Genomic DNA, 56,624 nt, shown 5'->3' on the forward strand with positions numbered 1-56,624 from the left:
GGCCTGATGGCGCTGCTCGGCAAGGTGATCTCGATGGACCGGCTGGTCGGCAAGGACTTCGACAAGGGACTCACCCGGTTGAAGGCCACGGCCGAAGCCTGAGCGGCCGGGCGCGGGCTGTCGACGGGCCACGCCCGACCCCGCCGACTAGGCTGCTTTCATGGCTACAGCAGCGCAATGGATCGAGGGCGCACGGCCCCGCACCCTGCCGAACGCTATCGCTCCGGTCATCGCGGGCACCGGGGCAGCGGCCTCGCTCGACGCCGCGGTGTGGTGGAAAGCCGTTCTGGCGCTGCTGGTCTCGCTGGCGCTGATCATCGGCGTCAACTACGCCAACGATTACTCCGACGGCATCAGGGGAACCGACGACGAGCGCGTCGGCCCGTTGCGGCTGGTCGGGTCGAAGCTCGCCTCGCCCGCCGCCGTCAAGAACGCCGCGATCCTGAGCCTGGCGATCGGCGCCGTCCTCGGCCTGGTCTTGGTGGCGACTACGGCCTGGTGGCTGCTGCTGGTCGGCTTGGCCTGCCTGGCGGGCGCCTGGTTCTACACCGGCGGCAACAAGCCTTACGGCTACAGCGGTTTCGGCGAGCTCGCGGTGTTCGTGTTCTTCGGGTTGGTGGCCGTGCTCGGCACCGAGTTCGTGCAGGCCGAGCGGGTCGACTGGGTCGGTGCGGCGCTCGCGGTGGCGGTCGGCTCGTTCTCCAGCGCGGTGCTGGTGGCCAACAACCTGCGCGACATCCCCACCGACACCGAGTCCGGAAAGACCACGCTCGCGGTCAAACTCGGTGATCCGCGCACGCGCACCCTGCACCTCGCGCTGCTCGCGGTGCCGTTCGTGGTCACCCTGTTGCTGGTGATCCGCACTCCGTTCGCCCTGGTCGGCTTGTTGGCCGTCCCGCTCGCGGTGCGCGCCAACGCGCCCGTGCGCTCGGGCGGCAACGGCCTGGAACTCATTCCGGCACTGCGTGATTCCGGCCTCGCCCTGCTGGCCTGGTCGACGCTGACGGCGCTGGCTCTCGGCTTCGCCTGAATCGAGGGTGGGGCTGCGATATCGCCACCCCGGCCGAATTCGGCAGCATCGTGCTCGCGGTACGCAACATTCGCGTCCAGACCGATGTGGGCAACCCATGCCACGATGCGAACCGCGTCGCCACCGTGCTGTTCAAATCGCTGCCCTGACCTGCCCCTCTCCCACAGCGGCAGTCACTCCCTTGTCGCTGGGCAGAGAGGCCGACCACCTCCACGTACGCCTCGCGGGTTCCCCGCGCTGCGAGGCGTACGAAGAGGACCTCAGTTGGGGGACTGAGCGATCAACAGCTGACGAAGCTTCGCCCGATTGGGCTTCCCCGGTCCGTGCAGCGGCAGTTCGTCCAGCAGCGCCAACTCGCGGGGCGCGGCGATGGCGTCGAGTTCACGGACGACGTGGTCGCGCAACTCCTCGAGTGTCGGTGTCGCGCCTGCCGTGGGCACCACCGCGACCGCCACGCGCTGGCCGAGCCGCTCGTCGGGCAGGCCGAGCACCACGCACTCGCTGATGGACGGATGGGTGACCAGCACGGCCTCCACCACCTGCGGGATGACCAGCAACCCGCCCGTCATGATGGCCTCGTCCAGCCGTCCGGTGATGTGCAGGACGCCGTTCTCGAAAGTGCCCGCGTCCTCGGTGCGGAACCAACCGGGTTCGGCGAAGGCGGGATGGTCTGGCTGGCCGCGGTAGCCGCGGGCGATCATGGCGCCGCCGAGCAGGACGCGGCCGTCCTCGATGCGCACCTCGGCACCCTCCAGCGGCACGCCTTCGTAGACGCAGCCGCCGCAGGTCTCGCTCATGCCGTAGGTGCGAACGACGTTGATACCGGCCGCTTTCGCGCGCTCGTAGACCGGAACCGGGGTGGCCGCGCCGCCGACGAGCACCGCGTCGAGTTCGGCGAGCGCCTCGGCCGCGCCGGGCGCGTCGAGAGCCTTGATGAGCTGGGTCGGCACCAGGGCGGTGTAGCGGCGCGAGCCGCGCATGCCCGCCACCGCGCCGGCCAGCGCCTCGGGCAGGAAACCGCCGGAGACGTCGAGCACTGTGGGTTCGGTGCCCGCCAGGATGCTGCGCAAGAGCACCTGGATACCGGCGATGTGGTGGGTGGGCAGCGCGAGCAGCCAGGCGCCCGGGCCGCCGAGCCGGTCGTGGGTCGCGGTGCCGCTGGCGCGCAAGGCGGAGGCGCTGAGCATCGCGCCCTTGGGCACGCCGGTGGTGCCGGAGGTGGTGACCACCAGCGCCACGTCGTCGTCGATCGTCTCGCCGGGCGAGAGCGCGTCGCTGAGCCGACGGGCCTCCCTGCGGTCGCTGGTCGGAATGGGCAGCCACGCGGGGCCGTTGCCTTCCAGCGCTTCTCGCAGATGCGGCAGCACGTCGCCCAGGCCGGATCCGGTGGGCATCGGCAGCGTCCGCAGCGTATTGGTCACGACCGCACCTCGCCGTCGCTCGGTTCCATCACGACAGCGATCGTGTCATGCCCGCGCCGCCGCGCGCGGAACGGGTCGGTTTGCTGGGGCGGCGCGCGCGGAGTGCGGCCGCCCCGAAGGAATGGGGCTCGGATAGGCCAGACATCGAGACTGCGATTCACTCGTCGGACGGGACGCGGACGGCACTCGCCCGGACATCGGCGGCCGGGCGGCCGTCAGAGCGCTATCGTCCTCGCCGGGACAGCCCTTGGCAACTCGGCATTCGGACCCCGGTCCGCTCGCGACGCCGCGATCAGTCGTCCGACCAGCGGGAATCCCGGCGAATCGGATGTTCCGGCGGAATCTCCACGAGCACGATCGGCACGCCGTCCGGGTCCCGTATCCACATTTCGATCAGGCCCCACGGCTCCCGCTCGGGCGCCCGATCGATGGGAATTCCCTTCAGCGCGAGCTCGACCGCGGCATTGGAGACATCGCGCACCTGCAACCAGATCGCGCCGTTGAAAGCCGTCGAGGTACCGGCCCCGCCGTGCCCCGCGACCTCGACCAGCGACTGTCCAGCGAAGAAAACGGTTCCACCTGGATATTCCCTGGCGATCGCGAGACCGAGCCCGTCGCGATAGAACTCGAGCGTTTTCGCGTAGTTCCCGGGCCGCAGAATCACCCTGCTGCTGAGGATTTCCATGTGGGCCAGTCCCTTCGTCAGAAGTACCAGGGGTAGGGCGTCCAGTCCGGCTTGCGCTTCTCCAGGAACGCGTCGCGGCCTTCGACGGCTTCGTCGGTCATGTACGCCATGCGGGTGGCTTCGCCCGCGAACAGCTGCTGGCCGACCAGCCCGTCGTCGAGCAGGTTGAACGCGTACTTGAGCATGCGCTGGGCCTGCGGGGACTTGCCGTTGATGTCGGCGGTCCACTCCAGCGCGACGTCCTCGAGCTCGGCGTGGTCGACGACCTTGTTGACCGCGCCCATCTGGTGCATTTCCTCGGCGGTGTAGGGGCGGCCGAGGAAGAAGATCTCGCGGGCGAACTTCTGGCCCACCATCTTGGCCAGGTACGCGCTGCCGTAGCCGCCGTCGAAGCTGCCCACGTCGGCGTCGGTCTGCTTGAACCTGGCGTGCTCGCGGCTGGCCAGGGTCAGGTCGCAGACCACGTGCAGGCTGTGTCCTCCGCCCGCGGCCCAGCCGTTGACCAGGGCGATGACGACCTTGGGCATGAAGCGGATCAGGCGCTGCACCTCCAGGATGTGCAACCTGCCCGCGCGCGCCTGGTCGACGGTGTCGGCGGTATCGCCGCTGGCGTACTGGTAACCGCTGCGGCCGCGGATGCGCTGGTCGCCGCCGGAGCAGAAGGCCCAGCCGCCGTCCTTGGGGCTCGGGCCGTTGCCGGTGATCAGGACCGCGCCGACGTCGGAGGTCATCCGCGCGTGGTCGAGCACCCGGTAGAGCTCGTCGACGGTGTGCGGGCGAAATGCGTTGCGGACCTCGGGGCGATCGAACGCCACCCGCACCGTGCCCTGCTCGATATGGCGGTGGTAGGTGATGTCGGTCAGGTTCTCGAATCCGGGGACCGGTCGCCACAGCTTGGGATTGAACGTCACGCTTGTGATTATTGCCCGCGGCCGAAGATCCGGTGCCAGCGACTTCGGTGCGTTGCGGCGTCGAGGACTTGACGGTGTAAAACTACGCGTTACCGTGCAGGTATGAGCGAGCGTGTGAAACCTGTTCCAGATAGTGCCGCGGCCGCAGCCGAATCGGGTGCGCAGCGTTCCAACGGGACGGCGATCCGCCCGCGCATCGATCGCAGCGCGGTGGACGAGAACCGGTACGAGAAGCACGGCGGCTTCCCGAAAGTGTCCCGCGCGCAGATCGGCTCGAATTTCGGGCCATTCGTCGACGCCATGCGGACCTTGCAGGATCTGGCGGTTTCCGTCGACGCGCCGGACGAAGTGTTCGGCGAAGCGCTGGCCAAGGCCAAGGAACTCGCCGAGCTGCTCGAGCCGTATCGCGCACCGGAATTGCAGGGTCCAGCCGGACGCGCGGTGGAGCTGCCCGGACGCGGCAGTCTGTTGTTGCTGCCCTGGCAGGTGGTCTCGGCCGGGCCGGACGGCATCACCATGACGGGCGAGTTCCGCCGATTCCACCTCGGCGGCAACGGCGCCGCGCACGGCGGCGTGCTTCCGCTGCTGTTCGACGACCTGCTCGGCATGATCGTGCACTACGCGGGCAGGCCGATCAGCCGCACGGCCTACCTGCACGTCAACTACCGCAAAGTAACTCCGCTGGAGCGGACGCTGACGGTGTGCGGACGCGTCGACCGCATCGAGGGCCGCAAGACCTTCATCACCGCCGAATTGCGCGATGAGCAGGGCGATTTGCTCGCCGATTGTGAAGGGCTGATGGTCCAGTTGCTGCCATGGCAGCCGTGAGCGAGCGTCGGCGAGCGAACCGGCGCCAGCGAGGAGGAGTCGTGAGCGGAAGTAGCTCGTGTGACCGCGCGCACCAGTGCGTATAGTGGCGTGCGCTCGTTCATCGACATCTATTTCGGAGGAACCTGAAAGTGGTTGCAGCACTGTCTGAATCCCTGCTCGACGACGCGAAGCGCTCGGCCTTCCTTGCCGATGCCAAGGAGGTTCTGGACGCCGAGGTGTCGGATAAGGGTGGCGCGTCCGGCCTGGCGGTCAAGGGCGGATACGCGGCGGTGAAGAAGATCAGCCCGTCCATCGTCCCGGACGCGCTGGAGTCGTTGGCCCCCAAGCTGGTCGAGCAGCTGGAGCCGTTCTGGCAGGAGTACAAGGCTTCGGGTTCGGGCCAGTTCGCCGACCTGCTCGTTGCCAAGTCCGACGAGGTCGCCGAGGCGTTGCTCCAGGTGACCGACGCTCGCGCCGAGTCCTCCTCGCGCCCCGCGCTGCAGAAGGTCTACTCCTCGATGCGCTCCTCGGCCAAGAAGAACGTCATCGAGGCCCTGCCGCGCCTCGGCGACCTGGTGCAGCGCCACGCGAACTGATCGCGCGCGACCCCCGCACGCCGAGTTCCGGCTAGAACTCGGCGTGCGACCGCGTCCCTTGCACAGCCCCGCCGCGCATCGATGCGCCGCGCCGAACGCCCGAACGGCGTGCACTCCAACCCGAACGCTCGATCCCGCCCTCCCAACCACCCCGAGGGCGAGTCTTACGAACACGCGCGCGCCAGCGCGCCAACCAACACTGTGACCAGGGTGACGGAGACGGCGGGGTTACTGTCTGAGAGGCTGGTGGCGTGAACCCGTCTACCGCTCAGGCTCGAGTAGTCGTCGACGAACTCGTGCGCGGAGGTGTCCGCGATGTGGTGCTGTGCCCCGGCTCGCGCAACGCTCCGCTGGCCTTCGCGCTGCAAGCCGCCGACGCGGCCGGGCGGTTGCGGCTGCACATGCGCATCGATGAGCGGACCGCGGGCTTTCTCGCCATCGGTCTGGCGATCGCGGGCGGCAATCCGGTCCCTGTGGTGATGACCTCCGGCACGGCTGTCGCGAACCTCGGTCCCGCGGTGCTGGAAGCCAACTACGCGCGGGTTCCGCTGATCGTGCTGAGCGCCAATCGGCCCTACGAGATGCTCGGAACCGGCGCCAATCAGACCGTCGAGCAGCTCGGCCTGTTCGGTAGCCAGGTGCGCGCCACCATCAGCCTCGGGCTGGCGGAGGGCGAGCCGAGCGGTAACGGAAGCGGCCCGTACGGCCAGCAGAACAGCGTGTGGCGCTCGGCGGTGTGCCGGGTGCTCGCCGCGGCCCGCGGCACGCGTTCGGGCAACGCGGGTCCGGTCCACTTCGACATTCCGCTGCGCGAGCCGCTGGTGCCGGATCCGGCCGCCGACGCCGGTCCGGAGGGACGCGCGGGTGATCGGCCCTGGACCGCGACGCAGTACGCGACACTGGACGTGCCGCTCGACATCGATCTGACCCCGGACACCGTGGTGATCTCCGGACACGGCGCCGGCCTGCGTCCCGAACTCGCCGAGCTGCCGACCGTCGCGGAGCCGACCGCCCCCATGCACGGCCCCGCGCTGCATCCGCTGGCCCTGCCGCTGCTGAAGCCGAAGCAGGCCATCATCACCGGGCGGCCGACCCTGCACCGGCAGGTGTCCAAGGTGCTCGCCGACCCGTCCGTCACGGTCTTCGCGCTGACCACCGGTCCGCGCTGGCCCGATGTGTCCGGCAATGTGGTCGGGACCGGAACCCGCGCGATCACGACGGGAACGCCGCGCGCGGAATGGCTCGCGCACTGCCGCGCGGTGAACGCCAACGCCGAGCAAGTGGTGCGTGAGGCGCTGGCCAAGCACCCGAAGCCGACCGGCCTGCATGTGGCGGCGGTCGTCATGGATTCGCTGCACGAGGGCGATCAGCTGCTGCTCGGCGCGTCCAATCCGGTGCGCGACGCGGCGCTCGTCTCGCATCCGCGCCCCGGTATCAAGGTGCTGTCGAACCGCGGTGTCGCGGGCATCGACGGAACGGTGTCGTCGGCGGTCGGCGCCGCCTTGGCGCACGACGGCCGCACCGTCGCGCTGATCGGCGATCTGACTTTCCTACACGACGCGTCCGGGCTGCTGATCGGGCCGGGCGAGCCGCGGCCCGCCGACCTGACGATCGTGGTCGCCAACGACGACGGCGGCGGCATCTTCGAGCTGCTCGAACAGGGCGACCCGCAGTACGCGGGCGTGTTCGAGCGCGTCTTCGGCACACCGCACGGCATGGATCTGGCCGCGTTGTGCGCGGCCTACCGCATCCCGCACCGGCAAGTCGACACCGAGCAGCTGGCGGCCGAGTTGGCCGAGCGCGCGCACGGCCTGCGCGTGCTCGAGGTGGCCACCGAACGATCCAGCCTGCGCGAGCTGCACGCCACCGTGCGGGCCAAGATCGCGACCTGAGTCCGCCGCCGCGACCGGCTATTCGGTGTCGCGGTCCTCGTCGTCGAGCGGCACGGGAATGGCCTGCTCGATGAGGTCGGCCTCGTTCGCGGACCAGACGTCGCGATCGACCGCGGTGCTCGCCTCGCGTGCGACGGCGGTTTCCGCGACGGCCCGGTCGTCGGTGTCGGCGTCGTCCGTTTGGTAAGCGGGCGTGGACTGCTCGACGCGGTCGGCCTCCGGCGCGTCGTCCAACGTGCGCGGCGTGCTGCGATCGATCATCGTGTGCTCCTCTCCGCTGGTGCTCTCCCGCAGGGGGTATACCCAGTCGGCAGCGCGGTCAACAGTCCAGCGGTGTCGAGATTCGCGCCCGGCGATCGGTGCGGTCGATGCCCTCATTCCCCCTCGACGGCCGCGCCCCTGTCTGCCGGATGCTCCACGAGCGCGAGGGTTCGCCCGGCCATGAACCGCGCCGTGCGGACCGCGACGCCGGTCCGCGTCACCTCGCTGACCTCGACCACTCCGCGCGCGATGCGCACCTCGACCCGCCGCCCCGCGCGCGTCGCCGCGATTTCGTAACTTCGAGAGCCGTCACCGACGTCGACGACGATCTCCACCCGATCACCCTTCATCTACCAATTCTCCCCTTTTCCAGGGCTTTTCGCCGTTACGAGTTGGTCGCGGAGGGCATCGCGGGCATCGTCGCGCGGCACCGATGAATTCCGCGCGCCCGCCGAGTCTCAACTCACGCAGACCTCGCACATCCGGCTTATGGAGACCCGATGACCCCCACCTTCGATTTCGAGCCCGCCGCCACCGCACTGGAGACCGTGGTCGCCGGTATCACCGACGACCAGCTCGCCGCGCCGACGCCCTGCGCCGACACGACCGTGGCCGCGCTGCTCGATCACGTCCTAGAACTGACCGAGGCGTTCCGGCAGGCCGCGACCAAGGAATCCGTCGGCAACAGCACCTCGCCCGCCCTCGAGCACGACTCGAAGCTGCCCGACGACTGGCGCACGCGTATCCCCGCCCAGCTGAAGGCACTGGTCGCGGCCTGGCGGGAGCCGGAGGCGTGGGAGGGCGAGACCGAGGCGGGCGGCGTGCGCGAAGCCGCGATCGTGATGGCGGTGATCGCGCTGGACGAGGTCGTCGTGCACGGCTGGGACCTGGCCAAGGCCACCGGCCAACCGTTCGGCTGCGCCGAATCGCACGCGGCGATCCTGTTCGACTTCCTCCGCGAGACCCCGCTCTCCGGTACCCCGGGCCTTTTCGGGCCGGTGGTCGAGGTGCCCGCCGACGCAGAGCTTGTCGACCGGGTGATCGGCCTGACGGGTCGCGACCCGAACTGGTCGGCGTAGTCGCCGCCGCGTCTCTCGAAGGCCCGAGCACAGTCCGGTCGCCGTGCCCACCGGCAGACGTGCTCGGCGGAGTCTCGACCCGGTGGTTCGACTACCTGGGATGTGACCGCACGAGCGGTCGGGTCAGTCGGCGGAGCGGTCCGTGACGAAAGTGCCTGCCGCCACGGCGTCCAGTGCCGCCTGGGCCGCGGAATCTGCGACCGCCTCGTCGATCGGATCGCCGCTGGCCAGCAGCCGGTAGTAGAGCGGCGCGGAAACGGCGGACAGGACCGCGCGCGGATCGGTCCCCTTGGGCGCCTCGCCGCGCGCGATGGCGTCCTCGACGCACGGCGCCCACTCGGTGAGGCGGACGTCGTAGAAGCGGCGCAGCGCGGCGGCGGCGACGGGATCGCCGGTGGCGGCGGCGATCACGGCCTGAAACAGGCGGCCTTGGCGCGGATCGGTCAGCGTCTCGGCGACCAGGCGCGCGTTGGCCGTGAGATCGCCGCGCAGCGATCCGGTGTCGGCGCGCGGCACCGACTGCTCGGCCATGTCGGCCAGCAGGTCGGCGACGAGCCCGGCCGGGGTGCCCCAGCGCCGATAGACGGTGGTCTTGCCGACCCCGGACGCGGCGGCGATCTCCGCGAGATCCAGTGTGGCGAAACCGCGTTCGACGAGGAGATCACCCGCGGTGCGCAAAACGGCAGCACGGATGCGCGCGGTACGCCCACCTGGGCGGACCGAGCCGGGAGCGGGCTCTTCGAAGGGCATAACGGGACTCCAGTTTCATTTGCGGCGAACGGGGTGTACAGTTCGAAGTGTTAACGGAACTATAGACCCCTTAGGAGGGTCGTCCTGTGAAGAATGGATGGGATACGCGCATGGACTCACCCATGGAGTACCGGCGGCTCGGCGCATCGGGTTTGCTCGTCCCGGCACTGAGCTTCGGCGCGGGCACCTTCGGCGGTCGCGGCGAATTGTTCGGCGCGTGGGGGGATACCGATGCCGAGCAAGCGCGGCGGCTGGTCGACATCAGCCTGGAAGCGGGCGTCACGATGTTCGACACCGCGGACGTCTACTCCGACGGCGCCTCGGAGGAAGTCCTCGGCGCGGCCATCAAAGGCAGGCGCGACCGGCTGCTGCTGTCCACCAAGGCGAGCCTGCCGACGGGACCCGGGCCCTACGACGCGGGCTCGGGCCGGGCCAGGCTGATCGGCGCGGTCGAGGGCTCGTTGCGCCGTCTCGGCGTCGAGCACATCGACCTGTTCCAGCTGCACGCCTTCGACGCGCACACCCCCGTCGAGGAGGTCCTCGCCGCACTGGACGACCTGGTGCGTGCGGGCAAGATCCGCTACCTCGGCGCCTCCAACTTCGCGGGCTGGCAGCTGATGAAAACCCTTGCCGCCGCGGACCGTAACGGGCTCACCCGTTACGTCGCGCACCAGGTGTACTACTCGCTGATCGGCCGCGACTACGAGTGGGAACTGATGCCGCTCGCGCAGGACCAGGGCGTCGGCGCCGTGGTGTGGAGCCCGCTCGGCTGGGGCAGGCTCACCGGCAAGATCCGGCGCGGACAACCGCTGCCCGCGGGCAGCAGGCTGCACCAGACCGCCGAGGCGGGCCCGCCCGTCGACGACGAGCTGCTCTACGACGTGGTCGACGTGCTGGACGAGATCGCCGCCGAGACCGGCAAGACCGTCCCGCAGATCGCGCTCAACTGGCTGCTCGGCCGCCCCACCGTCGCGACGGTCATCGTCGGCGCGCGCAACGAGGAACAGCTGCGCCAGAACCTCGGCGCGGTCGGCTGGCGCCTCGACCAGGACCAGATCGCCCGCCTGGACAAGGCGAGCGCCACCACGCCGCCGTACCCGTACTACCCGTACTACCGCCTGCCGGACTTCACCCGCCTCAACCCGCCCGCGGTGTAACCAGCTCAGTAGACGTCGCGCACGTAACGCTTCTCGGCGACGAGTTGCTTGCGGAACGCGAGCGCGCCCTCCTCGTCCAGCTTTCCGTGGATGCGGGCGATGGCGAGCAGGGTGTCGTCGACGTCCTTGGCCATCCGCGCCGCGTCGCCGCACACGTAGAAGTGGGCGCCGTCGCGCAGCCACGACCACAGCTCGGCGCCGTGCTCGATCATCCGGTGCTGCACGTAGATTCGCTCCCGCTGGTCACGGGAGAACGCCAGGTCGAGGCGGGTGAGGAAACCGGTGCGGAACATGTCCTCCAGTTCCGCGCGGTAGTAGAAGTTCTGCGCCGCGTGCTGCTCGCCGAAGAACAGCCAGTTGCGGCCGGTCGCGCCGAGCGCCCGGCGTTCCTGGAGGAAGCCGCGGAACGGTGCGATGCCGGTGCCCGGTCCCACCATGATCATCGGCGCCGCCGGGTCCAGCGGCGGCCGGAAATGCGGTGCGCGCTGGAGGAAGATCGGCACCGCCGCATCGCCCACCCGGTCGGCGAGGTAGGTCGAACAGACTCCGCCGCGCCGGGCGGGTTCGCCGTAGCGCACGACGCCGACCGTCAGCTGCACCTCGTCCGGGCTGACCAGCGGGCTCGACGAGATCGAATACTGGCGCGGCTGAAGCTTTTTCAGCGCGCCGAGCCATTCCACCAGGTCGGCGCGCACCGGGAAGTCGCGCAGCACGTCGACGGCCTGGCGGTCCCACAGGTAGCTGTCCAGCTCGTTGCGGTTGTCCCTGCGCAGCAGTTTGGCGAGCTGGTTGCTGGCATTGCGATCGCCGATGAAGCCCAACAGGTCGTGGCTGACCTTGGTGATGTCGTATCGGGTGCGCAGCGCCTCGGCCAACGGCATCTCCCGATTGTCGACCTCGACCACGCGCCGACCGTCCAGGCCGGTGGCGGCGAGCCACTCCTGGACAAGCGACGGACAGTTCGACGGCCACACACCAAGCGAATCGCCCACCTCGTAGCCCGCGTCCAAGCCACGCAGGTCGAAACCGAACTGGCGCACCTCTTTCGGCGATCCGGCGATCGAGAGCTGTTCGTTGCGGACGAGCGGCGCGGCTACCGGCGCGTTGCGCGTGAACGACGCGGGCGCGGCGCGCAGTGAGCGCGCGGGAGCCGCGGCCGCCGGTCTGGTCAGCACCATGGTGGCGCCGGAACTCGCGGCGCGGACGGCCGGGCGCGGACCAGAACCGCCCTCGGGAGCCGGACCGCCGTCGTTGTCGGGGCCGCCGTCGTTCCCGCCGCCACCGCTGTCGTTCCCGCCGCCGAACGCGCCGAGCACCGCATCGAGCCAGCGCGCCGCGGGCTCCTCGTAGTCGGGTTCGCAGTCCACCCGCGGCAACAGCCGGGTGGCGCCGCGCTCGGCCAGCTTCTCGTCCAGCTTGCGGCCGTGCCCGCAGAAGTCGTCGTAGGAGGAGTCGCCGAGCGCGAGGACCGCGTAGCGCAGGCCGGTCAGCCGGGTCGCGCTGTCGCTCAGCCTGTCCCAGAAGTCCGCGCCGTTGTCAGGCGGGCCGCCGTCGCCGAAGGTGCTGCTGATGAAGAGCGCGTCTCCGGTCAGCGCGCCGAGATCGCAGGAATCCATGTCGAAAAGCCGCGGCGCGAAACCGGACTCGGCGAGCCGCTCGGCCGTCGCGGCGGCGAACTCCTCGGCGTTGCCGGTCTGCGAGGCCCACAGCACCGTGACCGGCCGCTCCTCGGCGGCGGGCGCCGGGGACTCGGCCGTCAGCGCGCCGCGCGAGTACATGCCAGCCAGCAGGCCATCGATCCAGAGCCTGCTGCGGGTGGACAGCGGCGCGGTCTCCGGCAGCACCGGCTGGCCGACCACCGGAAGCGACTGCAGCGCGGCCAGATACCCGCTGAGGTAGATCTGCTCGGTGTCGCTGAGCGTCGGCGCGACACCGTTGTCCAGCCCGAGCATCACCGCGAGCGGATGCGCGCCGGACGGTGCGGAAACAGGCTCGGGGACGGGCGTTTCGGCGTGTTTCATCGGCGCGACGCGGCGCAGCGAGACGGCGCACTGCTTGAACTCGGGCTGTAGGGACGCCGGATCGACGGCGTCGTTGGTGACGGCGTTGATGGTCAAATACTCACCCTGTTCGTCGTTCCAGTGGAACGGTGCGAAGCAGTCGCCGGGGCGGACGCGGTCGCTGATCTGCACCGGAAGCACGGCTCGGCCACGGCGGGAAGCGATTTCGAGCTGATCGCCGGGACGCACGCCGAGCCGTTCGGCGTCGCGCGGATGCACCTCGAGGAACGGCTGCCCGTTCAACTTCGTGAGCTTGGCGATCTTGCCGGTCTTGGTCATCGTGTGCCACTGGTGTTGCAGGCGACCGGTATTCAGCACGAACGGGTAGTCGTCGTCCGGCATCTCCTCCGGAAGCAGGTGCGGGCGCGGCCAGAACACCGCGCGCCTGCTCGCGGTGGCGAACGCGAGCCGCGGACGGTGACCCGCGTCGTCGACGAAGAGTTCCTGGCTGACGCCGTCGTTCAGGTAGCGAATCGGGTTGCGGCGCTGGCCCGGCTCGGCGCACGGCCACTGCATCGGGCCGTCGCGCAGCGCCTCGTAGCTCATGCCGCGTAGGTCGTACCCCGTCGCGGGATTGGCGAAGCCCTGGATCTCGGCGAAAACCTCGGCGCTCGAGGAGTATTCGAAGCCGGGAAAGCCCATGGCCGTGGCGACCTGCGCGATCAGCAGCCAATCCGGCCGCGCGTCGCCGACCGGGTCGACGGAGCGCTGCATCAGGGTGACGTTGCGTTCGGAGTTCACCGCCACGCCCTCGGCCTCGGCCCAGAGCGTGGCGGGCAGCAGCAGATCCGCGTAGGCGTTGGTGGCCGAGTCGGTGTAGGCGTCCTGCGCGATCACCAGTTCGGCGGCCTCCAGGCCCGCGATCACCGTCTTCCGATTGGATACGGACGCCACCGGATTGGTGCAGATGATCCACGCCGCCTTGATGTCGCCCTCGGCCATGCCGCGGAACATCTCGATGGTGCCCGGCCCGGCCTCGGTGCGAATCGTGCCGGGCGTCACGCCCCACGCCGTCTCCACGAAGGCGCGGTCGGCGGCCGAGAGCAGCGAGCGCTGGCCGGGCAGGCCGGGGCCCATGTACCCCATCTCGCGCCCGCCCATGGCGTTCGGCTGACCGGTCAGCGAGAAGGGGCCGCTGCCCGGACGGCAAATGGCGCCGGTGGCCAGGTGCAGGTTGCAGATCGCGTTGGTGTTCCAGGTGCCGTGGGTGGACTGGTTGAGTCCCATCGTCCACAGCGTCATCCACTCGCGCGCTTCGCCGATCCAGCGCGCCGCGGTGCGAATGTCCTGTTCGGCGAGGCCGGTGATCTCGGCGACCCGCTCCGGCGGATAGTCGGCGAGGAACTCGGGCATGGCGTCCCAGCCCTCGGTGTGCTCGGCGATGAACTCCTCATCGATGTCGCCGTTGGCGACGAGCAGGTGCAGCAGGCCGTTGAGCAGCGCGAGGTCGGTGCCGGGGCGCAGCTGGAGGAACAGGTCGGCGCGCGCGGCGGTGTCGGTGCGGCGCGGATCGGCGACGATCAGCTTGGCGCCCGCCTTCAGCCGATCGGCCATCCGCAGGAACAGAATCGGATGGCAGTCGGCCATGTTCGCGCCGGTGACGAAGAACAGGTCGGCGTGCTCGAAGTCGTCGTAGGAGCCGGGCGGGCCGTCGGCGCCCAGCGACTGCTTGTAGCCGGTGCCCGCGCTGGCCATGCACAGCCGCGAGTTGGCCTCGATGTGCACGGTCCGCAGGTAGCCCTTGGCCAGCTTGGTGGCCAGGTACTGCGCCTCCAGCGTCATCTGGCCGGAGACATACAGCGCGATGGCGTCCGGCCCGTGCTCGTCCAGGATCGCGCGCAACCGGTCGGCGGCCTCGCGCACGGCGGCGTCGACGGCGATCGGCATCGGCTCCTGTCCGCGCTCGGGTCGCCGGTAGGCGGTGGTCATCCGGCCGGGCGTGCGCATCAGCTCCGCGTGGGTGGCGCCCTTGGTGCAGAGCCTGCCCGCGTTCGCAGGGTGCAGCTTGTCGCCGCTGACCTTGGCGATCACCGGCGCGCCGTCGGCGCCCGGCGTGGTCTCGACCGTGATGCCGCAACCCACGCCGCAGTACGAGCACGCCGTTCTGGCGGTGCCCGGCGCGGGGCTGCTGGCTGCGTCCGACATGTCACCGATCATGCGGAACGTCGATTGCGCGGGATTTACCCAACGTTATCGCCAGGTGACAATTCTCCTCACCGCTCCCATTCTCGGCTGTGAGGTGTGTTGTTCGTCACCTTTGCGCAGGTCAGCGGGTCGCTAGTGCCCGCAGCCGGTGGAATTCAGCCGAGCTTGTATCCCCGGTGCAGGGCGACGACCCCGCCGCTGAGATTGCGCCACTTGACCGTAGACCACCCCGCCTTGGCGATCCGCATGGCCAGCTGCCGCTGATTCGGCCACGCCCGGATCGACTCCGCCAGGTACACGTAAGCGTCCGGATTACTGCTGACCGCCCGCGCCACCTGCGGGAGCGTCTTCATCAGATACTCCATGTACAAGGTGCGGAACACCGGAACGATCGGCGTCGAGAACTCGGCGACCACCAGCCGCCCGCCCGGCTTGGTGACCCGCAGCATCTCGCGCAACGCCAGATCCGGATCCGAGACGTTGCGCAGACCGTAGGAGATGGTCACCGCGTCGAACGAGTCGTCGGCGAAAGGCAGGGCCGTGGCGTCACCCGCGACCATCGGCACATTGCGGAACCGGCCCGCGGCGAGCATGCCCTTGGAGAAGTCGGTCGCCACGCACCAGGCGCCGGACTTGCCGAACTCCAGTGTCGAGACGCCGGTGCCCGCCGCGAGGTCGAGCACCCGCTCGCCGGGCCGGAGCCCGAGCGCCTTGCGGGTCGCCCAGCGCCAGTAGCGGTCCTGACCCGCGGAGATCACGGTGTTGGTGAGGTCGTATCGCTTGGCGACCCCGTCGAACATCGCTGCGACCTCGCTCGGCCGCTTGTCCAGGGAGGCTCGACCTGCATGCGTTTGCGCCACGCCAACGACCTTAAGCGACTGTCCGTTACGGACTCGCGTGTACCCGATCACAGACCCGCAGGAGTCGGGTTCGGGTTACGCCGTGTTCGAAAGGCGGAAATCCTGTCCGGTGACGTCGGCGTAGTGACCCATCAGCTCGTCGCACACGGCTGGCCAGGTTCGGTGCAGTACGGATTTGCGTGCGGCGCCGGCGAATCGGGCGCGCAGCGCCGGGTCGCGCAGCGCGGCCACGGCGCTGGGCAGCAGTTCGGTGAACCGGTCGACCGGGAGCAGATAGCCGTTGCGGCAGTGCGCGACGAGGTCGCGCGGACCGCCCGCATCGGGCCCGATGACCGGGACGCCGGAGGCCAGCGCCTCCTGCACGCCCTGGCAGAAGGTCTCGTGCTCGCCCGCGTGCGCCATCACATCCAGGCTCGCGTACGCCTGCGCGAGTTCGGCGCCGCCGAGTTCGCCGGTGAACACCGCGCCCGGCATGAGCTGGGCCAGCCGGTTCCGCTCCGGTCCGTCGCCGACGATCACCAGCTGAATCGTGGGGTCGCCCGCCAGCACGGCCAAGCGCTCGACGTGCTTCTCCGGCGCCAGTCTGCCGACGAACCCGACCACGAGTCGCTCGTGCCCGTCGAGCCAGCGCTCGCGCAGTTCCGCGCGGTGCGCCGACGGGGTGAACCTGGCGATGTCCACGCCGCGACCCCACCGACGCACCCGCGGGATGCCATGCCTGGCCAGGTCTTCGGCGGCCGCGCGGGAGGGCGCCAGCGTGCGAGTCGCGCCCTCGTGGATGCGCCGCGTCCATGCCCAGGCCGCACGGCTGGCCAGCCCGAGCCCGTAGCTCTGCGCGAAGCCCGCCACGTCGGTCTGGTACACCGCGATCGTCGGCAGGTCCAGCCGCAGCGCCGCGCCGAGACCGCCCGCGCCGAGCAGGAACGGGGAGGCCAGATGCACCAGGTCGGCGTCGAATTCGGCGATCGCGGCGGTGATCCCCGGCTGCGGCAACCCGACCGGCAGCGAGCTGACCTTGGGCACCATCACCGCGGGGACCCGGTGCACCGGGAAACGGCCGTATTCACTCGCCGCGGCGGGCAGTCCGCGGGGCGTGTCCGGCGCGATCACCAGCGCCTGGTGTCCGTGTTTGTCCAGGTGATCGAGCACCCGGAGGACCGAATTGACGACGCCGTTCATGTTCGGCAGGAAGGACTCCGAAACGATGGCTACGCGCACCACCTCAGCGTGACCCGCGCAGCGCGCGTCGCAGCCACGCGGACGTGAAGCGCGCGGAAAGTTCCGGCGAACTCCTCGCGCTGTCGCAGACAGTGGTTCTCAGAGGTACAGCGCCCGCAGTTGCGGATCCGCCAGCCGCTCCTCGGTCGCGACCGCGCCGAGCACCGCGCGTAGCGTGCGCAGCGCGTCCGGACCGAATTCGCGCACCAGGCGCTGTTCCCGATTCCGGTGGAATCGCCTCGCGGCGGCGAGGGCGGCGTTGCCGCGTTCGGTGAGGTAGAGCAGTTTCGCGCGGCCGTCGGCCGGATCGGGGCGGCGTTCCACGTAGCCGCGTTCCTGCATGTCGTCGACGATCTGCGCGGTGCCCTGCTTGCTGATCCCGAGGCGTTCGGCCAGCTCGCTGACGTTCATCGGCCGCTTCGACAGACAGCGGAAGACGTAGCCGTCGGAGCGGCCGCTGTCGTCGAAACCCCGCTCCGCCAAAGACGCTCGCAATTCGATGACGAACTGTTCGTAGGCGAGCCCGAGGAGGATGCCGAGATCCGGGTCTTGCGGTGTGGATGCCATGCCGTCATGATAGAAAAGCCAACTTGATCAAGCTGGCTTGTCTATTTTCCAGTCTTCGAGGAGTGTCAATGCACGTCATCAAGGCCGCCGAAGCGCAGCGTTTCGAGCTCCCCGGCGTCGAATTCAGCGCCATGGCGGCCCCCAGCCGCGGTTCGGCGGACGTCTGTACCTGGCGGCTCACCGTCGCGCCGCACCGCGACAGCGACGCGGCACACGTCCTGGACCGCGACGAGATCTTCATGGTGCTTTCCGGCGTGCTGGAGGTCAGCGGTCAGCGGCTCGGCGCGGGCGATGTCGCGATCGTGCCCGCGGGCGCGCCCATCGCCGTGGGCAATCCAGGCGACGAACCGGCCGTCGCGCACGTCGCGATCGCCGCCGGATTCCAAGCCACCATGGCCGACGGCAGCAAGCTCAGCCCGCCGTGGGCGCAGTGAATCCGCCCGCGAAGGCGGACCGGCTCAGCGCGCCGCGGTGACCTTCGGTTCGCGCCTGCCCGCGCGGACGATCAACAACAGCGCGGGCAAAGCCAACGCCCACACCACCACGATCACCGAGAGGGCGGGCTGGATGGCGACACGGACGTCGCGGCCCGCCACCCGGACCAGATCGGGATCGCTGCGGCTGTACTCGACATTGATGCGCTCGCCCGCGGTCAGGTTGGTCGGGTAGAGCACGCCGACCTTCGGATTGTGCGTCTCGCCGTCGGGTGTGACATAGATGACCGCCGAACGCAATCGGCCCGCCGAAAGCACCTCGCCGGTGGTCACGCCTTTGTCGGAACTGATCAGGTAGTCGTTGCGCCAAGCGGCGAGCACCAGCAACGCCATGAGCACGCTGACGACCGTCGCGGCGGTGAGCACGCCGATCCTCGCCCGCCGCAGGCGGACGGTCCGCCTTTCGGCCTGGCTGGTTTCCGACACCGCCACAGGCTACCGACCACCTCGGCTAGCGTGTGCGCCCATGTCCCGAAAATTCAGCTTCACCGTGCCCTACGCCGTCCCGGTCGAAGATCTTCACCGGGCACTCATCACCGACGACGCCTGGCGCTCCCGCTTCGCCGGCACCGAGACCGCGACGCTCGAGCTGTCGCACCCGGGCGGCGCGGGCACCATCCGCATCCATATGACCGAAAAGGCCCGTCGGGACAAGATTCCCAGCATCGTCGGCAAGGTACTGAAGAACGAATTGGTGCTTTCGCGCACCGACGACTGGCAGACGTTGGACGGCGAGATCGCCAAGGGCGTCTTCCGGGCGAGCACCACGGGCGTCACGAGCGAAATGTCGGGCTCCTTCGAATTGCGCCCCACCGCCGAAGGGTGCGAGATCGACGTCGTCGGCACCGTCTCGGTGAAGGTGTCGCTGGTCGGCGGCGCCATCGAGCCGCTGGCCGAGCAACTGTTCCACCGGGTGCTCAACAGCGAGCGCAAATTCTTCGAGGAGTGGTTGGCCGCGGAGGCCACCGCCTGATCTCGTCCGTCGAATCGGGCGCCCGCCTCGGGCGCTCGATTCCGGTCGAGCCCGTCGCGCGCCTCAGGTGAAGGGCGGCAGGTCGTCGTAGCGCATGGACGCCCGTCCCGCGAGCCGCCAGGCGCGCGCGGTGATGTCCAGGTCCTCGTCGGTGACCAGGTTGCCCATCACACGAACCGCGGTGCGCTGCAAATACTTCGAGCGCATCACCGGCGGGCCGCCGGTGGGGACCATGCGGGGATGGGTGGCCAGGCCCGCGATCCGGCGCGCCGCCGAGAACGTGCGGCCGTAGCGTGCGCGCAGCAGATCCGGCCACAGGCCGGTGAAATCGGGCGCGTCCAGCAGGTCGGCGAGCATGTGCCCGCTTTCGAGGCCGTAGTCGATGCCCTCGCCGTTGAGCGGGTTCACGCAGCCCGCGGCGTCGCCGATCAGCACCCAGTTGCGGCCCGCGACATTCGACACCGCGCCGCCCATCGGCAGCAGCGCCGAAGCCACCGCACGCAGCTCGCCCTCGAACTGCCACTCCTCGTAACGCTGCGAGGTGTAGTGGCGCAGCAGCGGTTTCAGCGCGATGTGCGAGGGCCGCCGCTCGGTGGCCAGCGAGCCGACGCCGATGTTCACCTCGCCGTTGCCGAGTGGGAACACCCAGCCGTAACCGGGCACCAATTGGCCGTCGGCATCGCGCAATTCGAGGTGCGAGGTGATCCACTGATCGTCGCTGCGGCCGGACTTGATGTAGGCGCGCGCCGCGGTGCCGTACGCGAAACGCCGGTGCCAGACGCGGCCGAGCAGCTTGCCGACCGGTGAGCGAACGCCGTCCGCGACGACCAGGATGTCGCAGGCGATCTCGCGGGACCCCTCGGCTGTTCGCACCGTCACACCCGTGACGCGGTCACCCGCGCGGGTGACATCCACCACCTTCGCGCCGTCCAGCATCCGCGCGCCGGACTTCACCGCCGTTTCGCGCAGCTTGTCGTCGAGTTCGGTTCGCGCGACGGCGCTTCCGTAGCTCGGAAACCCGCCGCCAGGCCAGTTGAGCAGGGCTTCCCTGCCGAAACCGGTCAGGCGCAGGCCGTGGTTGACCGTGTGCGCGCGCAGCCACTCGCCGAGACCGAGGTGTTCGAGCTCCTTGGTCGCCCGCGGCGTCAGGCCGTCGCCGCAAGTCTTGTCCCTCGGGAAGACCGCGGCGTCGGTGAGCAGCACGTCGCGGCCCGCGCGCGCGGCCCAGGCAGCGGCGGCGGAACCGGCCGGACCTGCGCCGACGACGAGCACTTCGGCACGATCGGGCAGCGGGTTCCCCCCGCGGTCCTCGACTGAGACATCCGGTGCACCCATGCGCTCAATACTTGCAGGACAGTCGGATCGGTGTCGACGCAGGACCGCGCGCCAGGTCGGCCGATCCGGCCCCGCCGAAGTGTGGAAAAGTGTCTGATACACCGCATAGTGACGGTGTTCATGGGCCGCACGGGCCGAACACGCTAGGTTCTCTACCGTGGGGTCGGACGCGGCGCTGGGAGATGAGATGAGCACATCGGCTGTTAGTGACGAGAGCACGGTGGTCGCCGGGGTCGAACTCGGTGACCCCGAACTCGCGGCGAGCGTCCGCAACGGCCTGGAAGAGGTCGAGAAACTCCTGATCGCCGAACTCTCCGACGGCGAGGACTTTTTGCAGGACGCGGCGCTGCACCTGGCGCGGGCGGGCGGCAAGCGGTTCCGTCCGCTGTTCACCATCCTCACCGGCCAGCTCGGCCCGCGTCCCACCGATCCCGCCCTGATCACCGCGGGCACCGTCGTCGAACTCGTGCACCTGGCCACGCTGTACCACGACGACGTGATGGACGAGGCCCCGATGCGCCGCGGCGCGCCGAGCGTGAACTCGCGCTGGGGCAACAACGTCGCGATCCTGGCGGGCGACTACCTGTTCGCGCACGCCTCCCGTCTCACCTCGACGCTCGGCCCCGACGCGGTCCGCATCATCGCCGAGACCTTCGCCGAACTGGTTACCGGCCAGATGCGCGAGACCGTCGGCGCCCGCGACTCGCAGGACCCGGTCGAGCACTACCTGCGCGTCGTGTGGGAGAAGACGGGCTCGCTGATCGCCGCGGCCGGTCGCTTCGGCGGCACCTTCTCCGGCGCGCACCCCGAGCACATCGAGCGGCTCGCCCGCCTCGGCGACGCGGTCGGCACCGCCTTCCAGATCTCCGACGACATCATCGATATCTCCTCGGCCTCCGAACAATCCGGCAAGACCCCCGGCACCGACCTGCGCGAAGGCGTGCACACTCTGCCGGTGCTCTACGCGCTGCGCGACGAGGGTGCCGAGGGCGACCGGCTGCGCAAGCTGCTCGCCCGTCCGCTGGAGACCGACGAGGAGGTCGCCGAGGCGCTGGAACTGCTCGCGCACTCGCGCGGCATGGTGCTCGCCAAGGAGAAGCTGCAGGGCTACGCCGACCTCGCGCACGCCGAGCTGTCGGCGCTGCCCGCGGGCCCGGCCAACGACGCGCTCGAACAGCTGGTCCGCTACACCATCGAACGCGTCGGCTGAATTTTTGGCGCGCTGGCGCGCGCGTGTTCGCGGCCTTTGTGTCTCGCTTCCCAGCGCTCGAGACTCGCGCCTTCGGCGCATGCGCTTCGAGCGCTGGGAAGCGAGACGGCCGCGAACGGTCGCTCGTCGGGCTCGCTCCGGAGGTGGTCGTGCGGGTGTGGACCGTGCGTTGGCGATTGTTCTGGGCCGAGTCCGGGAGCGGCCCGAGGTCGGTGACCGAGTGCGGCGGTGATCGTCAGGGCCGAGTCCGAGAGTGATCTGATCGACTACCGTCGGAGCCGGAGCTACCAGGAACTTTCGCCGGGGGCCCTATCGTTGATCTCGCATAACGAACTCGATGGACGGGGGAGTGGGCAAGGAGACCTATGCACGGGCACGGGTATGCGAACGGATTGAAGACATTCGGTCTGATGGTCGGGCTCTCGGCCATCATCGTGTTCGCCGGGGCCATGTTCCGCAGCCCGACGATCCTGGTCATCTCCATCCTGCTGGCCGTCGGCATGAACGCCTGGGCCTACTTCAACAGCGACAAGCTCGCGCTGAAGGCGATGCACGCGCAGCCGGTCAGCGAGCTCGAGGCGCCGGTCATCTATCGGATCGTGCGGGAACTCGCGACGACGGCGCGGCAGCCGATGCCGCGGCTCTACATCAGCCCGACGAACGCGCCCAACGCCTTCGCCACCGGCCGCAATCCCCGGCACGCCGCGGTCTGCTGTACCAGCGGCATCCTGCAGATCCTCGACGAACGCGAACTGCGCGCCGTGCTCGGCCACGAACTCTCGCACGTCTACAACCGCGACATCCTCATCTCGTCCATCGCGGGCGCGCTGGCCGCGGTCATCTCCGGCCTCGCCAACCTCGCGTTCTTCGCCTCGGCCTTCGGCGGGCGCGGCAACGGCGGCCCGAACATGCTCGGCATGCTGCTCGTCTCCCTGCTCGGCCCGATCGCGGCCACCCTGATCAAGCTGGCCGTCTCCCGCTCCCGCGAGTACCAAGCCGACCAATCCGGCGCCGAACTCACCGGCGACCCGCTGGCGCTCGCCTCGGCCCTGCGCAAGCTGGAACGCGGCGTACAAGCCGCTCCGCTGCCTCCTGAGCCGCAGTTGACCTCCCAGTCACACCTGATGATCGCCAACCCGTTCCGGGCAGGCGAGCGGGCCGCACGCTGGTTCTCCACGCACCCGCCGATGGCCGAGCGCATCGCCCGGCTCGAGGAAATGGCGGGCGGGCCGCGCAACTACTGAGGGTGCGCCGACGGCTGCGAGTCTGCCGCGAATCAGGCGAACAGCAGAGCGCGAGCAATGAAGCGAGCCCGCCGACCATCCGGCCGACGGGCTCGTTCAGCTAGTGCACCGCCGCGAAAAACATTGCGGCGCAACAGCTATCGGTAGTTGACGAACTGCAGCGCGATACCGAAGTCCTCGCCCTTCAGCAGTGCGATCACGGCCTGCAAATCGTCGCGCTTCTTGCTGCTCACCCGCAGCTCGTCGCCCTGGATCTGCGCCTTGACGCCCTTGGGGCCCTCGTCGCGGATCTTCTTCGAGATCTTCTTCGCCTTCTCGGCATCGATGCCCTGCACCAGGCTGCCGGTGATCTTGTACGTCTTGCCGGAGGCCACCGGCTCGCCCGCGTCGAACGCCTTCAACGAGATGTCCCTGCGGATCAACTTCTCCTTGAACACCTCGAGCGCGGCCTTCACCCGCTCCTCGGCCTCGGCCGTCAACACGATCGTTTCCTCACCGGACCACTCGATCTTCGCGCCCGTGCCGCGGAAGTCGTAGCGGGTGTTCAGCTCCTTCTCCGCCTGATGCAGAGCGTTGTCGACCTCCTGCCGGTCGACCTTGCTGACGACATCGAAAGACGAATCGGCCACACTACGCTCCTGTTCCTGACGGTCCGACGGGCTCACTACACCGGTGCAACCGGCATCGTCAGTTCTACCCGGAAGCCCGACCGTAGTCCCGTCGCAGGGCCGTTGGCCAGCCGGTTTGCATTCGGCACCGGGGTTCGTTGTATTCTCACTGCGCGCCAAAAAGCGCACGTAAGGCAGGTTGCCCGAGCGGCCAATGGGAGCAGACTGTAAATCTGTCGGTGAAAGCCTACGTAGGTTCGAATCCTACACCTGCCACTCCGCTCATGAGCGAGCCCTACCTGCAGAAAGCGCAGGTGGGGCTCGCTTCGTAATGTCTTGTGGGGGTGCAACCCCCACGCCCCGCCCGGCGGGGCTTCGCCCCCCGGACCCCCCTTGCAGTGGTTGCGTTTTGTGGGGAAGTGCGGTTGGTGGCTGGTTGAATTTCGAGGCGGTTCCGACGCGGGGCTGCTCGGCGAGCAGGTTCGACCACGTGATTCCGTTGGGGAGTTTAATCGGGACTGCTCGTCATGAGGGGTGATTTCGGGTGGACCTGAGCTTTCCGGTGTGACCGGGCTTCGTCGGAGCGGATTCTGTGATCTTGGATGCTCTTTGCACTTCGAGGCGCTTGGGTGGGCGTGAATCTTGGCGGGGTCGGTGGTCGCACCGCTTCCTGCGGGTGGATCTTCTCCAGTCGAGAGATGGCTGCGGAAGAACTCCGGACGAGTGGATGCTGTCAGGGGCGAGAGCGCCGTACCGCTGAACGCGCCGTCGACTGGAGTGCCTAAGGGCGCGTGTGCTGTGGAGCGCTCCGTTCGCGGGTTTGGCTCGACGGCTTTGCTTCGAGACGAAGTCGGTTGTGCCGTGGTGCTCCAAGGGGTGCATTCGGGGTGTTTGCTCGTGTGCAAAAACCGGCTCTGACCTCGGAATTTGGAAGTGTGAGCGTTGGGTGTGTAATCTCGTTCAAGACTTCGCCGCTCCGGGGTCGAGAAGACGGATCACGGTGCGGAAGTAGTCATGCCCCCTTAGCTCAGTCGGCAGAGCGTTTCCATGGTAAGGAAAAGGTCAACGGTTCGATTCCGTTAGGGGGCTCGCCGGATTGCCGGTGGTGACCGACTCGGCATCGCACCCATGGTCGTGGGGCTGGGCTCGCACCACTGCAATGCGACGCCGTGGCGGTGTAGCTCAGTCGGTAGAGCAAACGACTCATAATCGTTGTGTCGCCGGTTCAAGTCCGGCCATCGCTACCAAAACCGATTACGCCCATCAGGTACCGGAAAGAAGGAAAGTCGTGGCCGCGAAGTCCACCGATGTCCGGCCAAAGATCACCTTGGCCTGCGAGCAGTGCAAGCACCGCAACTACATCACCAAGAAGAACCGGCGCAACGACCCGGACCGGCTGGAGCTGAAGAAGTTCTGCCCGAACTGCGGCACGCACCGGGCGCACCGCGAATCCCGCTGATCCCATCCACGCGTGAAATCGCCGCGTGCAGGGCAACCGGGACGCTGATCCCGGGATCTCGGAACCGTGAAGCTGTGCAGGGCCGGACATCCGTCCGGCCCTGAGCGCTTTCTACGGTCGGGTGCGGTGGTGAACGCTCGCCGACCCCGGGGTGCGGGGTCAGATAGGTACATTCTTCCCGTGACAATCAACACCGGTACTGAAGAAGCGGTCCAGGTGAGCGAGGCGGATCTCGATCCCGCCACCCACGCCGCGGCCATGGTCGGTCACCACTACCGCGTCGACGACTACTACGAGGTCGGCCGCGAGAAGGTCCGCGAATATGCCCGCGCCGTGCAGGACTACCACCCGGTGCACTGGGACGAGGACGTCGCCGCCGAATACGGCTACGACGGCCTCCTCGCGCCCCTCACTTTCATCTCCCTGGTCGGCATCCTGGCCCAGCGCAAGCTCTTCGAGCAGATCGTCACGGGCTACGACCTCAGCCAGATCATGCAGACCGACCAGATCCTGGAATTTCACCGGCCCATCCGGGTCGGCGACCAACTGACCTGCGACGTCTACCTGCACTCCTTCCGGCAGGCCTTCGGTGGCGACATCATCGTCACCAAGAACATCGTCACCGGGCAAAACGACGAGCTGGTGCTCACCACCTACACCACGCTCGTCGGCCGCAGCGGCGCCGACATCGACCCCAACCTCGCCGACGCGGTCCGCAACGTGCTCATGCACGGCATCGGCGAGGAAGTGCCCGATCACCACCCGCGCACCGCCGCGCGCAGCGAGCAGCCCATCCCGATCGCCGTCATCCCGGAGGTCGCGCCGAGCAAGCACGCGATCAATTTCGAGGACGTCTCCGTCGGCGACGAACTGCCCACCCGCATCGTCCGCCTCACCCGCGGCGATCTGGTCAACTACGCGGGCGTCTCGGGCGACGCCAACCCCATCCACTGGAGCGACGACGTGGTCAAGCTCGTCGGCCTGGACAACGTGGTCGCGCACGGCATGCTCACGATGGGCCTCGGTGGCGGTTTCATCACCTCCTGGCTCGGCGATCCCGGCGCGGTCAAGGAATACAACGTCCGCTTCACCAGCCCGGTCTATGTCGGCTCCGACGAGGCGGCCGAAATCGAGTACACGGGTAAGGTGAAATCCGTGGATCCGGAGACCCGGACCGCGGTCGTCGCCATCGTGGCGAAGTCGGCGGGCAAGAAGATCTTCGGCCGCGCGACGGCTACCGTGCAACTGGCCTGACCTGGTCGATCGACCCTGATTGGCTATTGGCCTAGGCGGTAACGTACACTCAGGTTTCTGGGGTCACCAGCCGCTGCGCGCTGCTCTGTGGGGCTGGTTCCAGGCGGTCCGGAGGACGATCTCCGAAGGACTGCCCATGGGAGCCGGCAACCGCCGAAGCAGCGCGCGTGTTGTGTGGACCAGAGCGACAACTGAATACAGACAATGGTTCGGGCACCGAGTTCCACCGTCCAAACCAAAGGGGCGTAGCTCAATTGGCAGAGCAGCGGTCTCCAAAACCGCAGGTTGCAGGTTCAAGTCCTGTCGCCCCTGCCCTTAAGCCAGCGACGGAGAGAGGATCGACGTGAGTGACGAGCGGGAACCTCGCCACGGCGCGGCCGACGAAGGCGATGGCACCGCCGCGGTGAGTCGGCCGAGCGGAAAGCGGTCCGCGCGGCGGGCCCGTTCTGGCTCCACGTCGGTCGACACCGGCTCGATCGCCACGATCGACCGGACGTCGCCCAAGAAGGACAAGACTGCCGGAAAGGCCAAGCGCGAAGGATCGGGCAATCCGTTCTCGCGTTTGATCAAGTTCCTGCGAGAGGTCATCGCGGAACTGCGCAAGGTGATCTGGCCCAACCGGAAGCAGATGGTCACCTATACGAGCGTTGTTCTGGTGTTCGTGGTCTTCATGGTCGCGTTCATCAGCGGGATGGATCTGGCGTTCGTCAAGGGTGTCGACTGGCTGTTCGGCTAGTAGTACGACGCCGACGCCGGTAGCCGATCCCGGGGGCGGACCGGCGGGAGCAATCCGCCGCGCCCGGCCCGGCACGCAGAGGATGTACGTGACGACACAGGAAGCGAGTGCCCTAGTGAGCACCCCGGAGAACGACACAAACGACGAGTTCCCGGTCGACGACGCAGTGGTGGAGCCCGCCGAGAACGAGGCGGAAGAGGCCGCGGCCGTCGAAGAAGCTGTGGTCGAGGAATCCGCACCCGCTACCCCGATCGATGCCGAGCCGGCGGATCCCGTCGCCGAGATGAAGGCCGCGCTGCGGCGCGCCCCCGGTGACTGGTACGTCATCCACTCCTACGCCGGTTACGAGAACAAGGTGAAGGCCAACCTCGAGACCCGCGTGCAGAACCTGGACCTCGAGGAGTACATCTTCCAGGTCGAGGTGCCGACCGAAGAGGTCACCGAGATCAAGAACGGCCAGCGCAAGCACGTCAATCGCAAGGTGCTGCCCGGCTACATCCTGGTCCGCATGGAGCTCAACGACGAGTCGTGGGGCGCGGTGCGCAACACCCCCGGTGTCACCGGGTTCGTCGGCGCCACCTCGCGGCCCTCGCCGCTGTCCATCGATGACGTGGTGAAGTTCCTGGTCCCGGCCGCGCAGCAGAAGAAGGCCCCGGCCGCCGCCGCGGCTGCCGCGAGCGCCGAAAGCGCCGCCGAGGTGGCGCCCAAGCCGGTCATCGAGGTCGACTTCGAGGTCGGCGAGTCGGTCACCGTCATGGACGGCCCGTTCGCGACGCTGCCCGCCAGCATCTCGGAGGTCAACGCCGAGCAGCAGAAGCTCAAGGTGCTGGTCTCGATCTTCGGTCGCGAGACGCCGGTCGAGCTCGCGTTCACCCAGGTCGCCAAGATTTAATCCGATCTCCGCCCTCGCCCCGGCCGCCGGGACCGAGGGCGGAGTGCGTCCGACCGGATGGCGCGGGCAACCGGCCCCACCCGAAGGACGAGGGCAGGCCCCCCGGTAAGGTGTATGGGTTCGTGCGCGGATCCGAACAGCGTCAGCCGGATTCGTTCGCGAGCGCCGGGCCGCGTGCCCGGATGTGGGCTCAGCCCGCAACAGGCTTACGGCAACCGTAAGGACCCGAAACCAAGGAAGAAAGATGCCCCCCAAGAAGAAGAAGCTCGCCGGGATCATCAAGCTGCAGATCCAGGCCGGCGCGGCGAACCCGGCTCCGCCCGTTGGTCCCGCCCTCGGTCAGCACGGCGTCAACATCATGGAGTTCTGCAAGGCGTACAACGCGGCGACCGAGTCGCAGCGTGGCAACGTCATCCCGGTCGAGATCTCCGTTTACGAAGACCGGACCTTCGACTTCAAGCTGAAGACCCCGCCCGCCGCCAGGCTGCTGCTCAAGGCCGCCGGTGTGCAGAAGGGCTCGGCCGAGCCGCACCGCACCAAGGTCGCCAAGGTGACCATGGACCAGGTTCGCGAGATCGCCAAGACCAAGATGGAAGATCTCAACGCCAACGACCTGGACCAGGCGGCGAAGATCATCGCGGGCACCGCGCGCTCGATGGGTATCACCGTCGAGGCCTGAGCGAAGCGAAGGCTTCAGTCGAGCGCAGCGGCGTAAGCCGCAGAACTCGGTGGGAGGGTCGGCCAGACCCGGAAACCACTTCTGAACCAAATACTTTAAGGACAGAGAATTATGGCAAAGCGAAGCAAGGCGTATCTCGCCGCGGCCGAGAAGGTCGATCGCACCAAGCTGTACTCGCCGCTGGCCGCCGCGCGCCTGGCGAAGGAGACCGCGACCACCAAGACCGACGCGACCGTCGAGGTCGCCGTTCGTCTCGGCGTCGACCCCCGCAAGGCCGACCAGATGGTCCGCGGGACCGTCAACCTGCCGCACGGCACCGGTAAGACCGCCCGCGTCATCGTGTTCGCGGTCGGCGACAAGGCCGCTGAGGCCGAGGCCGCCGGTGCGGACGCCGTCGGCGCCGAGGACCTGATCGAGCGGATCCAGGGCGGCTGGCTGGACTTCGACGCCGCGATCGCCACCCCGGACCAGATGGCCAAGGTCGGCCGCATCGCGCGTGTCCTCGGCCCGCGCGGTCTGATGCCGAACCCGAAGACGGGCACGGTCACCCCCGATGTGACCAAGGCCGTCAACGACATCAAGGGCGGCAAGATCAACTTCCGCGTCGACAAGCAGGCCAACCTGCACTTCGTGATCGGCAAGGCCTCCTTCGAAGAGGCCAAGCTGGTGGAGAACTACGGCGCCGCGCTGGACGAGATCCTGCGTGCCAAGCCGTCGACCGCCAAGGGCCGCTACGTCAAGAAGGTGACGGTCTCGACGAACACCGGACCGGGCATCCCGGTGGACCCGAACCGCACCCGCAACCTCCTCGAAGAGGACGCGTAAGCAGCACCGAGGTCCCCTGACCTCACCAAGCCGCCGAGGGCGGGAACGCAACCGCGTTCCCGCCCTCGGCGCGTTTCCGGGGGCTTACCATTGCTGGCCGGAGGTATCCTTACTTCAAGGGGTAGGTAAGGAGAAATGATGGACGCGCTAGCTCGATTGACGTCGAAGGGCCAGCTGACGGTCCCGAAGGCGGTGCGCGATGCGCTGGATCTGCAGGTCGGTGACAACGTCCACTTCCGGGTGGAGGGACAGATCGTGGTGCTCGCTCGGACTCCGGACCTTCTGGAGCTGGCTGGAAGTGTGTCGGTTCCGCCCCAAGTGCGGGGAAAATCTTGGGACGAGATCCGAGACGCGGCGTGGGCCGCGCAATGGCGGGAAGGGGACGCGTGACCGTCTTCCTCGATACCAATGTCGTGGTCCGACATCTAACGCAGGATCCGCCGGAGATGGGCCGCCGTGCCACTTCATTTCTGGCACAAGCCGATGCTCTGCATCTCGCGGACTTGATCCTGGCGGAAACCGTGTATGTGCTCCAGAGCGTCTACCGAGTTGCCCGGCCGGAGGTGGCGGCATTGGCCAGGGCGCTGGTCGGTTCGCGGAACATCGTCACAGATGACCCCGCTCTGTTGATGCGAACGATCGACGTCTATGAGCACCACCGGCTCTCGTTCGCGGACGCGTACCTGATTGCGCTCGCAGAGGTCGACGCCGATTCCGGGGTCGCCTCGTTCGACAGAGGGATCGACAAGGTCGGCACGATCACCCGGATCGAACCCGGCGAGCAGGGGTCCGACGAGTGATTCCGTGGGCCGGCCACAACAGGACCACGGAATCAGGTCGTCGACCCTAGTCGGGCGAATCCTGATCGGAGCCAGCGGATTCCCGCCAGGCGAGGAGGACGGACTCGCCGCTTTGGGCGCCCCACGGGAGGAAGAGGGCGACGAGCAGTGCGCAGACGACGACCGCGCCCGCGGCGACGAGCGATGCCGCGTGGGAACCCTGGAGCGCGGCGGTTTTCATTGCGGTGATGAGGTTTTCGCGCTGGGATTCGAGGAACGCGGGGAGTTCGCGTTTACGGAGTTCCAGCACGCTGAGTGGGCTGGCCGCGACCAGACTCTTCTGATCCTCGTTCATCAGGGTGCTCGGCACGCGGTCGAGCAGCGGCGAGACGCGGGTCGTGTAGTAGGAGGCCACGATCGAGCCGAGGACGGCGACGCCGAGGGTGCCGCCGATCTCGCGGGTGGTGTCGTTGACCGCCGAACCCGCGCCCGCCTCGTTCAACGGCAGCGAGGACATGATGGATTCGGTGGCCGGGCCCTGGACGATGGCCAGGCCGAGCGCCATCGACACCATCGAGGGCAGCACGTCGGTGACGTAGCCGCTGTCCACCGTCACCTGGCCGCCCAAGTAGAGCCCCAGTCCGGTGAGCAGCAGGCCGAAGACGATCACCGGCGTGGTGCCCCAGCGTTGCGCGAGCAATGTCGCGACGGGCGCGCCGATGGCGACCGAGAACGCGAAGGGCAATGAGGCGATACCGAATTCGAGCGGCGTGTACTCGCGCACCCCTTGGAAATACTGGGTGATCAGGAACAGAAATCCGAACATCGAGAAATAGCCGACGGCAATCGACAACGCGGGCATCGAAAAACGCCGATCGCGGAACAAACGCATATCCAGAATCGGCGCCGCCGTGCGCAATTCCCACGCGATGAACGCGGCGAGCAGCGCGACGCCGAGCGCGCCCGCGGTCAACGTGGTGACCGACAGCCAGCCGTAGTGCGGCGCCTCGATGATGGACCAGACGAGCAGCGTGATGCCCGCGATGGACAGCGCGATGCCGGGCAGATCCAGCCTGCCGACATGCGCGGAGCGCGATTCCGGCACCCACAGCAGCGTGGCGACCAGCGCGACCAGCGCCACCGGCACATTGATCCAGAAGACCGAGTGCCAGCTGAAGTGCTCGAGCAGCCAACCGCCGGAGATCGGGCCGATGGCGATGGCGAAGCCCGCCATGGCCGTCCACGCCGCGATGGCCAGCGCCCGCTCGCGTCGGTCGGTGAAGATGTTGATGATCAGGGCGAGGGTGGCGGGGAAGACGGCCGCGGCGAACACGCCCATGGCCGCGCGGGCCGTGACGACCGCGCCCATCGAATCCGACAGTGCGCCACCGACGGACATGACGGCGACGCCGATCAGGCCGATGACCATCACCTTCCGGCGTCCGTAGCGATCGCCGAGGTTGCCGAAAGCGAGCAACAACCCAGCGAAAGTCAGGGTGTACGCGTCGACGACCCATTGCAGGCCGCTGACACCGGTGGCCAGCTCGACACCGATCGAGGGGAGGGCCACGTTGACGATGGTGTTGTCGAGGACGACCAGCAATTCGGCAAGGCAGATGACTGCCAGAGCGAGAAAGCGCTGGTTGCGTCGTTCCAGCAACACCGGTGGATCGACTATGGAGATTGCCATAGTTCAGCAGCTAAGCAGGTATCTGTCACTCTTGGTAACAGTTGTCGAGCGCGATGTCTGACACATTCGATCCTGAGAAGTGATGTGTGCCACAACGATTCGATCGCCGAACGGTTCCGATTCGCGCCGAACCAAGGGCCGTTTTGGCAGATGAGGGGGGCGCCAGGTACTGTGGACGACAGTTATCGACGAGTTCGATCGCTACCCAATCCGTTCTACCGAAGACCGTTGGTCGCCGATCCCGCATGGGTTCGGTCGAAGGTCCGGCGACATTGCCGGCGGCCCACGCAGGGAAGAACCGAGGCTGGGAGTCGATTCGAGTCCTGTGGCTCGTGTTGATTTTTCCTTCGCGCCCCGGAACGCCTTGCGTCCGGGGCGTTCGTTTTGTCGCCGGGCTCTTGGATCGGTAGTTCGTGTACCCGAACCGACATCCAGAGAGGAGGCGAAGTATGGCAAAGGCTGAGAAGGTCACCGCGGTCGAGGAGATCGCGGAACAGTTCCGGAACTCGACGGCCACCGTTGTCACGGAATACCGTGGCCTGTCGGTCGGCAAGCTCACCGAACTGCGGCGTGCGCTCGGCGCGGAGGCCACGTACTCCGTCGCCAAGAACACCCTGGTCAAGCGCGCTGCCGCCGAGGCGGGCGTGGAGGGCCTCGACGACTTGTTCGTTGGACCGACCGCCATCACCTTCATCCAGGGTGAGCCGGTCAACGCGGCCAAGGCGCTCAAGACCTTCGCCAAGGACAACAAGGCGCTCATCATCAAGGGCGGCTACATGGACGGCGCCGCGCTGTCCGTCGCCGAGGTCGAGAAGATCGCCGACCTGGAGACCCGCGAGGTCCTGCTGGCCAAGCTGGCCGGCGCCCTCAAGGGCAACCTCGCCAAGGCCGCCGGCCTCTTCAACGCTCCCGCTTCGCAGGTGGCCCGCCTGGCCGCCGCGCTGGAGGAGAAGAAGCGCGCCGAAGGCGGAGCCGCCGAGTAATTCCCCCTGTGCGCGGGCGACACGCCCCCACGGACACCAACTACCGAAAGGAAAACAACAATGGCCAACGTTGACGAACTGCTCGAGACCTTCGGCAACATGACCCTGCTCGAGCTGTCGGACTTCGTCAAGAAGTTCGAGGAGAAGTTCGAGGTCACCGCCGCTGCTCCGGTCGCCGTCGCCGCCGTCGGTGGCGCTGCCGCTCCGGCCGAGGCCGCCGAGGAGCAGGACGAGTTCGACGTCATCCTCGAGGGTGCCGGCGACAAGAAGATCCAGGTCATCAAGGTGGTCCGCGAGATCGTCTCCGGCCTGGGCCTGAAGGAAGCCAAGGACCTGGTCGAGGGTGCCCCGAAGCCGATCCTGGAGAAGGTCGCCAAGGAGGCCGCCGAGGCCGCCAAGGCGAAGCTGGAAGAGGCCGGCGCCAAGGTTTCGGTCAAGTAATTCCACGAATTACTTCGAACGGGCGGTCCCCAAATTTGGGGGCCGCCCGTTTCGCATTTTCCGGAGACATGCGAGCGGGTTTTGTGGAAAAGTGCGAGTGCGTTCGGCTTACTCTGGAGTCAGGTAGGGGTGTGCCCCGTCTCCCACATGGGTTACAGTGACCGAACCCACTGTGACGTGACGCACCGCGATAACCGAGCGCGGTTCGCCGGTGGGCTGCTCGCTGAGAAATGTGGAGGTTGGCGTGGGCGTCGAGGTCAGGACCGAGGGTGTAACCAAGTCCTTCGGTTCGCAGCGAATTTGGCAGGATGTCAGTCTGACCTTGCCCTCCGGCGAGGTGAGCGCGCTACTCGGTCCCTCGGGTACCGGTAAGTCGGTGTTCCTGAAGTCGCTGATCGGCCTGCTGCGGCCCGAGCGCGGTTCGATCTTCATCGACGGCACCGACATCACCACCTGCTCCAACAAGGAGCTCTACGAGATCCGCAAGCTCTTCGGCGTGCTGTTCCAGGACGGCGCGCTGTTCGGCTCGATGAACCTCTTCGACAACGTCGCGTTCCCGCTTCGTGAGCACACGAAGAAGAGCGAGTCCGAGATCAAGAAGATCGTCATGGAGAAGCTCGAGCTGACCGGTCTGCTCGGTGCGGAGGGCAAGCTGCCCGGCGAGATCTCCGGCGGTATGCGCAAGCGCGCCGGTCTGGCCCGTGCTCTGGTGCTCGACCCGCAGATCATCCTGGTCGATGAGCCCGACTCCGGTCTGGACCCGGTCCGTACCTCCTACCTGAGCCAGCTGCTGATCGACATCAACGCCCAGATCGACGCCACGATCCTCATCGTCACCCACAACATCAACCTGGCCCGCACCGTGCCCGACAACATCGGCATGCTGTTCCGCCGCCAGCTGGTCATGTTCGGTCCCCGCGAGGTGCTGTTGACCTCCGAGGAGCCGGTGGTCAAGCAGTTCCTCAACGGCCGCATGATCGGCCCGATCGGCATGTCCGAGGAGAAGGACGAGGCCCAGATGGCGCGCGAGCAGGCGCTCGTGGACGCGGGCCACCATCACGGTGGCGCCGAAGAGGTCGAGGGCATCATCCCGCAGATGAAGGCCACGCCCGGGATGCCCGTGCGCCAAGCGGTGATCCGCCGCAAAGCGCGCGTTATGGAGATCATGCACACCCTGCCGCACGCCGCGCAGGTGGCGATCCGCGAATCGATGGCGGAGAACGACGACACACAAGTGATGTCGTACAACGCCCCCAGTGTCGCCAGCTACCAGGGCGACTCGTTCGACACCACCGTGCGCCACAACACAACCAACGGGTAACATACGCCCGTGAACTCGACTCTGGCCCGTGTGCGGACTCCAGTCGAGTCGGCGTTTGCCCAGGCGGGCAACGTCTTTGCGCTCTTCGTCGACGTGATGCGCAAGATGTTCCGCCGCCCGTTCCAGTGGCGTGAGTTCATCGAGCAATCGTGGTTCATCGCCAGCGTCTCGATCTTGCCGAGCGCGCTGGTGGCCATCCCGTTCGGCGCGGTCGTCGCGCTGCAGACCGGTTCGCTGATCAAGCAGCTCGGCGCCGAGTCGTTCACCGGAGCCACCAGCGTGCTCGCCACCGTGCAGCAAGCCGCGCCGGTGGTGACCGCGCTGATCATCGCGGGCGCGGCCGGGTCGGCGGTCGCCGCCGATCTCGGCGCGCGCACCATCCGCGAGGAGATCGACGCCATGGAGGTGCTCGGCGTCGATCCGGTGGCGCGGCTGGTGGTTCCGAGAGTGCTCGGCATGACGCTGGTCGCGGTGCTGCTCAACGGGTTGGTGTCGGTCGTCGGCATCGCGGGCGGCTATTTCTTCAACGTGCTGCTGCAGGGCGGAACGCCCGGCGCGTACCTCTCGTCGTTCTCCGCGCTGGCGCAGCTGCCAGACCTGTGGATCAGCGAGATCAAGGCGGCGATCTTCGGTCTGCTCGCGGGGGTGATCGCCGCGTACAAGGGGTTGCATCCACAAGGGGGGCCGAAAGGAGTCGGTGACGCGGTGAACCAGTCCGTCGTGATCACATTCCTGGTCCTCTTCTTCGTCAATCTCGTTCTGACACTGGTCTATCTGCAGGTCGTCCCGGCCAAGGGCTCCTGACAGATGGCCACCTCCTACCGCAGCCCGGTGCTCGCCAAATCGGCCCGCCGGGCGGGCGAGATCGCGCGCGGGCCGCTGAACGTCATCGACCGCGCGGGCGAGCAGATGTCGTTCTACTCGCGTGCCATCGCGTGGATTCCGCGCACCGCGGTGCACTACCGCAAAGAGGTCATGCGGTTGCTGGCCGAGGTGACCTTCGGCTCCGGCGCGCTCGCGGTGATCGGCGGGACCATCGGCGTCATCGTCTTCATGTCCGGCTCGGTCGGCGTCGTGGTCGGCCTGCAGGGCTTCAAGGCGCTCGACGCGCTGGGCAGCTCCGTGCTCACCGGCTTCCTCACCGCCTACATCAACACCCGGGAAATCGCCCCGCTGGTGGCGGCATTGGCGCTCTCGGCGACGGTGGGCTGTGGCTTCACCGCGCAGCTGGGCGCGATGCGGATCTCCGAGGAGATCGACGCGCTCGAGGTGATGGCGGTGCCCGGCGTGCCGTTCCTGGTGACCACCCGGGTGATCGCCGGTTTTCTCGCGGTCATCCCGCTCTACATCGTCGGCCTGCTCGGCGCCTACTTCGCCTCGCGCTCGGTCAGCATCTGGTTCAACGGCCAATCCAGCGGTTCCTACGACCACTATTTCAGCCTGTTCCTGCCACCGGAGGACGTGCTCTATTCGTTCCTCAAGGTGCTGATCTTCGCGTTCGTCATCATCCTGGTGCACTGCTACTACGGCTTCACCGCCACCGGCGGACCCGCGGGCGTCGGCGTCGCCGTCGGTCGCGCGGTGCGCGCCGCGATCGTGCTAGTGAACATCCTCGACTTCTTCCTCAGCCTGGCGATCTGGGGGACGACCACGACCGTGCGGGTGGCGGGATGAGTGGCCGCGCGTGGCGGTCCACGGAGAAGACCCGGGTGCGGCTGCTGGGGATCGCGTTCTTCGTGATCGTCGGGCTGTTCCTGTGGACGACCGTCGCGATCTACAACAAGCAGTTCGTCAGGACCGTCGACGTGGAGCTGATAACCGACAGCGTCGGCAACGTGCTGAGCAAGAACGCCGACGTGAAGGTGCGCGGTGTGCCGGTCGGCGAGGTGCGGTCGAGCCGGTCCGAGGGCGGCAAGGTCACCCTCGATCTGGCCATCGATCCCGGTAAGGCCGAGCAAATTCCGGTGAACGCGACCGCGCGGCTGCTGCCGAAGACCCTGTTCGGCGAGCGTTATGTGGATCTGGTGATCCCCGAGGATCCCAGCCCGCAGCACCTCACCGACGGCGTCACCCTGTACCAGGACGCCAGCGGCAACGCCATCGAGATCAGCAAGCTGCTCGACGATCTGCTTCCGCTGCTGCAGGCGATCCCGCCGCAGGATCTTGCCGCCACGCTCGGCGCGCTCTCTCAGGCGTTGTCCGGTCAGGGCTTCGCCCTCGGCGAGACCGTGGACAAGCTGGACACGATCTTCCGCGACATCAACGGCGTGCTGCCGGAACTGCAAGAGGGTCTGCGCACTTTCGCCGAGACCGCCGCGGTGTACTCCGACGCCGCGCCGCAGATCATCGACGCGTTGGACAACCTGCGCACCACCAATGCCACCATCGTGCAGCGGCGTTCGGACATCGACACCCTCTACGCCGTGCTCACGCCGACTTCGTCGAGCGCCGCCGACTTCTTCCTCGTCAACCGCGACAACATCATCGACGTCTCCGCCGATTCCCGGCCCGCGCTGGAACTGCTCGCCATGTACTCGCCGAGCTACCCGTGCGCGCTGGCCAACTTCGCGAAGATGAAGCCGCGCATCGACGAGCTCTTCGGCATGGGCACCGACCGGCCGGGCTCCCGGGTGACGATCGAGTTGACCAACACCCGCGGTAGATACCTGCCCAACCAGGACGAACCGCGCTGGCTGGACACCCGTGGGCCCTGGTGCCTCCCCGAATACCCGGTGAACGTCGACCCGGGTCAATACACCGGCGGACCGAACAACGACGGCTCCTACGCGGTGCCGAGCCGCTACCCGGGTGACCAGGAGAGCGGCAGGTTGCCCGTGCCGCAGTTCGGCGTCTACCCGGCCGCGCAGGTGCCGACACTGGCGGGCTCGCCGCGGGAGCAGCGGTCGCTCGGCGCGATCTACGGTGCGGCGCAAGGTGTTTCGCCGGACGACGTGCCGAGCTGGATGACCAGGATCGCGGCGCCCGCCTTCCGTGGCAGCGAGGTGACGGTGCGATGAACGAGAAGCTACGCGGGCTCGGCGGACCGCTGACCAAGCTGATCATCTTCGTCGCGGTGACGCTGTTCGCCACCACGCTGCTCGGTCTGTCGATCGCCAACTACACCGGCGGCGGCACGCTGTTCAAGGCCAGGTTCACCGACGTCACCGCGCTCAACCCGGGCGACGAGGTGCGCATCGCGGGCGTGCGGGTCGGCAAGGTCACCGACATCGCGATCGTGGACAAGCGGCTGGCCGAGGTGAAATTCGAACTCACCGACCGCGATTGGCTGCCCGCCTCCACCACCGCGACAATCCGGTACCGCAACCTGGTCGGCCAGCGCTACATCGCGCTGGAGCAGGGCACCGGCGAACAGGGCCGCAAGCTCAACGAGGGCGGCACCATCCCGCTGGAGCAGACCAGGCCCGCGCTGAACCTGACCACACTGTTCAACGGTTTCCGCCCGCTGTTCCGCACGCTGACCGCCGAGGACGTGAACAAGCTCTCCTTCGAGATCATCCAGGTCTTCCAGGGCGAGCAGGGCACCATCCACGACCTGGTGGCCAGCACCGCGAGCCTGACCAACAAGATCGCCGACAAGGACGCGGTCATCGGCCAGCTGGTGGAGAATCTGACCGCCGTGCTGGAGACGGTCAACGAGCGCGACGACCAGTTCGACGAGCTCATCGTCAACACCGAGGCGCTGGTCTCCGGCCTGGCCGCCGAACGCGACACTGTCGGCCGCTCGATCAGCTCGCTGGGCGATCTGACCACGGCCACCTCGGAGCTGCTCGTTCCCACCAGGCCTTCGCTGCAGGGCACGATCGCGGGACTGAACCAGCTCACCGGGACGCTGAACGAACGCTCCGACGAGGTGAACCAGGCGCTGGCCACGCTGCCGGTGAAGATGGAAAAGCTCGGCAGGGTGGGCAGTTACGGTTCCTGGTTCCAGTTCTACCTGTGCGGCATCGACATCGTGGTCGGCCCGGGCGCGGTGGACGCGCCGCAGCTCGACCTGCCGGCGAGCCTGCCGACGATCAACCAGCCGCTGTACACGAACGCCGCGCCGCGCTGCCACGGGAAGGCCCGCTGATGGACGATCGCATCCTCCTCGGCAAGCGCAGCCCGGTCTTCCTCGGCGTGCTCGGCCTGGCCATGGTCGTGCTGGTGACGATGTCGGCGTTCGCGCTGGACCGGCTGCCGATCATCGGCGCCGGCACCAGGTACACCGCCGAGTTCTCCGAGGCAGCGGGACTGAAGAAGGGCAACGAGGTCCGCATCGCGGGCGTGAAGGTCGGCTCGGTCTCCGATGTTCGCCTGGCGGGCGACCGGGTGGTCGTCGAGTTCCGCACCAAGGACGCCTGGATCGGCAGCGAGACCACCGCTTCGATCCAGATCAAGACGCTGCTCGGCCAGAAGTACCTCGCACTCGATCCGCGCGGCTCCCGTCCCGCCGACCCGGACAAGCCGATCCCGTTGTCGCGCACCGTTTCTCCCTACGACGTGATCGACGCGTTCTCGGACGCGGCGGCCAACATCGAGGAGATCGACACCGAACAGCTGGCCACCAGTATGCGGGTGCTCTCCGAGGCGTTCGAGACGACGCCGCCGGAGATCCGCGGCTCCATCGACGGCGTCGCGCGGCTCTCGGAGACGCTGGCCAAGCGCGACGAGGAACTGAAGCGGCTGTTCAAGGCCACGCGCCGGACCACCGAGGTGCTCGCCGACCGCAACGCCGAGTTCGAGCGGCTGCTCGCCTCCGGCGGTCAGCTGCTCGCCGAGCTGAACATCCGCCAGCAGGCCATCCACCAGCTGCTCGTCGGCGCCAAGTCGGTGTCGGTCGAGCTGAGCGCGCTGGTCGCGGACAACTCGGAGCAGATCGGTCCGGCGCTGACCAATCTGGCCGCCGCGATCGAGATGCTCAACGACAACCAGCAGAACATCTCCAAGACGCTGGAACTCGCGGCGCCCTTCTACGGCCTGTACGCCAACGTGCTCGGCACCGGCCGGTGGTTCGACGCGGTGATCGTCAACCTGCTGCCGCCCGCACTGCCGGAGATCCCCGGCTACCGGGATCCGGTACGCGAGATGGGAGGTAACTGACGTGGCCGCGAGCTGGCGCAGCGATCCGCTCACCGCGTTCCGGGAGTCGGGGCGGGGCACCAAGATCGGCATCACGCTCGGCGTCGTCCTGGTGCTCGTCGCAGGGTGGGTGCTGTGGTGGGGCTTCGACCGACTGACCACCACCAAGATCACCGCCTACTTCGACAGCTCGGTCGGCATCTACGAGGGCTCCGACGTGCGCATCCTCGGCGTGCCGGTGGGTCGGGTCGAGTCGGTCGAGCCGATGGGCGACCAGGTGAAGGTCGTGCTGAGCGTCGACCGGGGCTACGACGTGCCCGCCGACGCGCAGGCCGCGCAGATCACCCCGTCGGTCGTCGCGGACCGCTATGTCCAGCTGACGCCGGTCTACCGCGGCGGGCCGAAAATGGGTCGCACCGCGACTATTCCGCGGGAACGCACGGTCACCCCGGTCGAGGTCGACGAGCTCTACCGGAGCATCACCGAACTCAGCGAAGCGCTCGGCCCGGACGGCGCCAACAAAGAGGGCGCGGTGAACGAGCTGGTGCGCACCTCGGCGGCCAACCTGGCGGGCAACGGCGAGGCGCTGGCCAACAGCATCAGTCAGCTCTCCGGCGCGGTCAGGTACCTGTCCGAGGCGCGTGGCGACATCTTCGAGACCGTCGAGAACCTGCAGAACTTCGTGAGCATGCTGGCGCGCAACGATCAGCAGGTGCGCGAATTCAACGCGCAGCTGGCCGATCTCGCCGGATTCCTGGCCGACGAGCGGCAGAACCTCGGCGACGCGCTGCACTTGCTCTCGATCGCGCTCGGCGACGTCGCCCGGTTCATCGATGACAACCGCGCGCTGGTCGCGGAGAACGCCGCCGCGCTGACCACGCTCACCAAGACGCTGGCCGACCAGCGCGACGACCTTGCCGCCGCCCTTCCGGTGATTCCGGTCGCGCTGAGCAACCTGGTCAACATCCACAACGCCGAGTCCGGCACCCTCGACATGCGCGCCAACTTCACCGATCTGCAGGATCCTTTCGGCACGATCTGCCGGATGCTCGACCTGTCGAAGCTGATGCCCGGCGATCCGCGCTTCGAGGCGCTCGGCCGTCAGATGCGTCCGCTGCTCGACCACTGCAAGGAGATCACCGACCAGATCACCGCGGGGGTGCAGACTCCCACGCTGATCCTGCCGTTCGGCATCCTCTCCGGGGAGAACCTGCAGCGCGACCCCGTGCCAGGGACGGTGCCCGGCACGCCGTCGAACCAGTTGCCGCCGTCCGAGCAGGGAGGTGAGCGATGAGGACGACCATCGCCCGCGGGCTGAGCGCGGGAGTGCTCGCGGTCTCGGCCGCGCTGATCAGCTCGTGCGCCTCCGACGGCATCTACAGCGTGCCGCTGCCCGGCGGCGCCGACGTCGGCCCGCATCCCATCCACATCGATATCCATTTCGACGACGTGCTCGATTTGGTGCCACAGTCCGCGGTGAAGGTCGAAGGCGTGCCGGTGGGCCGGGTCGAGGACATCGCGCTCGCGGGAGACGGCTGGACCGCCAGTGTTCGCGCGCTGATCGACTCCTCGGTCGACCTGCCCGCCAATGCCAGGGCCGAGGTACGGCAGTCGAATCTGCTCGGCGAGAAGTTCATCGAGCTCGCACCGCCCGTCGCGGACCCGGATCCGGCGAGGCTGACCGACGGCGCGGTGATCCCGGTCGAGCACACCAGGCACGCCACTGAGATCGAGCAGGTGCTCGGCGCCATGTCGCTGCTGCTCAACGGCGGCGGCGTCGCGCAACTGCAACCGATCGTCAGCGAGTTGAACAAGACCTTCGGCGGCCGCGAGGGCAAGGTTCGTTCGCTGCTCGAGCAGGCCAACACCTTGATCGGCGGGCTGAACGAGCAGGTGGACGACATCACGCGGGCCATCGACGGTCTCGCCACGCTCAGCAGCCGGGTCAGCACCCAGACCGAGTCGATCGGCAAGATTCTGGACGAACTGCCCGATGGCATACGGATCTTGGAAGAACAACGGCCGGAGTTGATTTCGTTGCTCGCCCAGCTGGACCGGCTGGGGCAGGCGGGCTTCGACGTCATCAATACCGCCAAGAACGACCTGATCCGCGATCTGAACTCGCTGCGCCCGACGCTGCAGGAACTCGGCCGCGCCGCGCCGGATCTGGTGACCGCGTTCCCGCTGATTCCGACCTACCCGTTCCCCGATTCCGCGCTGGAGGGCACCTTCGGCGGCCAGGTCAACACGTGGCTCTCGGTGGACCAGCAGATCGGCGTCACGCTGAGCAATCTCGGCGTCGGCAAACCGGATCCGGTGTACATTCCGCCGCCCTACGGCCCGCCGGTGAACGTGGACCCGTCCAACCCGTACTACGGCGGCAACGGTCCGCGGCCGGGCTGGCCGACGGTGTCGCTGATTCCGCTGCCGCCGACCATGGCGGTGCTGCCCGCGCCGGGCGCGCCCGTGCCGAACCCGCTCGGCCCGCTGCTGGAACAACTCGGCGTGACGCCGCCCGCGGCAGGGGGTGAGCCGCGATGACCCGTCTCGTTCGTAACCAGCTGGTCGTCTTCCTGGTTCTCGCGGTGGTCGGCGTGATCTTCGTCGGCGCGAAGTACATCCGGCTCGATCACATGCTCGGCTTCGGCCACTACGAGGTGCGCGTCGACGCCGAGCAGACCGGCGGCATCTACAAGGGCGCCGAGGTGACCTATCGCGGCGTCCCGGTCGGCCGGGTCGGCGACTTGGCGCTGACCGACGAGGGCGTCACCATGACGCTGGTCATCGACTCGGACTCACCGCGCATCCCCGCCTCGGCCGAGGCCGTGGTGGCGAACCGCTCGGCCATCGGCGAGCAGTACGTCGACCTGCGGCCGGACATCGACAGCGGTCCGTACCTGAAGGAAGGCTCGGTGATCAGCGGGGCGCAGACGCCCGTTCCGGTGGAACAGCTGGTCTCCAGCGTCGACCACTTCACCAGGACGGTGGATCTGGAGGCGTTGAACACCACCGTCACCGAGCTGGGCAAGGCCTTCGACGGCAAGGGCGAGGACCTGCACGTCCTCCTGCAGTCGCTCAACGAGTTCACCACCACGTTCCACGAGACGCTGCCGCAGACCGTCCAGCTGATCCGCGACGGCAGGGTGGTGTTCGGCACCCAGGCCGAGCAGGCCGCCGCCATCCGGCGCTTCAGCGACGGCCTCGACCGGCTGACCGCGCAGCTGCGCTCCAGCGACCCCGCGATACGCAGGCTGATCGGCACCGGCGCCGACGCGGGCGAACAGTTCGGCGCACTGCTCGACGAGAGCGGCGGCGCGCTCACCGAGGACCTGGCCAACCTGCGGGTGCTGCTGCAGGGCATCTCGCCCAAGTTCTACGCGCTGCGTCCGCTGCTGCAGATGCTGCCGCAGCTGTCCCTCGGCGCGTCGGCGACCGCGCCCGGCGACGGGACCAGCCACTTCGGCCTTGTGCTCGAGACCAACAACCCGCCCGCCTGCACCGTCGGCTACGAGGGCACCCAGCGCATTCTCGAGCAGATGAAGGCGCAGAACCCGGACTTCGACGACACCCGCGACGAGTTCCCGTTCAACACGGACGCGAAATGCCTTGTGCCGTTCGGCAATCCGACCGCGGTCCGGGGCGGAGAGCGGGCCGAGCTGGCCGATCCGAGCATCGTGCAGCCCTGGGACGACAACCCCAAAGTCGACCCGGACAAGCTGAACCTGAACCCGATCGCCGTGCAGCTCGCCACCCTGATGGGAGTCACGCCGAAGCGGTGACCAGGAAGGATGACGTTATGGTGCTGAGTCGTGAGTATTGATCCGTCTGGTTCGGGCCGCCCGCCGGTCGCGGTGCGCGCGCTGGCGCTCGGCGCGCTCGCCGTCGCCCTCGTGGCCGCGCTGTGGTTCGGCGGTGGCTGGGTGCGCGCGGCGTTCTTCACCGACGGTCCGCGGGCCGACGCGCGCGATTCCGCGCTGGACGCCGCGCGACAGGCCGCGCTCAACATGACCTCGATGAACCTCGACGACGTGCCCGGCTCGCTCGCACTGGCCAGGTCGTCGATGACCGGGCCGATCCTGGAGTCGGCGGAGAAGAATCGGCAGCAGTCCGAGCAGATGGCCGCGCAGTCGGGTGTCGCCATGAAGTCCAAGGTGCTCGGGGCCGCGCTCACCTCGCTGAACAGCGAACGGGACAAGGCCTCGGCGCTGGTGGTGCTCCAGGTGACCGAGTCGAAGCCGGACAAGTCGGTCTCCGACTACCGGTACACGTGGAGCCTCGACATGAGCAAGGACGGCGAGGTCTGGAAGGCCGAGCAGGTCGCTTCGCTCACCCAGCCGGTGCTGCTGGAGGGGCCCGGCCCGACCGGGCTCGGACAGCCGGGGACGCCCGCGCCGACCGAGGGCGCGCCCGCGCAGGAGGGACCGCGATGAACACCCGCCGCCCGGTCAACCGGGTCACGCCGAAACGGCGCACCGCCCAGCCCGCCGCGCGTCCGACGCGCAGGCCCAAGGTCACCTCGGCGCGCCCGACCGCGCCGCGCGACGTCCCGACCAGGGGAAAGCAGGCCGTCGCCGCCGAGCGTCGGCCGCGCCGGTTCACACCCCCTCGCCTCCGGTCGGCGGGTTCCTGGGCGCCCGTCGCGGCCGCGCTGATCGCGGCCGTGCTGCTGGCCGGATTCGCCGTCGTCGCCGCGCAACGTCCCGGCGTCCCCGACGAGAACCGGGCACTCCTCGACACCAGCGCGACCGAGGAGGTGCGCGCCGCCGCCGACCACGCCCTACGCACGATCTACGGCTACGACATCGCGCACATCGACGGCTACGAGGCCGCGGTGCGCCAAGTCGTCACCGGCGAGATGCTCGCCGATCTCGACGAGTTCGCGGCCACCACGATCGACGCCATCCGGCAGGCCCGGACCAGCGCCGACGCGAAGGCCGACCCGATCGGGGTGACGATGCTCACCGAGGACCGCGCCGAACTGCTGGTGAATCTCGTGGTGAGCGCAACCAAGGACGGCGTGGCCCAGCAGAGCGTGGCGGGTCCCGTGGTGCTGCGGATGCAGAAGGTGGACGGTCGCTGGCTGGCCAGCGGCATCGTCGACCAGTGATCTTGGTCCGCGCGACCGTATTCCGGCGGGGGCAGGTCGGTCCGGGCACTTGACGAGTTTCGCCCGACCCGTCACGCTATTCACAACAGCGGCAGCTGTCACAAGTGGTTTCAGCCGCCCCGTGGCCCTCGACGCAGCCAGCGATCCGGGTGCCGGGCATATCGCCCGCGCGGGGTCGGCAGACCGGCCGCTTGTCTACGACGCGGCGTGCGTGCGACCACGGCCCAGGGTGGCCAAGGCCACGGCGCGCCAGCGGCGTGGAGGATCACACGGGTGGTACTTTGACACCCCCGTGTTCAGGGGTGTAGGTTTGGACTTTGCGCTGGCTGCCTCCTGTCCATACCTCGATTCGCACACGTAAGTTTCGCCTTCCGGTGTTACTTCCGTTGTTGCCTGTTCGGGTTTCGTTCGGGTTGTGACCAGCGGAATTCGTAGCAGAAGCAAGCGACGGTCGCGGACCACCACGCGACGCGCGTGAGGTGCTGGAAGGACGCATCTTGGCAGTCTCCACCCAGACCAAGGCAGTTGCCGGTATCCCTGGAGCCCCCAAGCGGGTCTCCTTCGCGAAGATCCGTGAACCCTTGGAAGTGCCGGGTCTTCTCGATCTACAAACGGAATCGTTCTCCTGGTTGGTCGGTTCGTCGGAATGGCGTGAGCGCGCGGCCGCTCGCGGCGACGTCGGCCTTGTCGGTGGACTCGAGGAGGTGCTCGAGGAGCTGTCGCCGATCGAGGACTTCTCCGGCTCCATGTCCCTGTCCTTCTCGGATCCGCGCTTCGAAGAGGTCAAGGCCTCGATCGATGAGTGCAAAGAAAAGGACATGACCTACGCGGCGCCGTTGTTCGTCACCGCGGAGTTCATCAACAACAACACCGGCGAGATCAAGAGCCAGACGGTCTTCATGGGTGATTTCCCGATGATGACCGACAAGGGCACGTTCATCATCAACGGCACCGAGCGTGTCGTCGTCTCGCAGCTGGTCCGCTCCCCGGGCGTCTACTTCGATCACACCATCGACAAGGGCACCGAGAAGGACCTGCACAGCGTGCGCGTCATCCCGTCGCGCGGCGCGTGGCTGGAGTTCGACGTCGACAAGCGCGACACCGTCGGCGTGCGTATCGACCGCAAGCGCCGTCAGCCGGTCACCGTGCTGCTCAAGGCGCTGGGCTGGACCACCGAGGAGATCGTCGAGCGCTTCGGCTTCTCCGAGATCATGATGTCCACCCTCGAGAAGGACAACACCGCCGGTCAGGACGAGGCGCTGCTGGACATCTACCGCAAGCTGCGTCCGGGCGAGCCGCCGACCAAGGAGTCCGCGCAGACCCTGCTGGAGAACCTGTTCTTCAAGGAGAAGCGCTACGACCTGGCTCGCGTCGGTCGCTACAAGATCAACAAGAAGCTGGGCATCCACCTCAACGAGCCGGTCATCGGTTCGGTGCTGACGCGCGAAGACATCGTCACCACCATCGAGTACCTGGTTCGCCTGCACGCGGGCGACAAGGTCATGACCGCGCCCGGCGGCGAAGAGGTGCCGGTCGAGGTCGACGACATCGACCACTTCGGCAACCGTCGCCTGCGCACCGTCGGCGAGCTGATCCAGAACCAGATCCGGGTCGGCCTCTCCCGTATGGAGCGTGTCGTCCGTGAGCGGATGACCACCCAGGACGTCGAGGCGATCACGCCGCAGACCCTGATCAACATCCGTCCGGTCGTCGCCGCGATCAAGGAGTTCTTCGGAACCTCCCAGCTGTCGCAGTTCATGGACCAGAACAACCCGCTGTCGGGTCTGACCCACAAGCGTCGTCTCTCGGCGCTCGGCCCGGGTGGTCTGTCCCGTGAGCGCGCCGGCCTGGAAGTCCGAGACGTCCACCCGTCGCACTACGGCCGCATGTGCCCGATCGAGACCCCGGAAGGCCCGAACATCGGCCTGATCGGCTCGCTGTCGGTGTACGCGCGGGTCAACCCGTTCGGCTTCATCGAGACCCCGTACCGCAAGGTCGTCGAGGGCCGGGTCACCGACGAGGTCAAGTACCTCACCGCCGACGAGGAGGACCGCGAGGTCCGCGCCCAGGCGAACTCGCCGGTCGACGCCGACGGCAACTTCCTCGAAGAGCGGGTGCTCGCGCGCCGCGGCAACGAGGAGATGGAGTTCGTCGCCCCGACCGAGGTGACCTATATGGACGTCTCGCCGCGCCAGATGGTGTCGGTCGCGACCGCCATGATCCCGTTCCTCGAACACGACGACGCCAACCGTGCTCTCATGGGCGCGAACATGCAGCGTCAGGCCGTGCCGCTGATCCGTTCCGAGGCCCCGATCGTGGGCACCGGCATGGAGCTGCGCGCCGCGACCGACGCCGGCGATGTCGTGGTGAACGAGAAGTCCGGTGTGGTCGAGGAGGTTTCCGCCGACTACGTCACGGTCATGGCCGACGACGGCACCCGCAAGTCCTACCGGATGCGGAAGTTCGCTCGCTCGAACCAGGGCACCTGCTCCAACCAGCGGCCCATCGTGGACGAGGGCCAGCGGGTGGAGAAGGGCCAGGTCCTGGCCGACGGTCCGTGCACCGAGAACGGTGAGATGGCCCTCGGCAAGAACCTGCTCGTGGCGATCATGCCGTGGGAAGGCCACAACTACGAGGACGCGATCATCCTGTCGCAGCGTCTCGTGGAAGAGGACGTCCTCACCTCGATCCACATCGAGGAGCACGAGATCGACGCCCGCGACACCAAGCTGGGCGCCGAGGAGATCACCCGCGACATCCCGAACGTCTCCGACGAGGTGCTCGCGGATCTGGACGAGCGGGGCATCGTGCGGATCGGTGCCGAGGTCCGCGATGGTGACATCCTGGTCGGCAAGGTGACCCCGAAGGGTGAGACCGAGCTGACCCCGGAGGAGCGGTTGCTGCGGGCGATCTTCGGTGAGAAGGCGCGCGAGGTGCGTGATACCTCGCTGAAGGTGCCCCACGGTGAGTCGGGCAAGGTCATCGGCATCCGCGTGTTCTCGCGCGATGACGAGGACGACCTGCCGCCGGGTGTGAACGAGCTGGTCCGGGTGTACGTGGCGCAGAAGCGCAAGATCCAGGACGGTGACAAGCTCGCCGGTCGTCACGGCAACAAGGGTGTGATCGGCAAGATCCTGCCGACCGAGGACATGCCGTTCCTGCCGGACGGTACCCCGGTCGACATCATCCTCAACACCCACGGTGTGCCGCGTCGTATGAACATCGGCCAGATCCTGGAAACCCATTTGGGCTGGATCGGCAAGGCGGGCTGGCAGGTCGAGGGCAACCCCGACTGGGCCAAGAGCCTGCCGGAGGAGATGTTGGGCGCGCCCGCCGACTCGAACATCGCCACCCCGGTGTTCGACGGCGCCCGCGAGGAGGAGCTGACCGGTCTGCTGTCCTCGACCCTGCCGAACCGCGACGGTGAGCGCATGGTCGACGACAACGGCAAGGCCACCCTGTTCGACGGCCGCTCCGGCGAGCCGTTCCCGTACCCGGTGGCGGTCGGCTACATGTACATCCTGAAGCTGCACCACCTGGTCGACGACAAGATCCACGCGCGTTCGACCGGTCCGTACTCGATGATCACCCAGCAGCCGCTCGGTGGTAAGGCGCAGTTCGGTGGTCAGCGCTTCGGTGAGATGGAGTGCTGGGCCATGCAGGCCTACGGCGCGGCGTACACGCTGCAGGAACTGCTCACCATCAAGTCCGACGACGTCGTGGGCCGCGTGAAGGTCTACGAGGCGATCGTGAAGGGCGAGAACATTCCGGAGCCGGGCATTCCGGAGTCGTTCAAGGTGCTCCTCAAGGAACTCCAGTCGCTGTGCCTCAACGTCGAGGTGCTGTCTTCGGACGGCGCCGCGATCGAGCTGCGCGAAGGCGAGGACGAGGACCTGGAGCGCGCCGCGGCGAACCTGGGCATCAACCTGTCCAGGAACGAAGCGGCCACCGTCGACGATTTGGCGAACTAGGCGGTCGGGCGCGGACGAACTCGGTCACCGACGACATCCGCGCCCATCGCGAACAACCAACTAGTGAACTTTTGCTCGAATTCGACCCGCACAGGGGAAAGGAAGTTACGTGCTAGACGTCAACTTCTTCGATGAACTCCGGATCGGCCTTGCCACCGCCGAAGACATCCGCCAGTGGTCCTACGGCGAGGTGAAGAAGCCGGAGACCATCAACTACCGCACGCTGAAGCCGGAGAAGGACGGCCTCTTCTGCGAGAAGATCTTCGGTCCCACCCGGGACTGGGAGTGCTACTGCGGTAAGTACAAGCGTGTCCGCTTCAAGGGCATCATCTGTGAGCGCTGTGGCGTCGAGGTCACCCGCGCCAAGGTGCGCCGTGAGCGGATGGGCCACATCGAGCTGGCCGCGCCGGTCACCCACATCTGGTACTTCAAGGGCGTGCCGTCGCGCCTCGGCTACCTGCTGGACCTGGCGCCGAAGGATCTGGAAAAGATCATCTACTTCGCCGCGTACGTCATCGTCGGCGTCGACGAGGAGCTGCGTCACAACGAGCTCTCCACGCTCGAAGCCGAGATGGAGGTCGAGAAGAAGGCCGTCGCCGATCAGCGCGACGCCGACCTCGAGGCCCGCGCGCAGAAGCTGGAAGCCGACCTGGCCGAGCTGGAGGCGGAGGGCGCCAAGTCCGACGTGCGCCGCAAGGTCAAGGACGGCGGCGAGCGCGAGATGCGCCAGCTCCGCGACCGTGCCCAGCGCGAGCTGGACCGGCTCGAGGAGATCTGGAACACCTTCACCAAGCTGTCCACCAAGCAGCTCATCGTGGACGAGGTGCTCTACCGCGAGCTGACCGACCGCTACGGCGAGTACTTCACCGGCGCCATGGGTGCGGAGTCCATCCAGAAGCTGATGGAGAACTTCGACATCGAGGCCGAGGCCGAGAACCTGCGCGAGACCATTCGCACCGGTAAGGGCCAGAAGAAGCTGCGCGCGCTCAAGCGGCTCAAGGTCGTCGCGGCCTTCCAGGCCAACGGCAACTCGCCGATGGGCATGGTGCTCGACGCCGTTCCGGTGATCCCGCCGGAGCTGCGCCCGATGGTTCAGCTCGACGGTGGCCGCTTCGCCACCTCCGACCTGAACGACCTGTACCGTCGCGTGATCAACCGCAACAACCGCCTCAAGCGACTGATCGACCTCGGCGCGCCCGAGATCATCGTCAACAACGAGAAGCGGATGCTGCAGGAGTCCGTCGACGCCCTGTTCGACAACGGCCGCCGCGGCCGTCCGGTCACCGGACCGGGCAACCGTCCGCTCAAGTCGCTGTCCGATCTGCTCAAGGGCAAGCAGGGCCGCTTCCGTCAGAACCTGCTCGGTAAGCGCGTCGACTACTCGGGCCGTTCGGTCATCGTCGTCGGTCCGCAGCTGAAGCTGCACCAGTGCGGTCTGCCGAAGCTGATGGCGCTGGAGCTGTTCAAGCCGTTCGTGATGAAGCGTCTGGTCGACCTGAACCACGCGCAGAACATCAAGTCCGCCAAGCGGATGGTGGAGCGGCAGCGGCCGCAGGTGTGGGACGTCCTCGAAGAGGTCATCGCCGAACACCCCGTGCTGCTGAACCGTGCGCCCACCCTGCACCGCCTCGGCATCCAGGCCTTCGAGCCGCAGCTGGTGGAAGGCAAGGCCATCCAGCTGCACCCGCTGGTCTGTGAGGCGTTCAACGCCGACTTCGACGGTGACCAGATGGCCGTGCACCTGCCGCTGTCGGCGGAGGCGCAGGCCGAGGCCCGCATCCTGATGCTGTCCTCGAACAACATCCTGTCGCCCGCGTCGGGTCGTCCGCTCGCCATGCCGCGTCTCGACATGGTGACCGGCCTGTACTACCTGACCCGTCAGGTCGACGGCGCCAAGGGCGAGTACAAGCCCGCGTCGGACGGCCAGCCGGAGTTCGGCGTGTACTCCTCGCCCGCCGAGGCGCAGATGGCGGTCGACCGCGGCGAGCTGACCGTGCGCTCCATGATCAAGGTGCGGCTCACCACCCAGCGTCCGCCGAAGGACGTCGAAGCGGAGCTGTTCCCGGAGGGCTGGCAGCGCGGCGACGCGTGGACCACCGAGACCACGCTGGGCCGGGTGCTGTTCAACGAGCTGCTGCCCGCGGACTACCCGTTCATCAACGAGCAGATGCCGAAGAAGCGGCAGGCGACGATCATCAACGATCTCGCCGAGCGCTACCCGATGATCGTGGTCGCGCAGACCGTCGACAAGCTCAAGGACGCAGGCTTCTACTGGGCCACGCGTTCGGGTGTCACCGTCTCCATGTCGGACGTTCTCGTTCCGCCGGAGAAGGCCGAGATCATGGAGCGCTACGAGGCGCAGTCGGATCAGATCGAGAAGAAGTACCAGCGTGGTGCGCTCGATCACCAGGAGCGCAACAACGCCCTGGTCAAGATCTGGCAGGAGGCGACCGAGGAGGTCGGTAAGGCGCTGCGCGCGCACTACCCGGCCGACAACCCGATCATCACGATCGTCGACTCGGGCGCCACGGGTAACTTCACCCAGACCCGTACCCTCGCCGGTATGAAGGGCCTGGTGACGAACCCGAAGGGTGAGTTCATCCCGCGGCCGATCAAGTCCTCCTTCCGTGAGGGCCTGACGGTTCTGGAGTACTTCATCAACACCCACGGTGCTCGTAAGGGTCTGGCCGACACCGCGCTTCGTACCGCCGACTCGGGTTACCTGACCCGTCGTCTGGTGGACGTCTCGCAGGACGTCATCGTGCGCGAGCACGACTGTGGCACCGAGCGCGGCATCGTCGTGCCGATCGCCGAGAAGCAGCTCGACGGCACGATCATCCGCGACGCGCACGTGGAGACTTCCGCGTACGCTCGTACGCTCGCCGCCGACGCGCTGGACGCGTCCGGCAACGTCGTGGTGAACAAGGGCGCCGACCTCGGCGACCCGGCCATCGAGGCGCTGCTCGACGCGGGCATCACCGAGGTGAAGGTCCGCTCCGTGCTGACCTGCACCACCGGCACCGGCGTGTGCGCGACCTGCTACGGCCGCTCCATGGCGACCGGCAAGCTGGTCGACATCGGTGAGGCCGTCGGCATCGTCGCCGCGCAGTCCATCGGTGAGCCCGGTACCCAGCTGACCATGCGTACCTTCCACCAGGGTGGTGTCGCGGGTGACGACATCACCGGTGGTCTGCCGCGTGTTCAGGAGCTCTTCGAGGCTCGTGTGCCGAAGGGCAAGGCGCCGATCGCCGAGGTCTCGGGTCGCGTGCGGCTCGAGGACGACGACCGCTTCTACAAGATCACCATCATCCCGGACGACGGTGGTGAAGAGGTTGTCTACGACAAGCTCTCGAAGCGTCAGCGTCTGCGTGTGTTCAAGCACGACGACGGCACCGAGCGTCTGCTCTCCGACGGTGACCACGTCGAGGTCGGCCAGCAGCTGCTGGAAGGCGCGGCGGATCCGCACGAGGTGCTGCGCGTGATGGGCCCCCGTCAGGTGCAGATCCACCTGGTCCACGAGGTCCAGGAGGTCTACCGCTCGCAGGGTGTGTCGATCCACGACAAGCACATCGAGGTCATCGTGCGCCAGATGCTGCGTCGCGTGACGATCATCGATTCCGGCGCCACGGAGTTCCTGCCCGGCTCGCTCACCGAGCGTTCCGAGTTCGAGTCCTCCAACCGTCGCGTGGTCTCCGAAGGCGGCGAGCCCGCCTCCGGTCGCCCGGTGCTGATGGGTATCACCAAGGCGTCGCTGGCCACCGACTCGTGGCTGTCGGCGGCGTCCTTCCAGGAGACCACCCGAGTCCTGACGGACGCGGCGATCAACTGCCGCTCCGACAAGCTCATCGGCCTCAAGGAGAACGTGATCATCGGCAAGCTGATCCCGGCCGGTACCGGTATCAACCGCTACCGCAACATCCAGGTGCAGCCGACCGAAGAGGCTCGTGCCGCGGCGTACGCGGTGCCGTCCTACGACGACACCTACTACAGCCCGGACAGCTTCGGCACCACCACCGGTGCCGCGGTTCCGCTGGACGACTACGGATTCAGCGACTACCGGTAATCGGTAGGCACCGATAGGCATTCGGCCCCCGCTCCCTTCCGGAGCGGGGGCCGTTCGCGTTTCGGATGGTGCCAGAAGCCGCGCCACCCTGCTGCGGCTCGTCAACGGCGGGGGCGCTGATCGTCCGGTGGCACAACCGGCATTGGGCAACGCATGTCAGCGACGATCAGGCGATGGTGGGAGTCGAAAGTGCTGTGCTCAAGCCACTTTGATGCTGTGTGGCCCGACTTGGACAGTGATGTCGACGTGGCCGCCGAGGGCGTGCGCGTAGGCGCGGAGGGTATCGAGTTCCATCGCGGCAAGATCTCCGTTTTCGATCTGCGATACCCGTGATTGCGAGACGCCAAGGGCCGTGGCAACTTCGGCCTGGGTCTTTCCAAGCGCCTTGCGGAGCTCTTTCAGGTGGTGGCCTGCGATGTAGGCGTCCAGTTGTGCGGAGGCGGCTGCTTGGGCCTCTGGTTCGGCCAGCTCGGGGTGCCGCCGATGGGCTTCGGCTTTTACTTCGCGCCAGTTGCGTGCGGGGCTCATGATTTCAACTCCTGATCTTGCTCTGCCCGATAGTCGGCATACCGTTGCTCTGCTACCGGTATCGCGTCGTCGTACCACCGCGACCAACGTCCCGCCTTGTCTCCTGCGACAAGAATGATCGCCGAACGGTCCGGGTCGAAAACGAACAGTGGGGCGCTGATCGTCCGGTGGCACAACCAGCGCTGGGCAACGCATGTCAGCGACGATCAGGCGATGGTGGGGGAGGGTTTGGTGAGGGCGTCGGTGATGTGCTTTCGGGCGGCGGGGGTGAAGGGGGAGGCCGTCGATTTCGGAGGGGGTGAACCAGCGGACGTCGGAGGTTTCGCGGTTGTCGGGGCGGGGTGTGCCAGCGAGGTGGCGGCCGTGCAGGCAGACGGTGAATTCCTGGAGCACGACCTGGTCACCTGGGTCGATGTCGACCACCACGATGTGACCGGGGTCGGTGTAGATACCCGCGAAGCCGGTCACTTCGATGTCGATTCCCGTCTCCTCCAACGTTTCTCGCACCGCCGCTTGGGCGATCGTCTCGCCCAACTCGAGCTTGCCGCCCGGCATCGCCCACCACCCGTTGTCGCAGCGCCGCACCAGCAATAGGCGTCCCACGTCATCTCGCACCGCCGCCACAACACCCGGCACCCGTCCCTGCGCGACTGGTGCGTTCTCGTCGTCGAAGTAGTCGATCCGCCCCATCCCTCTATTCTGCGGTCTTCCGCCGCAATGGGAACCGCGAATCACGAACGCGCATAAAGTGTTTCGAGGTCGATCAGTAGCGGCTTCTCGGTGGAAGAGCGCAGGCCGTCATCGAATCCCGCACCGCTGTAGCACGCGAGAACGGTGTCGGAGACATCGTAACCCTTGCCGGACAGCAGCTCTCGCGCGCGAATGAGGCGGTCCAGATGCCCGGTCGTCATCGTGCGGTCCCACTTCACTTCCCCGAGCGAGAGGATTCGCCGACGGCGTCCGGGCTCCTCGGGCGCGAGGACCGCCACGTCGATCTGTATCTGGCTTCGCCGATCCGGATCCTTGACTACCGCGCCGGCCACTTGCCCCGGCAGTTCACCGAAAACGTCGGGTCCCGCCGACATCGCCCAGTCACGGCAGATGTTCTCGAAATGCGGTCCGACGACCTGGGAAAGGAATGTGGCCTGCGAACTGTGCCACGCCGCCGCCTGGTTGCCTCGTTCGAGCGGGGTCCAGTGACGTCGCATGATCGCTTCGTAGAAGACGATCAGCGGCTCGGCGATCCGGAAGACGGGCTTGCCCTTCTGGAAAGGGTCCGCCTCGCGAACGATCAGTTGGGAGTCTTCCAATACCGAAAGCGGATGTGCCATATCGGTTGAGCTACGGCCGATGGCGCTCGCGATACCGCCGCGTGTCGTGTTTCCGTTGGCGATGGCGGCCAGCACCGCGTGATACAGGGCCACGTCGCGGATTTCGGTTTCCTCGGCGAGGAGGTAGCGAGCCTCACGGAAGAGTGGAACCTGCGGGTTCAACACCGTCCGCAAGACCCACGAATCGAAATCCGCGAGCGATTCGGGGGCATCTCCGGCTACGAAATCGCGCCGATAGGCAGGAGTGCCGCCGACGATCGAATGGACGAGCACGGCCAGCCGTGGGTCGTCGATCCCCCAGAAGGCGGCCGCCTCCCGATATCCGAGGGGCCTCACGACCAATTCCAAGCTCGCTCGCCCGCGCAGCGGTGCACTGCCGGACAGCAGCCCGCCCATCACCGACATGGCCGACCCGCACAACAGGATGCGCGAGCCCGCGACCCGGGCCGGGCCGCGTGGATCCAACGCCCACTGGAGCAGCGAAGGGAGCGCGGGCGTGGCTTTGGTCAGGTACGGGAATTCGTCCAGGACGACGAGGTCATTGCCGACGACCGCGAACAACCGCTCGAGCGCCTCTTCCCAATTGCGAAAGGCGTAGCGCCCGCCCCCCGCGTAGCGCGCGACGGCACGACCGAAGCGCTCGAGGGCCTCGACCTCGGTCGCCTCGGTCGCCGTGAAGAAGAAACCGCCCACGACCTCGGACAGCGCGTCGAGCAAGAAGGTCTTGCCCTGTCGGCGACGGCCGCTGACGATGCCCAGTCGAACGTCCGAGCTGGGCGAAGTGGCGAAGCGCAGCAACCCGTCCCACTCTCGGTCGCGATCGAACACCCGCTCAGGTTTCCGCTTGGTGGTCACTATATAACTATACTTCTTATAACTACGCTTATACATGTGTTCGGCTTAGGCTCGCCACCCGTCGGCGTGTCCGGCATCGACCCCGCTGGCGGGCGCGCTGATTCGGGGCGCGGGCGGGCGCAGGTCGGCTTTGGGTTTGGGCGGCGTTCTTCGTTGTTGCGACCGAAAGGTGGTGGCGCAGTTAAGATGTGGCACGGCTTGGCGCTGGTTCGGTGTCGGGGCGGCCCGGACGGCTGAGTGTGCGTAAGGGGGCGCGTTCGTGGGCGGCAGTGCGGTGGGGTGGCGTTCGTTGCGGCGGGGGACCGTGCGTGGGCGGGCGGCGCGGGCTCGGGCGGCGGGGGCGCTGGTGAGTTTGGTTGTGTCCGTGGCGTTGTGCGTCGGGGCGGCGGCCTTGTGGGAGGCGGAGCGGCAGGGGGAGCAGCCGAGTTCCGGGCCCGCGACGTCGGTGATCGGGCCGCCGGCGCAGGGGATGCCCGCCGCGTTGCCGAGGGAGGTGGCGCGGCGGCCCGCGGTGCTGTTGGTGCGCGACGGTGCGCCCGGTCCGGTGGTCGGGCCGACGTACGGCCCGCGTGCGCGGTTGGCGCCGATGCGCGGACTGCGCGGGATGCCTTTCGATTTCGACATTCCGGAGACCTGGGGCTGCATCGGCGGCAGCAAGCGATTGCGGGCCGATGTGGTGTGGACCTGCGCCGACGAGCGCGGTGGGAGTCGGGCGGGCGGCTGGATCGGCGTGCACTCCTGCCTCTCGCCCTGTCGCGACGCGGAGCAGACCGGTTTCCGAACCGAACTCATCGGCCCGGAACCACGGTGGCGCGCAACCGATCCCACGACTGCCTTCACCGAATCCCGGGCCGACATCGAGGGCGAGCCTCGGGTGCGAGTCGCGATGACCTACGCCTTCGCCGCCGACACCGGCGGCCCCGTCGACACCCTCGCCTTCGCCAGGCTGACCGGCCCACCCGCGACACTGGACACCCTGCTCAGCCTGGTGAACGAGATCCGTCTCCGCGCCGCCGGGTGAGCGCTCGAGCAGGCGCGCCGCCGTGATCTGCTCGCCCTTGCGTGCGCAGTGGTCCGACTTCGCCCGGCGTGGAATCAGTGCACACCGCTCCTACGGCACCACGGTGAACAACTCGTAGCTGTGCCCATCCGGCGCAAGCACATACAACCCGCGCCCACCCCGCAAACGATTGATCTCGCGATCCCACCCGTTCTCCGGCCCCGACCCGTACGGCACGTCGGCCCAACTCTCGAGCCGCGCGAGCACGGCGTCGAACCGATAATCGTCGACCAGAAACCCGTAATGCCCCGGCGTCACCGGCCCT

Annotated in this window: 53 protein-coding genes, 4 tRNA genes and 1 pseudogene (2 of these 58 only partly in view); 39 read left to right on the top strand and 19 right to left on the bottom strand. The window is 67.7% G+C overall.

What is annotated here, in order from left to right:
• Positions 1-102, top strand: the 3' portion of a protein-coding gene (locus ABZV58_RS05335; RefSeq protein ID WP_354998900.1) for an SRPBCC family protein. Its footprint begins 357 nt before the window's first position; 102 of the gene's 459 nt are visible here — the last part of the coding sequence; its start codon lies beyond the left edge, outside the window; it ends in the stop codon at positions 100-102.
• 58 nt (positions 103-160) lie between these two features.
• Entirely contained in the window at positions 161-1,030 is an 870-nt protein-coding gene (locus ABZV58_RS05340) for a 1,4-dihydroxy-2-naphthoate polyprenyltransferase (protein ID WP_354998901.1), read from the top strand.
• Positions 1,031-1,290: 260 nt separating this feature from the next.
• Here the strand turns inward: ABZV58_RS05340 and menE are convergent, their stop codons facing one another.
• The 3 genes from menE to ABZV58_RS05355 form a co-directional block, all read right to left on the bottom strand.
• Entirely contained in the window at positions 1,291-2,424 is a 1,134-nt protein-coding gene (gene menE / locus ABZV58_RS05345) for an o-succinylbenzoate--CoA ligase (RefSeq protein WP_354999042.1), read from the bottom strand.
• 319 nt (positions 2,425-2,743) lie between these two features.
• Positions 2,744-3,136, bottom strand: coding sequence for a VOC family protein (locus ABZV58_RS05350; protein WP_354998902.1), 393 nt, complete (start codon positions 3,134-3,136; stop codon positions 2,744-2,746).
• A 17-nt stretch (positions 3,137-3,153) separates the two neighbouring features.
• The gene (locus ABZV58_RS05355) at positions 3,154-4,047 is read right to left on the bottom strand and encodes a 1,4-dihydroxy-2-naphthoyl-CoA synthase (protein ID WP_354998903.1); all 894 of its coding nucleotides are present in this window, start codon (positions 4,045-4,047) and stop codon (positions 3,154-3,156) included.
• A 102-nt stretch (positions 4,048-4,149) separates the two neighbouring features.
• On the opposite strand from ABZV58_RS05355, the gene ABZV58_RS05360 reads away from it, so the two are divergent.
• The 3 genes from ABZV58_RS05360 to menD all read left to right on the top strand — a co-directional run bounded on the left by ABZV58_RS05360 (position 4,150) and on the right by menD (position 7,345).
• Positions 4,150-4,875, top strand: a complete 726-nt coding sequence (locus ABZV58_RS05360; protein ID WP_354998904.1) for a PaaI family thioesterase — start codon at positions 4,150-4,152, stop codon at positions 4,873-4,875.
• A 131-nt stretch (positions 4,876-5,006) separates the two neighbouring features.
• The gene (locus ABZV58_RS05365; protein WP_067791381.1) at positions 5,007-5,453 is read left to right on the top strand and encodes a hypothetical protein; all 447 of its coding nucleotides are present in this window, start codon (positions 5,007-5,009) and stop codon (positions 5,451-5,453) included.
• Positions 5,454-5,704: 251 nt separating this feature from the next.
• Positions 5,705-7,345 (top strand): 2-succinyl-5-enolpyruvyl-6-hydroxy-3-cyclohexene-1-carboxylic-acid synthase, encoded by a 1,641-nt coding sequence (gene menD, locus ABZV58_RS05370; protein ID WP_354998905.1) that lies wholly within the window; start codon positions 5,705-5,707, stop codon positions 7,343-7,345.
• 18 nt (positions 7,346-7,363) lie between these two features.
• Here the strand turns inward: menD and ABZV58_RS05375 are convergent, their stop codons facing one another.
• The gene (locus ABZV58_RS05375; RefSeq protein WP_354998906.1) at positions 7,364-7,606 is read right to left on the bottom strand and encodes a hypothetical protein; all 243 of its coding nucleotides are present in this window, start codon (positions 7,604-7,606) and stop codon (positions 7,364-7,366) included.
• A 113-nt stretch (positions 7,607-7,719) separates the two neighbouring features.
• Positions 7,720-7,956: a hypothetical protein gene (locus ABZV58_RS05380; RefSeq protein WP_354998907.1), complete on the bottom strand. Its 237-nt coding sequence runs from the start codon at positions 7,954-7,956 to the stop codon at positions 7,720-7,722.
• A 150-nt stretch (positions 7,957-8,106) separates the two neighbouring features.
• Here ABZV58_RS05380 and ABZV58_RS05385 point away from each other — a divergent pair, with 150 nt between their 5' ends.
• A complete protein-coding gene (locus tag ABZV58_RS05385) occupies positions 8,107-8,685 on the top strand; it encodes a TIGR03086 family metal-binding protein (protein ID WP_354998908.1) in 579 nt (192 codons plus the stop codon).
• 123 nt (positions 8,686-8,808) lie between these two features.
• On the opposite strand, the gene ABZV58_RS05390 is transcribed toward ABZV58_RS05385, so the two are convergent.
• Positions 8,809-9,435, bottom strand: coding sequence for a TetR/AcrR family transcriptional regulator (locus tag ABZV58_RS05390; RefSeq protein WP_354998909.1), 627 nt, complete (start codon positions 9,433-9,435; stop codon positions 8,809-8,811).
• Positions 9,436-9,557: 122 nt separating this feature from the next.
• Between ABZV58_RS05390 and ABZV58_RS05395 the strand changes: the two genes are divergently transcribed.
• On the top strand, positions 9,558-10,592 hold the full coding sequence (locus tag ABZV58_RS05395; RefSeq protein WP_354999043.1) for an aldo/keto reductase: 1,035 nt from the start codon (positions 9,558-9,560) through the stop codon (positions 10,590-10,592).
• A gap of 5 nt (positions 10,593-10,597) precedes the next feature.
• On the opposite strand, the gene ABZV58_RS05400 is transcribed toward ABZV58_RS05395, so the two are convergent.
• The 4 genes from ABZV58_RS05400 to ABZV58_RS05415 form a co-directional block, all read right to left on the bottom strand.
• The gene (locus ABZV58_RS05400; RefSeq protein ID WP_354998910.1) at positions 10,598-14,797 is read right to left on the bottom strand and encodes a bifunctional nitrate reductase/sulfite reductase flavoprotein subunit alpha; all 4,200 of its coding nucleotides are present in this window, start codon (positions 14,795-14,797) and stop codon (positions 10,598-10,600) included.
• 155 nt (positions 14,798-14,952) lie between these two features.
• Positions 14,953-15,657, bottom strand: coding sequence for a demethylmenaquinone methyltransferase (locus ABZV58_RS05405; protein WP_354998911.1), 705 nt, complete (start codon positions 15,655-15,657; stop codon positions 14,953-14,955).
• Between the two features lie 75 nt (positions 15,658-15,732).
• Positions 15,733-16,875 carry a glycosyltransferase family 1 protein gene (locus tag ABZV58_RS05410; RefSeq protein WP_354998912.1) on the bottom strand — a complete coding sequence of 381 codons (1,143 nt, stop codon included), beginning with the start codon at positions 16,873-16,875 and terminating at the stop codon, positions 15,733-15,735.
• A gap of 99 nt (positions 16,876-16,974) precedes the next feature.
• On the bottom strand, positions 16,975-17,442 hold the full coding sequence (locus ABZV58_RS05415) for a MarR family transcriptional regulator (RefSeq protein ID WP_354998913.1): 468 nt from the start codon (positions 17,440-17,442) through the stop codon (positions 16,975-16,977).
• 68 nt (positions 17,443-17,510) lie between these two features.
• Between ABZV58_RS05415 and ABZV58_RS05420 the strand changes: the two genes are divergently transcribed.
• Complete coding sequence (locus ABZV58_RS05420; RefSeq protein WP_354998914.1) at positions 17,511-17,876, top strand: cupin domain-containing protein; 366 nt, start codon at positions 17,511-17,513, stop codon at positions 17,874-17,876.
• A 24-nt stretch (positions 17,877-17,900) separates the two neighbouring features.
• Here the strand turns inward: ABZV58_RS05420 and ABZV58_RS05425 are convergent, their stop codons facing one another.
• A complete protein-coding gene (locus ABZV58_RS05425) occupies positions 17,901-18,362 on the bottom strand; it encodes a DUF3592 domain-containing protein (protein WP_354998915.1) in 462 nt (153 codons plus the stop codon).
• A gap of 40 nt (positions 18,363-18,402) precedes the next feature.
• Between ABZV58_RS05425 and ABZV58_RS05430 the strand changes: the two genes are divergently transcribed.
• Positions 18,403-18,909, top strand: coding sequence for a DUF2505 domain-containing protein (locus ABZV58_RS05430; RefSeq protein WP_354998916.1), 507 nt, complete (start codon positions 18,403-18,405; stop codon positions 18,907-18,909).
• A gap of 63 nt (positions 18,910-18,972) precedes the next feature.
• Here the strand turns inward: ABZV58_RS05430 and ABZV58_RS05435 are convergent, their stop codons facing one another.
• Positions 18,973-20,244, bottom strand: coding sequence for a geranylgeranyl reductase family protein (locus tag ABZV58_RS05435; RefSeq protein ID WP_354998917.1), 1,272 nt, complete (start codon positions 20,242-20,244; stop codon positions 18,973-18,975).
• 187 nt (positions 20,245-20,431) lie between these two features.
• On the opposite strand from ABZV58_RS05435, the gene ABZV58_RS05440 reads away from it, so the two are divergent.
• A complete protein-coding gene (locus ABZV58_RS05440; RefSeq protein WP_067791412.1) occupies positions 20,432-21,454 on the top strand; it encodes a polyprenyl synthetase family protein in 1,023 nt (340 codons plus the stop codon).
• 365 nt (positions 21,455-21,819) lie between these two features.
• Positions 21,820-22,698 carry a zinc metalloprotease HtpX gene (htpX, locus tag ABZV58_RS05445; RefSeq protein ID WP_354998918.1) on the top strand — a complete coding sequence of 293 codons (879 nt, stop codon included), beginning with the start codon at positions 21,820-21,822 and terminating at the stop codon, positions 22,696-22,698.
• A gap of 137 nt (positions 22,699-22,835) precedes the next feature.
• Here htpX and ABZV58_RS05450 read toward each other — a convergent pair whose 3' ends face one another.
• The gene (locus ABZV58_RS05450) at positions 22,836-23,327 is read right to left on the bottom strand and encodes a YajQ family cyclic di-GMP-binding protein (RefSeq protein WP_141808626.1); all 492 of its coding nucleotides are present in this window, start codon (positions 23,325-23,327) and stop codon (positions 22,836-22,838) included.
• Positions 23,328-23,499: 172 nt separating this feature from the next.
• Between ABZV58_RS05450 and ABZV58_RS05455 the strand changes: the two genes are divergently transcribed.
• From ABZV58_RS05455 to ABZV58_RS05510, 12 genes are all read left to right on the top strand, one after another.
• Positions 23,500-23,582 (top strand) — tRNA-Tyr (locus tag ABZV58_RS05455).
• A 740-nt stretch (positions 23,583-24,322) separates the two neighbouring features.
• Positions 24,323-24,395 (top strand) — tRNA-Thr (locus ABZV58_RS05460).
• A gap of 82 nt (positions 24,396-24,477) precedes the next feature.
• Positions 24,478-24,553, top strand: a tRNA-Met gene (locus ABZV58_RS05465).
• A gap of 41 nt (positions 24,554-24,594) precedes the next feature.
• A complete protein-coding gene (gene rpmG / locus ABZV58_RS05470; RefSeq protein ID WP_011211653.1) occupies positions 24,595-24,765 on the top strand; it encodes a 50S ribosomal protein L33 in 171 nt (56 codons plus the stop codon).
• Positions 24,766-24,951: 186 nt separating this feature from the next.
• Entirely contained in the window at positions 24,952-26,019 is a 1,068-nt protein-coding gene (locus ABZV58_RS05475; protein ID WP_354999044.1) for a fused (3R)-hydroxyacyl-ACP dehydratase subunits HadA/HadB, read from the top strand.
• Between the two features lie 239 nt (positions 26,020-26,258).
• Positions 26,259-26,331: transfer RNA gene (locus tag ABZV58_RS05480), tRNA-Trp, on the top strand.
• Between the two features lie 31 nt (positions 26,332-26,362).
• Positions 26,363-26,755, top strand: coding sequence for a preprotein translocase subunit SecE (secE, locus tag ABZV58_RS05485; RefSeq protein WP_354998919.1), 393 nt, complete (start codon positions 26,363-26,365; stop codon positions 26,753-26,755).
• 115 nt (positions 26,756-26,870) lie between these two features.
• Positions 26,871-27,647: a transcription termination/antitermination protein NusG gene (nusG, locus tag ABZV58_RS05490; protein ID WP_354999045.1), complete on the top strand. Its 777-nt coding sequence runs from the start codon at positions 26,871-26,873 to the stop codon at positions 27,645-27,647.
• A 244-nt stretch (positions 27,648-27,891) separates the two neighbouring features.
• On the top strand, positions 27,892-28,326 hold the full coding sequence (rplK, locus tag ABZV58_RS05495) for a 50S ribosomal protein L11 (protein WP_354998920.1): 435 nt from the start codon (positions 27,892-27,894) through the stop codon (positions 28,324-28,326).
• Between the two features lie 111 nt (positions 28,327-28,437).
• Complete coding sequence (gene rplA / locus ABZV58_RS05500) at positions 28,438-29,151, top strand: 50S ribosomal protein L1 (RefSeq protein WP_354998921.1); 714 nt, start codon at positions 28,438-28,440, stop codon at positions 29,149-29,151.
• 138 nt (positions 29,152-29,289) lie between these two features.
• Positions 29,290-29,541: an AbrB/MazE/SpoVT family DNA-binding domain-containing protein gene (locus ABZV58_RS05505; RefSeq protein ID WP_354998922.1), complete on the top strand. Its 252-nt coding sequence runs from the start codon at positions 29,290-29,292 to the stop codon at positions 29,539-29,541.
• Complete coding sequence (locus ABZV58_RS05510) at positions 29,538-29,951, top strand: PIN domain-containing protein (RefSeq protein WP_354998923.1); 414 nt, start codon at positions 29,538-29,540, stop codon at positions 29,949-29,951. The genes ABZV58_RS05505 and ABZV58_RS05510 overlap by 4 nt, the downstream gene beginning before the upstream one ends.
• Before the next feature lie 46 nt (positions 29,952-29,997).
• On the opposite strand, the gene ABZV58_RS05515 is transcribed toward ABZV58_RS05510, so the two are convergent.
• A complete protein-coding gene (locus ABZV58_RS05515; RefSeq protein WP_354998924.1) occupies positions 29,998-31,620 on the bottom strand; it encodes an MFS transporter in 1,623 nt (540 codons plus the stop codon).
• A gap of 449 nt (positions 31,621-32,069) precedes the next feature.
• Here ABZV58_RS05515 and rplJ point away from each other — a divergent pair, with 449 nt between their 5' ends.
• From rplJ to ABZV58_RS05590, 15 genes are all read left to right on the top strand, one after another.
• A complete protein-coding gene (gene rplJ / locus ABZV58_RS05520) occupies positions 32,070-32,603 on the top strand; it encodes a 50S ribosomal protein L10 (RefSeq protein WP_067791433.1) in 534 nt (177 codons plus the stop codon).
• A 60-nt stretch (positions 32,604-32,663) separates the two neighbouring features.
• A complete protein-coding gene (gene rplL, locus ABZV58_RS05525) occupies positions 32,664-33,044 on the top strand; it encodes a 50S ribosomal protein L7/L12 (RefSeq protein ID WP_067791435.1) in 381 nt (126 codons plus the stop codon).
• 244 nt (positions 33,045-33,288) lie between these two features.
• Positions 33,289-34,365: an ABC transporter ATP-binding protein gene (locus ABZV58_RS05530; RefSeq protein ID WP_354998925.1), complete on the top strand. Its 1,077-nt coding sequence runs from the start codon at positions 33,289-33,291 to the stop codon at positions 34,363-34,365.
• Between the two features lie 96 nt (positions 34,366-34,461).
• Positions 34,462-35,169: an ABC transporter permease gene (locus ABZV58_RS05535; RefSeq protein ID WP_354999046.1), complete on the top strand. Its 708-nt coding sequence runs from the start codon at positions 34,462-34,464 to the stop codon at positions 35,167-35,169.
• Between the two features lie 3 nt (positions 35,170-35,172).
• Complete coding sequence (locus ABZV58_RS05540; RefSeq protein WP_354998926.1) at positions 35,173-36,039, top strand: ABC transporter permease; 867 nt, start codon at positions 35,173-35,175, stop codon at positions 36,037-36,039.
• Positions 36,036-37,382 (top strand): MCE family protein, encoded by a 1,347-nt coding sequence (locus ABZV58_RS05545; RefSeq protein ID WP_354998927.1) that lies wholly within the window; start codon positions 36,036-36,038, stop codon positions 37,380-37,382. Before ABZV58_RS05540 ends, ABZV58_RS05545 begins: the two co-directional genes overlap by 4 nt.
• Entirely contained in the window at positions 37,379-38,455 is a 1,077-nt protein-coding gene (locus ABZV58_RS05550; protein ID WP_354998928.1) for an MCE family protein, read from the top strand. The genes ABZV58_RS05545 and ABZV58_RS05550 overlap by 4 nt, the downstream gene beginning before the upstream one ends.
• The gene (locus tag ABZV58_RS05555; protein WP_354998929.1) at positions 38,455-39,465 is read left to right on the top strand and encodes an MCE family protein; all 1,011 of its coding nucleotides are present in this window, start codon (positions 38,455-38,457) and stop codon (positions 39,463-39,465) included. The genes ABZV58_RS05550 and ABZV58_RS05555 overlap by 1 nt, the downstream gene beginning before the upstream one ends.
• Before the next feature lie 64 nt (positions 39,466-39,529).
• Positions 39,530-40,738, top strand: a complete 1,209-nt coding sequence (locus tag ABZV58_RS05560) for an MCE family protein (RefSeq protein WP_354999047.1) — start codon at positions 39,530-39,532, stop codon at positions 40,736-40,738.
• Positions 40,735-41,985 carry an MCE family protein gene (locus tag ABZV58_RS05565; RefSeq protein WP_354998930.1) on the top strand — a complete coding sequence of 417 codons (1,251 nt, stop codon included), beginning with the start codon at positions 40,735-40,737 and terminating at the stop codon, positions 41,983-41,985. Before ABZV58_RS05560 ends, ABZV58_RS05565 begins: the two co-directional genes overlap by 4 nt.
• Complete coding sequence (locus tag ABZV58_RS05570; protein WP_354998931.1) at positions 41,982-43,223, top strand: MlaD family protein; 1,242 nt, start codon at positions 41,982-41,984, stop codon at positions 43,221-43,223. The genes ABZV58_RS05565 and ABZV58_RS05570 overlap by 4 nt, the downstream gene beginning before the upstream one ends.
• A 30-nt stretch (positions 43,224-43,253) precedes the next feature.
• Positions 43,254-43,874 carry a hypothetical protein gene (locus tag ABZV58_RS05575; RefSeq protein ID WP_354998932.1) on the top strand — a complete coding sequence of 207 codons (621 nt, stop codon included), beginning with the start codon at positions 43,254-43,256 and terminating at the stop codon, positions 43,872-43,874.
• Positions 43,871-44,551: a hypothetical protein gene (locus ABZV58_RS05580; protein ID WP_354998933.1), complete on the top strand. Its 681-nt coding sequence runs from the start codon at positions 43,871-43,873 to the stop codon at positions 44,549-44,551. The genes ABZV58_RS05575 and ABZV58_RS05580 overlap by 4 nt, the downstream gene beginning before the upstream one ends.
• A gap of 479 nt (positions 44,552-45,030) precedes the next feature.
• Positions 45,031-48,522 carry a DNA-directed RNA polymerase subunit beta gene (locus ABZV58_RS05585; RefSeq protein WP_354998934.1) on the top strand — a complete coding sequence of 1,164 codons (3,492 nt, stop codon included), beginning with the start codon at positions 45,031-45,033 and terminating at the stop codon, positions 48,520-48,522.
• 109 nt (positions 48,523-48,631) lie between these two features.
• Positions 48,632-52,585: a DNA-directed RNA polymerase subunit beta' gene (locus tag ABZV58_RS05590; RefSeq protein WP_354998935.1), complete on the top strand. Its 3,954-nt coding sequence runs from the start codon at positions 48,632-48,634 to the stop codon at positions 52,583-52,585.
• Between the two features lie 198 nt (positions 52,586-52,783).
• Here the strand turns inward: ABZV58_RS05590 and ABZV58_RS05595 are convergent, their stop codons facing one another.
• From ABZV58_RS05595 to ABZV58_RS05610, 4 genes and pseudogenes are all read right to left on the bottom strand, one after another.
• Positions 52,784-53,113: a helix-turn-helix transcriptional regulator gene (locus tag ABZV58_RS05595; RefSeq protein WP_354999048.1), complete on the bottom strand. Its 330-nt coding sequence runs from the start codon at positions 53,111-53,113 to the stop codon at positions 52,784-52,786.
• Positions 53,110-53,289, bottom strand: a complete 180-nt coding sequence (locus ABZV58_RS05600) for a type II toxin-antitoxin system RelE/ParE family toxin (RefSeq protein ID WP_354999049.1) — start codon at positions 53,287-53,289, stop codon at positions 53,110-53,112. The genes ABZV58_RS05595 and ABZV58_RS05600 overlap by 4 nt, the downstream gene beginning before the upstream one ends.
• A 97-nt stretch (positions 53,290-53,386) precedes the next feature.
• A pseudogene (locus ABZV58_RS05605) lies at positions 53,387-53,803 on the bottom strand (NUDIX domain-containing protein); the annotation flags it as partial.
• A 41-nt stretch (positions 53,804-53,844) separates the two neighbouring features.
• Positions 53,845-55,242: an ATP-binding protein gene (locus tag ABZV58_RS05610; RefSeq protein WP_354998936.1), complete on the bottom strand. Its 1,398-nt coding sequence runs from the start codon at positions 55,240-55,242 to the stop codon at positions 53,845-53,847.
• 403 nt (positions 55,243-55,645) lie between these two features.
• On the opposite strand from ABZV58_RS05610, the gene ABZV58_RS05615 reads away from it, so the two are divergent.
• Positions 55,646-56,320, top strand: coding sequence for a hypothetical protein (locus ABZV58_RS05615; protein ID WP_354998937.1), 675 nt, complete (start codon positions 55,646-55,648; stop codon positions 56,318-56,320).
• A gap of 90 nt (positions 56,321-56,410) precedes the next feature.
• Here the strand turns inward: ABZV58_RS05615 and ABZV58_RS05620 are convergent, their stop codons facing one another.
• Positions 56,411-56,624 carry the 3' portion of a VOC family protein gene (locus ABZV58_RS05620; RefSeq protein WP_354998938.1) on the bottom strand. The gene runs 158 nt beyond the window's last position, so the window shows 214 of its 372 coding nt (coding positions 159-372); its start codon lies beyond the right edge, outside the window — the gene reads right to left on this strand; it ends in the stop codon at positions 56,411-56,413.

Source organism: Nocardia sp. NPDC004654, assembly GCF_040609595.1.
Classification (GTDB): Bacteria; Actinomycetota; Actinomycetes; order Mycobacteriales; family Mycobacteriaceae; genus Nocardia.

What these genes read in the sequence shown, in the direction of transcription:
- ABZV58_RS05340 (WP_354998901.1), top strand. Translation starts at nt 161, where the DNA reads ATGGCTACAGCAGCGCAATGGATCGAGGGCGCACGGCCCCGCACCCTG.
- menE (WP_354999042.1), bottom strand. Translation starts at nt 2,424, where the DNA reads ATGCCCACCGGATCCGGCCTGGGCGACGTGCTGCCGCATCTGCGAGAA.
- ABZV58_RS05350 (WP_354998902.1), bottom strand. Translation starts at nt 3,136, where the DNA reads ATGGAAATCCTCAGCAGCAGGGTGATTCTGCGGCCCGGGAACTACGCG.
- ABZV58_RS05360 (WP_354998904.1), top strand. Translation starts at nt 4,150, where the DNA reads ATGAGCGAGCGTGTGAAACCTGTTCCAGATAGTGCCGCGGCCGCAGCC.
- ABZV58_RS05375 (WP_354998906.1), bottom strand. Translation starts at nt 7,606, where the DNA reads ATGATCGATCGCAGCACGCCGCGCACGTTGGACGACGCGCCGGAGGCC.
- ABZV58_RS05380 (WP_354998907.1), bottom strand. Translation starts at nt 7,956, where the DNA reads ATGAAGGGTGATCGGGTGGAGATCGTCGTCGACGTCGGTGACGGCTCT.
- ABZV58_RS05385 (WP_354998908.1), top strand. Translation starts at nt 8,107, where the DNA reads ATGACCCCCACCTTCGATTTCGAGCCCGCCGCCACCGCACTGGAGACC.
- ABZV58_RS05390 (WP_354998909.1), bottom strand. Translation starts at nt 9,435, where the DNA reads ATGCCCTTCGAAGAGCCCGCTCCCGGCTCGGTCCGCCCAGGTGGGCGT.
- ABZV58_RS05395 (WP_354999043.1), top strand. Translation starts at nt 9,558, where the DNA reads ATGGAGTACCGGCGGCTCGGCGCATCGGGTTTGCTCGTCCCGGCACTG.
- ABZV58_RS05400 (WP_354998910.1), bottom strand. Translation starts at nt 14,797, where the DNA reads ATGTCGGACGCAGCCAGCAGCCCCGCGCCGGGCACCGCCAGAACGGCG.
- ABZV58_RS05415 (WP_354998913.1), bottom strand. Translation starts at nt 17,442, where the DNA reads ATGGCATCCACACCGCAAGACCCGGATCTCGGCATCCTCCTCGGGCTC.
- ABZV58_RS05420 (WP_354998914.1), top strand. Translation starts at nt 17,511, where the DNA reads ATGCACGTCATCAAGGCCGCCGAAGCGCAGCGTTTCGAGCTCCCCGGC.
- ABZV58_RS05430 (WP_354998916.1), top strand. Translation starts at nt 18,403, where the DNA reads ATGTCCCGAAAATTCAGCTTCACCGTGCCCTACGCCGTCCCGGTCGAA.
- ABZV58_RS05435 (WP_354998917.1), bottom strand. Translation starts at nt 20,244, where the DNA reads ATGGGTGCACCGGATGTCTCAGTCGAGGACCGCGGGGGGAACCCGCTG.
- ABZV58_RS05440 (WP_067791412.1), top strand. Translation starts at nt 20,432, where the DNA reads ATGAGCACATCGGCTGTTAGTGACGAGAGCACGGTGGTCGCCGGGGTC.
- htpX (WP_354998918.1), top strand. Translation starts at nt 21,820, where the DNA reads ATGCACGGGCACGGGTATGCGAACGGATTGAAGACATTCGGTCTGATG.
- rplK (WP_354998920.1), top strand. Translation starts at nt 27,892, where the DNA reads ATGCCCCCCAAGAAGAAGAAGCTCGCCGGGATCATCAAGCTGCAGATC.
- rplA (WP_354998921.1), top strand. Translation starts at nt 28,438, where the DNA reads ATGGCAAAGCGAAGCAAGGCGTATCTCGCCGCGGCCGAGAAGGTCGAT.
- ABZV58_RS05505 (WP_354998922.1), top strand. Translation starts at nt 29,290, where the DNA reads ATGGACGCGCTAGCTCGATTGACGTCGAAGGGCCAGCTGACGGTCCCG.
- ABZV58_RS05515 (WP_354998924.1), bottom strand. Translation starts at nt 31,620, where the DNA reads ATGGCAATCTCCATAGTCGATCCACCGGTGTTGCTGGAACGACGCAAC.
- rplJ (WP_067791433.1), top strand. Translation starts at nt 32,070, where the DNA reads ATGGCAAAGGCTGAGAAGGTCACCGCGGTCGAGGAGATCGCGGAACAG.
- rplL (WP_067791435.1), top strand. Translation starts at nt 32,664, where the DNA reads ATGGCCAACGTTGACGAACTGCTCGAGACCTTCGGCAACATGACCCTG.
- ABZV58_RS05535 (WP_354999046.1), top strand. Translation starts at nt 34,462, where the DNA reads ATGCGCAAGATGTTCCGCCGCCCGTTCCAGTGGCGTGAGTTCATCGAG.
- ABZV58_RS05540 (WP_354998926.1), top strand. Translation starts at nt 35,173, where the DNA reads ATGGCCACCTCCTACCGCAGCCCGGTGCTCGCCAAATCGGCCCGCCGG.
- ABZV58_RS05545 (WP_354998927.1), top strand. Translation starts at nt 36,036, where the DNA reads ATGAGTGGCCGCGCGTGGCGGTCCACGGAGAAGACCCGGGTGCGGCTG.
- ABZV58_RS05550 (WP_354998928.1), top strand. Translation starts at nt 37,379, where the DNA reads ATGAACGAGAAGCTACGCGGGCTCGGCGGACCGCTGACCAAGCTGATC.
- ABZV58_RS05555 (WP_354998929.1), top strand. Translation starts at nt 38,455, where the DNA reads ATGGACGATCGCATCCTCCTCGGCAAGCGCAGCCCGGTCTTCCTCGGC.
- ABZV58_RS05565 (WP_354998930.1), top strand. Translation starts at nt 40,735, where the DNA reads ATGAGGACGACCATCGCCCGCGGGCTGAGCGCGGGAGTGCTCGCGGTC.
- ABZV58_RS05570 (WP_354998931.1), top strand. Translation starts at nt 41,982, where the DNA reads ATGACCCGTCTCGTTCGTAACCAGCTGGTCGTCTTCCTGGTTCTCGCG.
- ABZV58_RS05580 (WP_354998933.1), top strand. Translation starts at nt 43,871, where the DNA reads ATGAACACCCGCCGCCCGGTCAACCGGGTCACGCCGAAACGGCGCACC.
- ABZV58_RS05595 (WP_354999048.1), bottom strand. Translation starts at nt 53,113, where the DNA reads ATGAGCCCCGCACGCAACTGGCGCGAAGTAAAAGCCGAAGCCCATCGG.